The following is a 57,010-nucleotide window of genomic DNA, read 5'->3' as shown; positions in this document are numbered from 1 at the left end:
TACTACGCCACCGTCGCGGGGCCCCTGCTCGCCCAGATCCACGACCGGGCGGTGTCCTTCCTGCGCTATCCCGACGGACCGGACGGCCAGCTGTTCTTCACCAAGAACCCGCCGCCCGGCGCACCCGACTGGGTGAGGACCACCCCCGTGCCCCGCTCCGAGGACCCTTCCGCCGAACAGGTGGTCGTCGCCGACATGGCCACCCTCATGTGGTCCGCCAACCTCGTCGTGGAGTTCCACATCCACCAGTGGCCGGCCGGCAGCCCCGCCGTCGCCGACCGTATGGTCCTCGACCTCGACCCCGGTGCGCCCGCGACCGTGGTCGAGTGCAGCGCCGTCGCCCTGTGGCTGCGCGAGCGCCTCGCCGCCGACGGCCTCGACGCCTACGCCAAGACCTCCGGCTCCAAGGGCCTGCACCTGGCGGTGCCCCTGGAGCCGACCCCGTCGTCGCAGGTGTCCGCGTACGCGAAGCAGCTCGCCCAGGAGGCCGAGCGCGAACTCCCCGACCTGGTGGTCCACCGCATGGCCAAGGCCCTGCGCCCCGGCAAGGTCTTCGTCGACCACAGCCAGAACGCCGCCGCCAAGACGACCGCCGCCGCCTACACCCTGCGCGCGCGGGCCCGCCCCACCGTGTCCGCCCCCGTCTCCTGGACCGAGGTCGAGGCCTGCCGCACCCCGGCCGACCTGGTCTTCCTCGCCGACGACATCGGGCCGCGACTCGACCGCCACGGAGACCTCTTCGCCCCCCTCGCCGACCCCGCGCAGGGCCGCCCGGCCCCGAGGGCCCGGCCGTGATCCGCGTTGCGCTCGCCGCCGCCGTACGCACGCTGCCGCGCACGGCAGGACTGGCGTACGAGCCGAAGTTCGACGGGCACCGCCTCGTCGTCGTGCGCTCCGCGGCCGACGTGACGCTCCAGGCCCGCTCCGGCCGCATCGTGACCAGCGCGTTCCCCGATCTGGCGGCTGCCGCGCTGCACCTGCCCGCCGGGACGGTCCTCGACGGTGAGGTGGTGGTCTGGCACGACGGCCGGACGGACTTCGCCCTCGTGCAGCGGCGCGCTGCGGCCACCGCCGCCCGGGCCGCCGTGCTCGCGCAGAGCCTGCCGGCCTCGTACGCCGCCTTCGACGTGCTGGAACTGGCCGGGCTGGACGTGCGCGGCCGCCCGTACGAACGACGCCGCTCCCTCCTCCTCGACCTGCTCCTGCCGCTCGGGCCGCCCCTTCAGCCCGTCCCGATGACGACCGACCCGGAACTGGCGGCCACCTGGTACGAGACCCTCCCCGCCAGCGGCATCGAGGGCCTCGTCGTCAAACGGCTGGACCAGTCCTACCCGGCCGGGCGGCGCGGCTGGCAGAAGCTGCGGCACACCGACGTACGGGACGCGGCGGTGATCGGCTACACCGGAACCCCGCGCCGGCCGCTCGCCCTCGTCCTCGTCCTGCCGGTCGGGGAGGAGACCCCGCTGGTGTCGAGCCCGCTGACGGCGGCGCTGCGCCGGGAGGTGGCGGAGGCGGCCGCCGCGCGCGGGGCCGCCGAGCCGCGGGCCACCGTGACCGCCATCGGCCTCGGCGAGGTCCCCTACCGCGTCCTGGACCCGCCGCTCACGGCGGAGGTCCGGCACACCTCGGCCCGGCATCCGCCCCCGGAGGTGCTCCGGCTGCGAACAGACCTCTGACCCGCGCGGGAGGCGCGGGCCAGAGGTCCTCGCGGGCCGTCGGGCAGTGCGGGTCAGGCGTGCGCCCCACGTCCGGCATCCGGCGGAGAGCCGGGCTGCGGGTGCGGGCCCGGCCCCTCGGGCAGCTCGTAGCCGGACTCGCGCTCCTTGCGGACCTCGTCCGGGTGGCTGGAGGTCGTCGAGCCGAAGTTCCCGTAGCCCTGCATCTCGTGCGGTCGCAGGCCGCCCTCGGGGATCTCCACCTGGTCCCGCTCCTCGCGGACCTCGTAGACCGCTCCGCCGTTCGGCAGGTGGGGCTGTTCCTCGCTGGCGGGCGGGGGCGGCTCCTTCGCCCGGACCAGCTGGCCCAGCTTGAAGCCCCCGAGCAGGAGGGCCACGACGGCCAGTCCGACGATCGGGAACCACGCGACATCCGTGAGGATCGAGTCCACGCTCAGGATCATGTCCATACGGAGCATTTTCCCCCATACCATCCGGTTATGCGCATTTCGCGGGGCGGTATGGACGTACGCGGACCCGCCCCGGGCTCATGTGTTGATGGGGCCGTCGGTGTCCCGCAGCGCACCCGCCGTGCGCGCCCCCAGCACCCCGAGGATCTCGGCGCAGATCGCCAGCGCGGTCTCCGCCGGGGTGCGGGCCCCGAGGTCGAGCCCGATCGGCCCGTGCACCCGGGCCAGCTCCGCCTCGGTGACCCCGGCCGCGAGCAGCTCCTCCCGGCGCCGCGCCGTCGTACGCCGCGACCCGAGCGCCCCGATGTACGGAACCCCGGCGGCCAGCGCCGCCCGCAGCGTCGGCACGTCGAACTCCTCGTCGTGGCTCAGCACGACCACGCACGCGGAGTCGCGGCGCGCTTCGATCGCCTCGACCGCCGGCCCGGCGGCCTCGACCCGTACGGCCTCCCAGCCCAGCAGCAGCGCCTGCCGCTCGATGACGACGGCGAGCTCACCGCCGCCACCGATGACCACGTACGGGGCCGACGGCTGCGCCTCGACCAGCACCAGGCCGTCCTCCCCGTACAGGGCGTCGCGCCCGGGCCGCCGGGTGGCCAGCAGCTCACCGGCCCGCCGCCCGGCGTCGTCGCGCGGCACCGCGGTGGCCCGTACGACCTCACTGGACGCCTGGTCGGCGTTTCCGTTCAGCCGGGTGACCAACGCCACCCCGACGCCCTCGCCGAGGGACTCCCACCACTCGGCGGGAATCGCCGCGAGCGGCTGGAGCAGCACCTCGGCCCGCCCGCCGCACGTCAGCTTCGCCGCCACGGCCTCGTCCCCGCCCACGGACACCTCGCACACCCGCGCGGAGACCCCGGGACCCATGGCCACGGCTTCGGCGACGAGCTCGGCGTCGAAGACGCCGCGGTACAGGCTGCCGACGCACTCCCCCCGCGCGTCGACGAGTACGGCCCCCGCGGGATCCCGCGGCCCGAAACCCTGCTCGGTGACGGGCCGGGCCAGATACCCGGCCCGCCCCTCGGCCACCCACTGCTTCGCCGTCTCCACCAGCTCACGCATCCGTGCCGCCCCATCCACTCCGAGCTCTGTCCCGCAAAGTGCCAGGTCAGTGGCACACTGCGGCCTCAAGTGCCACCTTAGGCAGTCTGTGGTCCCCTACCCACCCGACAAACCCACAGACTGCCCGGAGCCGGCCTCGTACGGATGACCGGAACAGCAAGGCCCCTGTGTGCAACACCGGCCACGCATCCAGGGGAGGGGGACGGTCGACTGTGGACGAGGTGTCCCAAGTCGCCGGGTCGGCCCAGGAGTTCAACATGTCCTGAAGTAGTTTGCTCAAGCACTGCGAACTGGGCAGCGGAGCAGCCGTGCCCGTACCCGACGATCCCGGGCGCGCCGGCGAACGCAGTGATCCCGGTCGGCATGCCCGGGACGGTGGAGGTGAGGTCGACCGATGAGCCACTCTGAGATTCCGGCCGGGGCCGGGAAGCGAGTGGGTTCCTGGAGACGAAAGCTCGCCGTCGGGGCCTGGGTGTTCTCCGGCCTGTGCGTTCTCGGCGTCCTCGGTACGGTCCTGATGGTTGTGTACGGGTCGGGGGAGTCGGCCGAACACAGCAAGCCGTGTTGCTGGGAGGCGCACGTCACGCCCGAGTGGGCAGCGAAGACCATGGGCTTCCGGGTGCCGGAGACGGCCATCGACCGGCGGGCCGGGCTCCACACCAACGGACAGTACGACGTCGCGCTGCTCGCCTTCACGGTGACGACCGCCGAGGCCGACCGCTTCCTCAGGCCGCTGCAACCGGAAGGCACGCAACTGGTCCGCAACGCCCATCCCGAGGAGCCGGGGTACACCCGCAGCGACGGCTTCAGCCACCTCGGCCTGCCGGAGCCTGAGACCTTCGTGGAGGGCATGCGCATGGGCGGCCTCTGCCGTGGTGATGCCAAGACGCTCGAAGGCGAGGCGGTCCGGTTCTGCACGGACATCTACGCACACGAGTTCCAGCCGGGCACCACCCGCATCTACCTCTGGGCCGGCAGCGACGCGGCGATCGACAAGCCGACACCTGACGGTCTGCGGTATGCCGCCCTGGCCGGGATGTCCGCCGCGTCCTCGTCCGTCGCTCCTGGCGGCGGTACTCCGCGAGTACGTCGAGGACTTCGGGACAGCTCAGGGCGGTCGGCTCTTCGCCAACGAGCGGGGCGGCGTGCTGGGTACTTCCAGCTACTGGAGGGTCTGGCAGGAGGCACGGGCATTCGCACTGCCTCCCGACCGGGCCACCTCGCGCTTGCGCGTCGGCCGTACGACGTGCGGCACACCTGCATCACGGACTGGCTGAATGCCAGGCTCCCGGTCGCCGTTGTCGAACCAGTGCATACCAACGACAAAGGCCCGGACTCAGTGGGACTGAGTTCGGGCCTTCATGCTTGGCACTTCAGCTGGTCAGCGTGTTGATCGTGCTGTCTCGGCTGGAGTGCCCCCGGCAGGATTCGAACCTGCGCACACGGCTCCGGAGGCCGTTGCTCTATCCCCTGAGCTACGGGGGCGTGTCGCTTGTGGTGCGGCGACGGGTTGAACACTACCAGCTTCCGCGGGGTGATCAGGAACCGTTTTGTGGGGGACGGGGGAGTGGGTCGCCCGCACGGGGTGGAAGTGGCAAAAACCCGGACGCGGGGGCCCGGGCGGACCTACTCTCGAGTTGTGCCAGGCGTCTCGGGCCGGGTCCTCGTTGTCGACGACAACAAGGTCATCCGGCAGCTGATCAAGGTCAATCTCGAGCTGGAGGGCTTCGAGGTCGTGACCGCGAACGATGGTGCCGAGGCTCTGGACGTAGTGCACCGGGTGCGCCCTGACGTGATCACCCTTGACGTGGTCATGCCCCGGTTGGACGGGTTCGGGGCCGCCGCGCAGTTGCGGGCCGATCCGCGGACGCGCGACGTGCCCGTCGCCATCGTCAGCGCCTGTTCGCAGCAGGAGGTCGAGGCCGGGATCGCGGCCGGGGTCGACGCCTTCCTCGCCAAGCCGTTCGAGCCCACCGAGCTCGTACGCGTCGTCCGCCGGCTCGTCGAGCGCAAGGACCGGCGCGACGGGAGGAAAGGGGCTCCCGCCGGGAGAGGGCGGGGCTGAGCCCCGGCCTCTCCCCCAGGTGGTGTCGTCAAAGTCCCGCCTGGCCGGCGGGGCCTGGCACGCACGCTCGCCGCGCTGTCATCGGTCACCGACACCCCGCGTCGATCCCCTCCTCCGCCTTGCGGCCGTACGCACCAGGCCCCGTCGGCCCCGCCCTTCGGGCGGCCGACGCCACTTCGACGACACTCCTGGCGGGTGTCGTGCCGGCGAGGTCGGATCAGCTGGTGGCGCCCGGCGCCGTGCCTCGCTCCGCGTCACCTCCCTCGTCTCCCTCGTTTCCCTTGTCTGACTCGTCTCCCTCGTTTGCCTCGTCCGCCTGGTGATCGGCAAGGCATCCCCAGGCTGTTGTTCACATGGCGAAACCCTTCGTGGGATGACCGGGCGTCTCGCCTAGGCTGGGTCCCGTGACCCCCGCAGACCTCTCCCGTTGCGTCGTACGCGCCGTGCGCTGCGCCGTCGCGGACGGGGAGCTGGCCGCCGGGGCGGCCGCGCCCGAGCGGGTCGTCGTCGAGCGGACCCGGCCCGGCGGGGTCGGGGACTACGCCACCCCCGTCGCCTTCCAGGTCGCCAAGGCCGCCCGATGCGCGCCGCGTGACGTGGCCGGCGTACTGGCCCGCCGGCTCGGCGCCGAGCCGGGCATCGAGCGCGTCGAGGTCACCGGAGCGGGGTTCCTCAACTTCGTGCTGCCCGCCCCCTCCGCGACCGCACTCGTCACGGACGCGATCATCCGCGACATCGTCATCCGGGACGTGCGCGGTGGCGCGGCCCACGTACTCCCCGCCGACGAGAGCGGGCTCGGGCTGCGCGAGCGCGTCGTGCGGCGCAGCGTCCTGCGGCTGGTGTGCGCCCAGGGCGGCACCGAGCGCGACCTGCCCGCCGGCCTGCCCGTCGCCCCCGTCGCCAAGCGGGACGGCGACGTCGTCGCCCGCTACGGCGCCGACGCCGCCCGCTGGGCGATGCTCGCCGTGCCCGCCCGGGAGACCCCCTCCTTCTCCGACGCGCTGCTGCACCAGGGCGAGGCCAACGAGTTCTTCCGCGTCCGGTACGCCCACGCCCGCAGCCGGGCCCTCGTACGCAACGCCGAGCAGCTGGGCTTCCACCCGGAGGCCGGCGTCGTCGACGTCGACGCCGCCGCCCTTTTGCGCCTCCTCGCCGACCACCCCCTCGTCCTCGAGGCCGCCGCGCACCACCACGCGCCCGAGCGGCTCGTACGCAACCTCGTCGAGCTGGCCGACGCGCTGCTCGACTTCCAGTACCGCGTACTGCCCCAGGGGGACGAGAAACCCTCGGCCGCCCACCGCGCCCGGCTGGCACTCGCCGAAGCCGCCGGGACGGTGCTGGCCGGCGGCCTGGCCCTGCTCGGCATGGACGCACCCGAACGCCTATGAACCGCGAAGAGAGAAACCGATGAGCCGCTCCGCGCACCCCGCCGGCCCCCGCCACGCCGACGTCCTGCCCGAAGGGCACTACTCCCCGCCGCCCGCCGACCTGAACGCGCTCGACGAGAAGGTCTGGTCCCGCACCGTCCGGCGCGACGACGACGGCGTCGTCTCCGTCGGCGGCATCGAAGTCACCAAGCTCGCCGAGGAGTTCGGGACCCCCGCCTACTTCCTCGACGAGGAGGACTTCCGGGCCCGCTGCCGCGCCTGGGCGCACGCCTTCGGCCCCGGCGCCGACGTCTTCTACGCCGGCAAGGCGTTCCTCTCCAAGGCCGTCGTGAAGTGGCTGAAGGAAGAGGGGCTCAACGTCGACGTGTGCTCCGGCGGCGAGCTGAGCACCGCCCTCGCCGCCGGGATGCCGGCCGACCGGATCGCCTTCCACGGCAACAACAAGTCCGAGGGTGAGATCCGCCGGGCCGTCGGGGCCGGAGTCGGACGGATCGTCCTGGACTCCTTCCAGGAGATCGCCCGCGTCGCGCACATCGCCCGCGAGCTGGGCGTACGCCAGCCCGTGCAGATCCGCGTGACCGTCGGCGTCGAGGCGCACACGCACGAGTTCATCGCCACCGCCCACGAGGACCAGAAGTTCGGCATCGCCGTCGCGGACGGGTCCGCCGCCGAGGCCGTGCGCCGCGCCCTCGGCCACGACTCGCTGGAGCTGCTCGGCGTCCACTCCCACATCGGCTCGCAGATCTTCGACATGGCCGGCTTCGAGGTCTCCGCCAAGCGCGTCGTGCGGCTGCTCGCCGCCGTCCGCGACGAGCACGGCGTCGAACTGCCCGAGATCGACCTCGGCGGCGGTCTCGGCATCGCCTACACCTCCAGCGACGACCCCCGCGAGCCCCACGAGATCGCCAAGGCGCTCACCGAGATCGTGGCCCGCGAGTGCGAGAGCGCCGGACTGCGCGCCCCCCGGATCTCCGTCGAACCCGGCCGCGCCATCGTCGGCCCGACCGCGTTCACCCTGTACGAGGTGGGGACCATCAAGCCGCTGGAGGGGCTCCGCACGTACGTGAGCGTCGACGGCGGGATGTCCGACAACATCCGTACGGCCCTCTACGACGCCGAATACTCCATCTCGCTCGTCTCCCGCACCTCCGACGCCGAGCCCATGCTCGTGCGCGTCGTCGGAAAGCACTGCGAGAGCGGTGACATCGTCGTGAAGGACGCGTTCCTGCCGGCCGACCTGGCGCCCGGCGACCTCCTCGCGGTGCCCGCCACCGGCGCGTACTGCCGGTCCATGGCCAGCAACTACAACCACGCGCTCCGCCCGCCCGTCGTCGCCGTGCGTGACGGACAGGCACGAGTGATCGTTCGCCGCGAGACGGAGGAAGATCTCCTGCGTCTCGACCTCGGATGATGAAATAGGCATCTCACTCAATGGACCGAGGATGGAAAGTGCTGTCCATTGAGTGAGACTGGTTCACACCCCGCGCGCAAAACCGCGCGCGGGGTATTGATGGAAGATCGAAAGGCGTAGGTCGAATGATGCGTACGCGTCCGCTGAAGGTGGCGCTGCTGGGCTGTGGAGTGGTCGGCTCAGAGGTGGCTCGCATCATGACGACGCACGCCGACGACCTCACGCAGAGGATCGGCGCGCCCGTCGAGCTCGCCGGCGTGGCCGTGCGCCGCCCCTCCAAGGTGCGCGAGGGCATCGACCCGGCCCTGATCACCACCGACGCCACCGCCCTGCTCAAACGCGGCGACATCGACATCGCCATCGAGGTCATCGGCGGCATCGAGCCGGCCCGCACCCTGATCAACACCGCCTTCGAGCACGGCATCTCGGTGGTCTCCGCGAACAAGGCGCTGCTCGCCCAGGACGGCGCAGCGCTGCACGCCGCCGCCGAGCAGCACGGCCGCGACCTGTACTACGAGGCCGCCGTCGCCGGCGCCATCCCGCTGGTCCGCCCGATGCGCGAGTCCCTCGCGGGCGACAAGATCAACCGCGTGATGGGCATCGTCAACGGCACGACGAACTTCATCCTCGACAAGATGGACTCGACGGGCGCCGGCTACCAGGAGGCGCTCGACGAGGCCACCGCCCTCGGGTACGCCGAGGCGGACCCGACGGCCGACGTCGAGGGCTACGACGCCGCCGCCAAGGCCGCGATCCTGGCCGGCATCGCCTTCCACACCCGCGTCCGCCTGGACGACGTGTACCGCGAGGGCATGACCGAGGTCAGCGCCGCCGACTTCGCGTCCGCCAAGCGGATGGGCTGCACCATCAAGCTCCTCGCCATCCTGGAGCGCGCGGCGGACGGCGAGTCCGTGACCGCCCGCGTCCACCCGGCGATGATCCCGCTCAGCCACCCGCTCGCCTCCGTCCGCGAGGCGTACAACGCGGTCTTCGTCGAGGCGGAGGCCGCCGGGCGGCTCATGTTCTACGGGCCCGGCGCGGGCGGTGCCCCGACCGCGTCCGCGGTCCTCGGCGACCTCGTCGCCGTCGCCCGCAACAAGCTCGCCGAGGCAACGGGGCCCGGCGAGTCGGCGTACACCCAGCTGCCGGTCAGCCCCATGGGCGAGGTCGTCACCCGCTACCACATCAGCCTCGATGTGGCGGACAAGCCGGGCGTCCTCGCCCAGGTGGCGACCACGTTCGCGGAGCACGGTGTGTCCATCGACACCGTGCGGCAGCAGGGCAAGGACGGCGAGGCCTCCCTCGTCGTCGTCACCCACCGCGCGGCCGACGCCGCCCTCTCCGGGACCGTCGAGGCGCTGCGGAAGCTGGACACCGTTCGCGGTGTCGCCAGCATCATGCGTGTTGAAGGGGAGTAAGGACCCATGAGCAGCAATCGCACCCACCAGTGGCGCGGCATCATCGAGGAGTACCGGGACCGCCTGCCGGTGACGGACACGACTCCGGTGGTCACGCTCCGCGAGGGTGGCACTCCTCTCGTTCCCGCGCAGGTTCTGTCCGAGCGCACCGGCTGCGAGGTGCACCTCAAGGTCGAGGGGGCGAACCCCACCGGGTCCTTCAAGGACCGCGGCATGACCATGGCGATCACCCGGGCCAAGGAGGAGGGCGCCAAGGCCGTCATCTGCGCCTCCACCGGCAACACTTCGGCCTCCGCGGCCGCGTACGCGGTGCGCGCCGGGATGGTCTGCGCGGTGCTCGTGCCCCGCGGCAAGATCGCGCTCGGCAAGATGGGCCAGGCCCTCGTGCACGGCGCCAAGATCCTGCAGGTGGACGGCAACTTCGACGACTGCCTCGACCTCGCCCGCGCGCTGTCCGACAACTACCCGGTGGCGCTGGTCAATTCCGTCAATCCGGTGCGTATCGAGGGTCAGAAGACGGCCGCGTTCGAGATCGTCGACGCGCTCGGCGACGCCCCGGACGTGCACGTGCTGCCGGTGGGCAACGCGGGCAACATCACCGCGTACTGGAAGGGGTTCAAGGAGTACAAGGCCGACGGCCTGGCCTCCCGTACGCCCCGTGTGTGGGGTTTCCAGGCGTCCGGTTCCGCGCCCATCGTGCGCGGCGAGGTCGTCAAGGAGCCGCACACCGTCGCCACCGCGATCCGCATCGGCAACCCGGCCTCCTGGGACTACGCGCTGGCCGCGCGTGACGAGTCGGGCGGCTTCATCGATGAGGTGACGGACCGGCAGATCCTGGCCGCCTACCGGCTGTTGGCCGCTCAGGAGGGCGTCTTCGTCGAGCCCGCCTCGGCCGCGTCCGTGGCCGGTCTGCTCAAGGCCGCCGAGCTGGGCCTGGTGGACCCGGGGCAGAAGATCGTGTGCACCGTCACGGGCAACGGCCTGAAGGACCCCGACTGGGCCGTCGCCGGCGCTCCGCAGCCCGTCACCGTTCCGGTGGACGCCGAAGCCGCCGCCGTGCGCCTCGGCCTGGTCTGACGCGCGACCGCGTGAGCCGGGTTCCGGAGGTTCCCCGAGTGTCCTGACCGGCACTCCCGGGCCCTCCGGAACCCGGCAACTCACCTCGTACGACGGCGAAAGTGCGGCCGAAGCGGGTCCAACCCGGTCGAATCCGCGACACGCACCGTGCGCCTCCTGTGCGCCCTATGTCGCGAGGGAACCTTCCTTCGATAGGCTGTACTTACATCCGCCACCGCGCATATGACTGCGGTGCTGCCCCGAGGGCCTTCGGGTGTCGTACGTTCTCCAGTACATTCGCAGCGAGCCAGCGAAGAGCGAAGTCCTCGCACAGTCACAAGGAGTGTCATCGGACGATGGCCGGTCCAGCGTTCCGCGCCGCCGCCGTACGGGTGCGCGTCCCCGCCAGCAGTGCCAACCTCGGCCCCGGCTTCGACGCCCTGGGCCTGGCCCTGGGCCTTTACGACGACGTCGTCGTCCGGGTGGCCGACTCCGGCCTGAACATCGACATCGCGGGTGAGGGCGCCGGCACCCTCCCGCGGGACGAGAGCCACCTGCTCGTACGCTCCATGCGCACCGCCTTCGACCTGCTGGGCGGACAGCCGCGCGGCCTCGAGGTCGTCTGCGCCAACCGCATCCCGCACGGCCGCGGCCTGGGCTCCTCCTCGGCCGCCATCTGCGCCGGCATCGTCGCCGCCCGCGCCGTCACGATAGGCGGCGAGGCGAAGCTCGACGACGCGGCGCTGCTGGAGCTCGCCACCGAGATCGAGGGCCACCCCGACAACGTCGCGGCCTGCCTGCTCGGCGGGTTCACCCTGGCGTGGATGGACGGCGGCAGCGCCAAGGCGATCCGGATGGAGCCCGCCGAGTCCGTCGTTCCGGTGGTCTTCGTACCTTCCAGGCCGGTCCTCACCGAGACGGCCCGCGGCCTGCTGCCGCGCACCGTCCCGCACGTGGACGCGGCCGTCAACGCGGGCCGCGCGGGTCTGCTCGTGGAAGCCCTGACCAGGCGTCCCGAGCTGCTCCTGCCGGCCACCGAAGACCGGCTCCACCAGGAGTACCGGTCCCCGGCGATGCCCGAGAGCGTGGCACTCGTCAACCGGCTGCGGGCGGACGGCATCCCCGCGGTCATCTCCGGCGCGGGCCCCACGGTCCTCGCGCTGGTCGACAACGACGCGGCCGACAAGGTCGCGCAGCTCGCGGGCGAGGGGTGGGCGGCCAACCGGCTCGCACTCGACGCCGCGGGCGCGAGCGTCCTCCCGCTGGGAACCCAGGGCGGCTGATCCTGTCTCCGTGACAGGACCAGCCGGCCAGGGGCGGGCGGCCAGGGCAGGCCGCCCGCGCGGAGGCGCGCGATTGCCGGTGATTGAGAGGGGGAATATCTATTGGATCCGGTAGTGTTAGTCTCAAGTGCGCATCGGAAGCCGCCATGGCTCGGTGCTCAGTGTCCCCAGCCGGGACCACATTTCTTCCGGGAGCCTCCCCGACTGCTTTGATCACTCCAGCAGTTTCGAGCACGCTCCGGAATCGGCGTGATTTTCCCACGCTTTTCAGCTCGGGGGCTTCTCGCCGGAACCCACGCACGTTTCTTTCCGCCGTATCTCTATCGGCGGACCACCGCCCCGGCACGGTCCCCACCAAGGACCGTTGTCGGACAGCACAACCGGTCGCCGAGCCAGACAGGCCGACGTCCGCTCCAGGGAAGGACCCTTCGTGAGCGACACCACCGATCTGATGGGCGCTGCCGACACTTCTGTCGACACCAGTGCCCCCGCCGCGGGCGCCGCGCCCAAGCGTCGACGCACCGGCACCGGCCTTGACGGCATGGTCCTCGCCGAGCTGCAGCAGGTCGCGTCGGGCCTCGGCATCAGGGGCACCGCGCGGATGCGCAAGAGCCAGCTGATCGAGGTCATCAAGGAGGCGCAGGCGGGCAGCGGTGCCCCCAAGGCCGCCGCCTCCGCCGCGGACACCGCCGAGGCCAAGCCGAAGCGCCGTGCCACCAGCAAGGCCCGTACGGCTGCCGCCGAGGCTGCCCAGACGGGTGAGGCCGCCCCGGCGGCGCCCGCCGACAAGCCCGCCGCCCAGGCGCAGATCGAGATCCCGGGCCAGCCGGCAGGGGGCCCCTCCCGCTCGAGCGCAGCCGAGAGCGGGGGAGACGACGCCCCGGCCGGTGAACGCCGCCGCCGTCGCGCCACGGCCCCCTCCGGCAGCCCCGAGGGTTCGGCCCCCGTCGCCGTACAGGTCGAGCAGAAGGCCGACACGGCCACCGCCACCGCGCCCGCCGAGACCAGGGCCGAGGCCGCCACGGAGGTCTCCGCCGGCCAGGCCCAGGGCCAGGACGGCGAGGGCCGCGGCCGCCGCGACCGCCGGGAGCGCGGCGACCGCCAGCGCGACCGCCGTGACCGTGGCGCCAAGGCCGACGACCAGGGCCAGGGCGGCCAGGGCCAGGGCGGCCAGGGCCAGCCCGCGCAGGGCGGCCAGGGCGGCGGCCGGCAGGACCGCGCCGACCGTCAGGACCGCCAGCAGCAGGGCGGCCGCGGTCAGGGCCAGGGCCAGGGCCAGCAGGGCCGCCAGGACGGCGGCCCGCAGGACGACTTCGACGACGAGGGCGGCCGCCGTGGCCGCCGCGGCCGCTACCGCGACCGCCGTGGCCGTCGTGGCCGCGACGAGTTCGCGCCGAACGAGCCGCAGGTCGCCGACGACGACGTGCTGATCCCCGTCGCGGGCATCCTCGACATCCTGGACAACTACGCGTTCATCCGGACCTCGGGCTACCTGCCCGGCCCCAACGACGTGTACGTCTCCCTCGCCCAGGTCCGCAAGGCGGGTCTGCGCAAGGGCGACCACACCACGGGTGCCGTGCGCCAGCCCAAGGACGGCGAGCGCCGCGAGAAGTTCAACGCCTTGGTGCGCCTCGACTCGGTCAACGGCATGGCGCCCGAATCCGGCCGCGGCCGCCCGGAGTTCCAGAAGCTGACGCCCCTGTACCCGCAGGACCGCCTGCGCCTGGAGACCGACCCGGGCGTGCTGACCACCCGCATCATCGACCTCGTGTCGCCGATCGGTAAGGGCCAGCGAGGCCTGATCGTGGCCCCGCCGAAGACCGGCAAGACCATGATCATGCAGGCGATCGCCAACGCGATCACCACCAACAACCCCGAGTGCCACCTGATGGTCGTCCTGGTCGACGAGCGTCCGGAAGAGGTCACCGACATGCAGCGGTCGGTCAAGGGCGAGGTCATCTCCTCGACCTTCGACCGCCCGGCCGAGGACCACACCACCGTCGCCGAGCTGGCCATCGAGCGCGCCAAGCGCCTCGTCGAGCTCGGTCACGACGTGGTCGTCCTGCTGGACTCCATCACCCGTCTGGGCCGCGCGTACAACCTCGCGGCGCCCGCCTCCGGCCGCATCCTGTCCGGTGGTGTCGACTCGACCGCGCTGTACCCGCCGAAGCGCTTCTTCGGTGCCGCGCGCAACATCGAGGACGGCGGCTCGCTGACCATCCTGGCCACCGCGCTCGTCGACACCGGCTCGCGCATGGACGAGGTGATCTTCGAGGAGTTCAAGGGCACCGGCAACATGGAGCTCAAGCTCGACCGGAAGCTCGCCGACAAGCGCATCTTCCCGGCCGTCGACGTCGACCCGTCGGGCACCCGCAAGGAGGAGATCCTCCTCAACGCGGAAGAGCTCGCCATCGTCTGGAAGCTGCGCCGGGTGCTGCACGCGCTCGACTCGCAGCAGGCGATCGAACTGCTTCTCGACAAGATGAAGCAGACGAAGTCGAACGCCGAGTTCCTGATGCAGATCGCCAAGACGACCCCGTCGGGCAAGAACGACGACTGAGGTCCGCCGTCCGGCGCCCCGCGCCGGACGTGAGGCATCACCACGAGCAGCCCCCGCCGCAGACCCGCGGCCGGGGGCTGCCGCGCGTTCGCCCGGCCCCCGAACGGCCCTGGAGCGGCTCGGAAGGGGCCCTGGGGCGGCGCGGGGCGCCACGCGGACCGCGGTCGGCCCCTCGTGCGAGCTTCGCCACATCACAGCCGCCGGGCGGCCTCCCGGCGCACGCCCTGAAACCGCAGGTGAGGAATGCGCTACGCAGAGCTTTGTCCCGGTTCGTACGCAGTGGCAGCCGTACGGGGGGTTGTGGCGCCCGTGGAACCCTTCAAGACATTCGCCCGTCTGTGTCAGAGGGCCCGCGGGCGGACGGCGGGCCGGTACGCACCAAGGGGCCGGACCGAAGACTGAGGACTTGGGGACTGAGGATGACCGAGGACAGCAGGGGCCGCGGCCGGCGGGCCGCAGGCCGGCGCCGACGCAAACCGGCGGGGCGCCGCAGGGCCCTCGCCATGGCCGCGTGGAGCGCCGCCGCCGTGGTCCTGCTGGGCGGGGCGGGCCTGGGCTACTTCTACTTCAAGCTCAACGGCAACCTCAAGACGGTCGACATCGACCAGGCGCTGGGCACGGACCGCCCGGCGAACGTCGACAACGGCTCGATGGACATCCTCGTCCTCGGCTCCGACTCCCGCGGCGGCGCCAACGGCGCGTACGGCCCGGACGACGGCGGCTCCGCCCGCTCCGACACCGCGATGATCGTCCATCTGTACGAGGGCCACGAGAAGGCCGGCGTCGTCTCCATACCCCGCGACACCATGACCTCCCGCCCCGAGTGCCCCACCGGCAAGGGAAAGAGCGACCCCGGCGGCAAGCGCCGGCAGTTCAACGAGGCCTACACCGTCGGCGGCGCCGCCTGCGCGGTCAAGACCGTCGAGAGGATGTCGGGGATCCGCATGGACCACTACATCGAGGTCGACTTCACCGGCTTCAAGAAGATCATCGACACCCTCGGCGGGGTCCAGGTGACCACCACCAAGCCGATCAAGGACGAGTACAGCCACCTCGACCTCCCGGCCGGCCCGAACCAGCTCAACGGCGAGCAGGCCCTCGGCCTCGTCCGTACCCGCCACGGCGTCGGCGACGGCGGAGACCTCGGCCGAATACAGCTGCAGCAGGCCTTCATCAAGGCGCTGATCAAGCAGGTCAAGGGCGTCGGCGTGTTCGACAACCCCAAGAAGCTGTTCGACCTCGCCGACGCCGGGACCAAGGCGCTCACCACCGACAAGGCGCTCGGCGACGTGAAGTCCCTCGCCGGCTTCGCCCAGAGCCTCCAGGGCATCGACGCCCAGGACATGCAGATGATCACCCTGCCGGTGACCACGGACGCACTCGACGCGAACCGCGTCGCCCCGCTGCAGAAGGAGTCCAAGATGGTCTGGGACGCCCTGCTGGCGGACCGGCCCATCCCGGCCGAGGCCACCGCGAACTCCACCGGCGACAAGAGCGCCGCCGGGACCGTCGTCCAGTAGGACCGCCCGCCGGCCGCCGCCCGGGAGGGCCTCGCGGGGCCCGTCGGAGCGCGCCGGAATAGACCGGCCCCCCTTCCCGTTGAGGGAGACGTCCTCAGAATTTTGACAGGCAGCCCGGTCCTGGCAGACTGGTCTGTCGGCCCCGGTTCACGCAGTGCGCAATTCGGCTCCTGCGACCCGGCGCCCTCCCGAATCTAGGAGACACCTTGAAGCGCGATGTTCACCCCGAGTACGTCGAGACCGCGGTCAGCTGCACCTGCGGCGCGTCGTTCACGACCCGTAGCACCCTGACCGAGGGCACCATCCGTGCCGAGGTCTGCTCCGAGTGCCACCCGTTCTACACGGGCAAGCAGAAGATCCTCGACACCGGTGGCCGCGTGGCCCGCTTCGAGGCGCGCTTCGGCAAGGGCGCGGCCAAGAAGTAGCGCGACCCAGGCGCCGGTCTTCGGCCGCCCCCTGTCCACTCGGGGGCGGCCGGACCGGCGCCTTTGTCGTCGTTCAAGCCCGTCACCCCGTGCAGTCCCCCCGCACTTTCACCACAGGAGTCCCCCGATGTTCGAGGCGGTCGAGGAACTGGTTGGCGAACACGCCGACCTCGAGAAGCAGCTCGCCGACCCTTCGGTCCACTCCGATCAGGCCAACGCGCGCAAGCTGAACAAGCGCTACGCGGAGCTGACCCCGATCATCGCTACCTTCCGTGCCTGGAAGCAGACGGGCGACGACATCGAGACGGCGAAGGAGTTCGCGGCCGACGACCCGGACTTCGCCGCCGAGGCCAAGGACCTCGCCCAGCAGCGCGACGAGCTCACCGAGAAGCTCCGCCTGCTGCTCGTCCCGCGCGACCCCAGCGACGACAAGGACGTGCTCCTGGAGGTCAAGGCGGGCGCGGGCGGCGACGAGTCCGCCCTGTTCGCCGGCGACCTGCTGCGCATGTACCTGCGCTACGCCGAGCGCGTGGGCTGGAAGACCGAGATCATCGACGCCACCGAGTCCGAGCTCGGCGGCTACAAGGACGTCCAGGTCTCCGTCCGCACCAAGGGCGGCAACGGCGCCACCGAGCCCGGCCAGGGCGTGTGGGCCCGCCTGAAGTACGAGGGCGGCGTGCACCGCGTCCAGCGCGTTCCGGCCACCGAGTCGCAGGGCCGCATCCACACCTCCGCCGCCGGCGTGCTCGTCACCCCGGAGGCCGAGGAGGTCGAGGTCGAGATCAACGCGAACGACCTCCGCATCGACGTGTACCGCTCGTCCGGCCCCGGCGGCCAGTCCGTCAACACCACCGACTCGGCCGTGCGCATCACGCACCTCCCGACCGGCGTGGTCGCCTCCTGCCAGAACGAGAAGAGCCAGCTCCAGAACAAGGAGCAGGCCATGCGCATCCTGCGCTCCCGCCTGCTGGCCGCCGCCCAGGAGGCCGCCGAGCAGGAAGCCTCCGACGTGCGCCGCAGCCAGGTCCGCTCCGTGGACCGCTCGGAGAAGATCCGCACGTACAACTACCCGGAGAACCGGATCTCGGACCACCGCACCGGTTTCAAGGCGTACAACTTGGACCAGGTGCTCGACGGTGACCTCGACGCGGTCATCCAGGCCTGCGTGGACACGGACTCCGCGGCCAAGCTCGCGGCCGCGCACTGATCCGCAACCCCGCACCACCCCCCGTACGACAGCAGCCCGGAGGACCAGCGTGAACTTGCTGCTTGCCGAGGTGGCCCAGGCCACCCAGCGGCTGGCCGCCGCTGGCGTGCCCTCACCGCGCTTCGACGCGGAGGAGCTCGCCGCCTTCGTGCACGGCGTCAAACGGGGGGAACTGCACCACGTCAAGGACGCGGACTTCGACGCCCGCTACTGGGAGGTCGTCGCCCGCCGCGAGGCGCGCGAGCCGCTCCAGCACATCACCGGGCGCGCCTTCTTCCGGTACCTGGAGCTCCAGGTGGGGCCCGGGGTCTTCGTGCCCCGGCCCGAGACCGAGTCGGTGGTCGACTGGGCCATACACGCCGTCCGCGCGATGGACGTCGTCGAGCCGCTGATCGTCGACCTGTGCACCGGATCCGGCGCGATCGCGCTGGCCATGGCGCAGGAGGTGCCCCGCTCGCGCGTGCACGCGGTCGAGCTGTCCGAGGACGCCCTGCGGTGGACCCGCAAGAACGCCGAGGGCTCCCGCGTCACCGTGCACCAGGGCGATGCCCTGAGCGCGCTGCCCGAGCTCGACGGCCAGGTCGACCTGGTCATCTCCAATCCGCCGTACATCCCGCTCACCGAGTGGGAGTACGTCGCCCCCGAGGCCCGCGACCACGACCCGGAGATGGCGCTCTTCTCCGGCGAGGACGGACTCGACACCATCCGGGGCATCGAGCGCACCGCCCACCGGCTGCTGCGGCCCGGCGGCATCGTCGTCGTCGAGCACGCCGACACCCAGGGCGGCCAGGTCCCGTGGATCTTCGCCGAGGAACGGGGCTGGGCCGACGCGGCCGACCACCCCGACCTGAACAACCGCCCGCGCTTCGCCACGGCCCGCAAGGCACTGCCGTGACCGGCGCGACGAACCCCGCCACCCCCCTGCTGCACGAGGAGGCCCGCTGATGGCCCGGCGATACGACTGCAACGACGCGACGGACCGCAAGACGGGTCTGCGTGAAGCCGCATCCGCCGTGCGCCGCGGCGAGCTCGTCGTGCTGCCCACCGACACCCTGTACGGGATCGGCGCGGACGCCTTCAGCCCGGAGGCCGTCCACGATCTGCTCGCCGCCAAGGGGCGCGGCCGCGGGATGCCCACCCCGGTGCTCATCGGCTCCCCGAACACCCTGCACGGCCTCGTCACGGACTTCTCCGAGCAGGCCTGGGAGCTCGTCGACGCGTTCTGGCCGGGTGCGCTGACGCTTGTCGCCAAGCACCAGCCCTCGCTGGCGTGGGACCTGGGCGACACCCACGGCACCGTGGCCGTGCGCATGCCCCTGCACCCCGTCGCCATCGAGCTGCTGACGGAGGTGGGCCCGATGGCGGTGTCGTCGGCCAACCTCTCCGGACAGCCGGCGCCCGAGGACTGCGACGCGGCGCGCGAGATGCTCGGCGATTCGGTGTCCGTGTACCTGGACGGCGGTCCGACGCCCGGCATCGAGCCGTCGTCGATCGTCGACGTCACGGGGAAGGTTCCCGTGCTGCTGCGCGAGGGGGCGCTCAGCGCCGACCGGCTGCGGGAGGTCGTACCCGACCTCGAGGTGGCCCCGTGAGCCCTGAGGGGCGTGGCATAGCAGGGGGAAGCACTTTCCGCATACTCCACGTCAGCACGGGCAACGTGTGCCGCTCGCCGATCACCGAGCGGCTGACGCGGCACGCCCTCTCGCACCGCCTCGGCGGTCCCGTCGGCGGCGACCTCATCGTGGAGAGCGCCGGGACGTGGGGCCACGAGGGCGCCCCGATGGAGGCGAACGCGGCCGCCGTGCTCGCGGACTTCGGGGCCGACGCGTCGGGGTTCACCGGCCGCGAGCTGCTGGACGAGCACGTCATACGCGCCGACCTGGTGCTGACCGCCACGCGCGACCACCGTGCGCAGGTCATCTCGATGGGCCACTCGGCGGGGCTGCGCACCTTCACGCTGAAGGAGTTCACCCGGCTGGTCCGGGCGATAGACCCGGCCACGCTGCCGCCGCTGGACGACGGCATGGCGGAGCGGGCGCGGGCGCTCGTACGGGCCGCGGCGGCACTGCGCGGGTGGCTGCTGGCGCCGTCGCCCGACGCGGACGAGGTGTACGACCCGTACGGGGCGCCGATCACCTTCTTCCGCTCGATCGGCGACGAGATCAACCAGGCGCTGGACCCGGTCGTCACGGCCCTGACGGGCGTCACGGCCCACCGCTGATCCGGCGGCCGGAGGCCGGCGCAGCGGGGCGATGCCCGGGAGGCCCCTCAGGGCCGAGGGGTGCGAGGAGCGCGTCGGGGAGGTGCTCGGCCAGGCGCTGGACCCGGTCGTCACGGCCCTGACGGGCGTCACGGCCCGCCGCTGATCCGGCGGCCGGAGGCCGGTGCGGCGGGGCCGGTGCCCGGGAGGCCGTCGGCCGGCCGGGGGTCGGCGCGGAGCGGCCGTGGAGCGGCGCGGGGGCCGCGGGCCTACAGTGGCTGGTACCCGGCACCCCCTGGAGTCGCGCCATGAGCGTCATCACCCAGCCCACGGACCTGCTGCGCCGGCAGGACCCGCAGATGGCCGACGTACTCGCCGGGGAGGCCCGCAGGCAGGCCGACACCCTGCAGCTGAGCGCGGCGGAGAACTTCACCTCGTCGGCCGTCCTGGCGGCGCTGGGGTCGCCGCTCGCCAACAAGTACGCCGAGGGCTACCCCGGCGCCCGCTACCACGGCGGATGCGAGTACGCCGACCTGGCCGAACAGACGGCCGTGGAGCGGGCCAAGGCGCTGTTCGGGGCCGAGCACGCCAACGTGCAGCCGCATTCCGGCTCCTCGGCCGTCCTGGCCGCCTACGCGGCGCTGCTGCGGCCGGCGGACACCGTGCTGGCGATGGGGCTCCCGTACGGGGGGCACCTCACCCACGGCTCGCCCGCCAACTTCTCGGGGCAGTGGTTCGACTTCGTCGGGTACGGGGTCGACGCCCGGACGGGCCTCATCGACTACCGGCAGGTGCAGGACCTCGCCCGGGCGCACCGGCCGAAGGCCATCGTGTGCGGGTCCATCTCCTACCCCCGCCACCCCGAGTACTCCGCGTTCCGGGAGATCGCCGACGAGGTCGGGGCCTACCTGATCGCCGACGCCGCCCACCCGATCGGGCTGGTGGCCGGCGGGGCCGCGCCCAGTCCGGTCCCGTACGCCGACGTGGTCTGCGCGACCACGCACAAGGTGCTGCGCGGGCCTCGCGGCGGCATGGTCCTGTGCGGCGCCGAGTTCGCCGAGCGCATCGACCGGGCGGTGTTCCCCTTCACCCAGGGCGGGGCGCAGATGCACACCATCGCCGCCAAGGCCGTCGCCTTCGGCGAGGCGGGCCGGCCGGCCTTCACCACCTACGCCCACCGGGTGGTCGCCAATGCCCGGGTGCTGGCCGAGGCGCTGGAGGAGCGCGGGTTCACGATCACCACCGGCGGCACCGACACGCACATGATCACCGCGGATCCGGGGCCGCTGGGGGTGGACGGCCCGACCGCCCGCGGCCGGCTGGCCGCCGCCGGGATCGTGCTGGACACCTGCGTCCTGCCGTACGGGGACCAGCGGGGCGTCCGGCTGGGCACGGCCGCGGTGACCACCCAGGGGATGGGGGAGCCGGAGATGCGCCGGATCGCGGAGCTGTTCGCGGCGGCCTTGGACGGGGAAGCCGCGAAGACACGTACGGAGGTCGGCGAGCTCACGGAAGGATTTCCCCCTTACGGGGAGTAAGTGGGGCAAGAGGGGTGTAGTGGAACCGGGATACCGCCCCCTCGCGTCCTCGGTCGAGGGGACATCGCAGCTAATGTGTGGGGCTGAGATGGCCGGCGATACATCTGGGGCAGCCAGTGCGTGAATATCTGCTGACGCTTTGCGTCACGGTCGCGGTGACCTACCTGCTGACCGGGCCCGTGCGGAAGTTCGCGATCGCGGCCGGGGCCATGCCGGAGATCCGCGCCCGCGACGTGCACCGCGAGCCGACGCCGCGCCTCGGCGGGATCGCGATGTTCGGCGGCCTGTGCGCGGGCCTGCTGGTCGCCGACCACCTGCAGAACCTCAACGCGGTCTTCGAGAAGTCGAACGAACCGCGCGCGCTGCTGTCCGGAGCCGCCCTGATCTGGCTGATCGGCGTCCTGGACGACAAGTTCGAGATCGACGCCCTGATCAAGCTCGGCGCGCAGATGATTTCCGCCGGCGTGATGGTCATGCAGGGCCTGACGATCCTGTGGATCCCGGTGCCCTTCATCGGCACGGTCCCGCTCACCCAGTGGCAGGGCAACCTGCTCACCGTGGCGCTCGTCGTCATCACCATCAACGCGGTGAACTTCGTGGACGGCCTCGACGGCCTCGCCGCGGGCATGGTCTGCATCGCCGCCGCCGCGCTCTTCCTGTACGCCTACCGGATCTGGTTCGGCTACGGCATCGAGTCCGCGGCCCCGGCCACCCTCTTCGCGGCCATCCTGATGGGCATGTGCCTGGGCTTCCTGCCGCACAACATGCACCCCGCCCGGATCTTCATGGGCGACTCCGGCTCGATGCTCATCGGCCTGGTGCTGGCCGCCGCGGCGATCTCCCTGACGGGACAGGTGGACCCGGACGCGCTGGCCCTGTTCGCCGGTGGTGAGCGCAACGCGACGCACGCGATGCTCCCCGCCTACATCCCGCTGATCCTGCCCCTGACGGTCATCGCCATCCCGATGGCGGACCTGGTCCTGGCCATCGTGCGGCGTACGTGGAAGGGCCAGTCGCCGTTCGCGGCCGACCGCGGGCACCTGCACCACCGGCTGCTGGAACTGGGCCACTCGCACAGCCGCGCGGTCCTGATCATGTACTTCTGGTCGGGCCTGATCGCCTTCGGCACCGTGGCGTATTCCGTGCACTCCACCGCGATGTGGATCGTGCTGGTGATCGCCGTGCTCAGTGCGGTGGGGCTCTTCCTGCTGCTCCTGCCGCGCTTCACGCCGCGCGCCCCGAAGTGGGCGGAGGGTTTGGTTCCGCCGCGCTACCGGCACGCCGCGCGCGTGGCGGACGCGGCCGCGGAGGCGGCCGCCCAGGACGCCTCGGGGACCGAGCCGGCGCCCGCCAGGCCGATCGCCGCGGGCGTCTCGGGCGTCAACGGAGCGACCGCGGTGGGCCCCCGTTCGCGCTTCCCGGAACGGCGTAAGGCTGAATCCACCCGCTGACCGTCGCATCACATGTCCGACATGGATGCTCATTAGCAAACAGACCACGCGCCTGTCGCGCACACACGCGCAGGGTCACTCTCATGTGTGACAGTCGGCACACCCGGCAGGTAAAGCTCTCATCAAATAGTTTGTGATACCGTTCACTAAACCCGGCGACAGAGCCGAAGGACCGTAGTGCGACGGTCCCTTGGCCCGAGGTTCTCTCTCGGACCGGGCTTACGCTCGTCCCGTACGAGTCCAGTGCCCCCACCACCACGCGGAGCAAACCGCCATGCGGTCAGATGACGTCCGATCCCTTCTGCAAGCCGCCGTGCCCACGGCCATCGCCGGCGCACTCGCCGCGTTGATCAGCGGGCTTGTCGTCGGCGGCAAGGGTGCGGTCGGAGCGGTCGTCGCGACGCTGGTCGTGATCGTGTTCATGGGCATCGGATTCGTCGTTCTGCAGCGCACGGCGAAATCGCTTCCGCACCTCTTCCAGGCCATGGGGCTCATGCTCTACACGGCCCAGATCCTGCTGCTTTTCGTGTTTGTCGCGGCGTTCAAGAACACCACCCTGTTCAACCCCAAGGCGTTCGCGATCACGCTCGTGGCGACCACCCTGGTGTGGATCGCAGCGCAGACCCGCGCGCACATGAAGGCCAAGATCCTTTACGTCGAACCGGACTCGACGACGGGCAACAAGCCCGAAAATCCGGGACCGAAGACGTGAAGGGTAGGGCCGGGATAAGTGGGCGTTCGAGATCCTGCTATCGTCCGGTGCCAACTGCGGCATTGCGGGCGCGGGCATCTGAGCTGACGCCTGTCCCATCGCGAGGCTCGATGCCTGATCGCCGCCACATCATCCGTAACACCAGTCCAGTGCCGAACAGCGGCTGCTCGCCGCGCCGACACAACGAGGTTGCCGTACCTATGCGCCACGCTGAAGGAGCCCGCGGTGAGTGCTGACCCGACGACGGTGCTCGCCTTCGAGACCGACTGCCACATCTTCGACGGTTGTGGCTTCCCGGCTCCCGGCCTGCACTCGTTCCTGTTCCAGCCGATCTTCGGCGACGCGGACAGCAACTTCTACTTCAACAAGACGATGCTCCTGGCCCTGCTGGGCTCGGTCATCATCGTCGGCTTCTTCTGGGCCGCGTTCCGCAAGCCGAAGGTCGTCCCCGGCAAGCTGCAGATGGTCGCCGAGGCCGGCTACGACTTCGTGCGCCGCGGCATCGTCTACGAGACCCTGGGCAAGAAGGAGGGGGAGAAGTACGTCCCCCTGATGGTCTCCATCTTCTTCTTCGTCTGGGTCATGAACCTCTGGTCGATCGTTCCGCTCGCCCAGTTCCCGGTGACCTCGATCATCGCCTACCCGGCCGGCCTCGCGCTGATCGTGTACGTGATCTGGATGAGCGTGACCTTCAAGCGCCACGGCTTCGTCGGCGGCTTCAAGAACCTGACCGGCTACGACAAGTCGCTCGGCCCGGTCCTCCCGCTCGTCATGGTCATCGAGTTCTTCTCGAACGTCCTCGTCCGGCCCTTCACCCACGCGGTCCGACTGTTCGCGAACATGTTCGCCGGTCACACCCTGCTGCTGCTGTTCACCATCGCCAGCTGGTACCTGCTGAACGGGATCGGTATCGCCTACGCGGGCGTCTCGTTCGTCATGGTCATCGTGATGACCGCGTTCGAGCTCTTCATCCAGGCTGTCCAGGCGTACGTGTTCGTCCTCCTGGCCTGCAGCTTCCTCCAGGGTGCGCTCGCCGAACACCACTGAGCCGCGCCCGCCCCGCTCAGCCCCCCGTATTCGTCCGGTGGCCAACCCCCACCGGTCCGTGAAAGAGAAGGAAGAACTGGCATGTCCCAGACCCTTGCCGCCGTCACCGGCTCCCTCAGCTCCGTTGGTTACGGTCTCGCGGCCATCGGCCCCGGTGTCGGCGTCGGCATCATCTTCGGTAACGGCACGCAGGCTCTTGCTCGTCAGCCCGAGGCTGCCGGTCTGATCCGCGCCAACCAGATCCTCGGCTTCGCCTTCTGTGAGGCGCTCGCCCTCATCGGTCTGGTCATGCCGTTCGTCTACAGCTGACGAACCGCGATCACTAGTCCGAACAGACGAAAGGCATTGATGTGAACCTCATGGTTCTCGCGGCTGAGGGTGGAGAGAACCCCCTCGTTCCGCCGATCCCCGAGCTCGTCATCGGTCTGATCGCCTTCGTCATCGTCTTCGGTTTCCTCGCGAAGAAGCTCCTCCCGAACATCAACAAGGTTCTGGAAGAGCGCCGTGAGGCCATCGAGGGCGGTATCGAGAAGGCGGAAGCCGCTCAGACCGAGGCCCAGAGCGTGCTGGAGCAGTACAAGGCCCAGCTCGCCGAGGCCCGGCACGAGGCCGCGCGCCTGCGCCAGGAAGCGCTGGAGCAGGGCACTGCGCTGAAGGAAGAACTGCGCGCAGAGGGCCAGCGGCAGCGTGAGGAGATCATCGCTGCCGGCCACGCCCAGATCGCGGCAGACCGCAAGGCCGCCTCTCAGGCGCTGCGTCAGGACGTCGGCAAGCTCGCCACCGACCTGGCCGGCAAGCTCGTCGGCGAGTCCCTCGAGGACCACGCCCGGCAGAGCCGCACCATCGACCGCTTCCTCAGCGAGCTTGAGGAGAAGGCCGAGGCGGCCCGATGAACGGAGCGAGCCGCGAGGCGCTGGCCTCCGCGCGCGAGCGTCTCGACGCGCTGACGGACAACACGTCCGTCGACGTGGCGAAGCTCGCCGGTGAGCTGGCCGCTGTCACCGCGCTGCTCGACCGTGAGGTCTCGCTGCGTCGGGTCATCACGGACCCGGCGCAGGCCGGCGAGGCCAGGGCCGAGCTCGTCGCTCGGCTGCTCGGCGGTCAGGTCGGCGGGGAGACCCTCGACCTGGTGTCCGGCATGGCCCGGTCCCGCTGGTCGCAGTCCCGCGACCTGGTGGACTCGCTGGAGGAGCTGGCGGCCACCGCCGACCTCACGGCGGCCCAGCAGGCCGACGCGCTCGACGACGTCGAGGACGAGGTCTTCCGCTTCGGCCGGATCGTGTCCTCGAACACCGAGCTGCGTGCCGCGCTGACCGACCGTGCGGCGACCGCCTCCGCCAAGAGCCAGCTGCTGCGCAGTCTGCTCGGCGGCAAGGCGAACGCCGTCACCGAGCGCCTGGTGACGCGTCTTGTCACGCATCCGCGTGGACGTAGCCTGGAGGCGGGACTCGAGTCCCTGTCCAAGCTCGCCGCCGAGCGTCGTGACCGCATGGTCGCCACCGTGACCAGCGCGGTTCCGCTCAGCGACGTGCAGAAGCAGCGTCTCGGCGCGGTGCTGGCCAAGCTGTACGGCCGCCAGATGCACCTGAACCTCGACGTGGACCCCGAGGTCCTCGGCGGGATCTCGGTGCGAGTCGGCGACGAGGTCATCGACGGCACCATCGCGGACCGCCTCGCAGAGGCGTCCCGCCGCATGGCCGGCTGACCAGCCACCAAAAGTACAAAGCATTCCTAGCGGCCCGGTTGGGCCGTGCAGAACTTGCAGAAGATTCCTGGGGGTCGCCCCCAGACCCCTAAGAAGCTTCAGGCCCAACAAGGAGAGCAGGGAACCCAGATGGCGGAGCTCACGATCCGGCCGGAGGAGATCCGGGACGCACTGGAGAACTTTGTCCAGTCGTACCAGCCGGACGCGGCCTCGCGCGAGGAGGTCGGAACGGTCAGCGTTGCCGGCGACGGCATCGCGAAGGTGGAGGGCCTGCCCTCCGCCATGGCGAACGAGCTGCTGAAGTTCGAGGACGGCACCCTCGGTCTCGCCCTCAACCTCGAGGAGCGCGAGATCGGTGCGATCGTCCTCGGCGAGTTCAGCGGTATCGAGGAGGGCCAGCCGGTGCAGCGCACCGGTGAGGTTCTCTCGGTAGGTGTCGGCGAGGGCTACCTCGGCCGCGTTGTCGACCCGCTCGGCAACCCGATCGACGGCCTCGGCGAGATCGCGACCGAAGGCCGCCGCGCCCTCGAGCTGCAGGCCCCGGGCGTCATGGTCCGTAAGTCGGTGCACGAGCCCATGCAGACCGGCTACAAGGCCGTCGACGCGATGGTGCCGATCGGCCGTGGCCAGCGTCAGCTGATCATTGGTGACCGTCAGACCGGCAAGACCGCTCTGGCCGTCGACACGATCATCAACCAGCGCGACAACTGGCGCTCGGGCGACGTGAACAAGCAGGTCCGCTGCATCTACGTCGCCATCGGCCAGAAGGGCTCGACCATCGCGTCCGTTCGCGGCGCCCTGGAAGAGGCCGGCGCGCTCGAGTACACGACGATCGTCGCCGCCCCGGCGTCCGACCCGGCCGGCTTCAAGTACCTGGCGCCGTACACCGGTTCCGCCATCGGCCAGCACTGGATGTACGCCGGCAAGCACGTCCTGATCATCTTCGACGACCTGTCGAAGCAGGCCGACGCCTACCGCGCCGTGTCGCTGCTGCTGCGCCGCCCGCCGGGCCGTGAGGCCTACCCGGGTGACGTCTTCTACCTGCACTCCCGTCTGCTGGAGCGCTGCGCGAAGCTGTCCGACGAGATGGGCGCCGGTTCGATGACCGGTCTGCCGATCGTCGAGACCAAGGCGAACGACGTGTCGGCGTTCATCCCGACCAACGTCATCTCCATCACCGACGGCCAGTGCTTCCTGGAGTCCGACCTGTTCAACGCGGGCCAGCGCCCGGCGCTGAACGTCGGTATCTCGGTCTCCCGCGTCGGTGGCTCCGCCCAGCACAAGGCCATGAAGCAGGTTTCGGGTCGTCTCCGCGTCGACCTGGCCCAGTACCGCGAGCTGGAGGCGTTCGCCGCCTTCGGTTCCGACCTGGACGCCGCGTCGAAGGCCTCGCTGGAGCGCGGCAAGCGCATGGTCGAGCTGCTGAAGCAGGGCCAGTACCAGCCGATGCCCGTCGAGGAGCAGGTCGTCTCCGTCTGGGCCGGCACCACCGGCAAGATGGACGACGTCCCGGTCGCCGACATCCGTCGCTTCGAGTCGGAGCTGCTGGAGCACCTGCGCCGCGAGCGCAAGGACCTCCTGACCTCCATCGCCGACGGCGGCAAGATGTCGGACGACACCCTGGGCTCGATCGCTGACGCCATCGCGGCCTTCAAGCGCCAGTTCGAGACCTCGGACGGCAAGCTCCTGGGCGAGGACGTGCCGGCCGTCAACGTCTCCAAGTGACGACGGAAGGGACCTGACTCATGGGAGCGCAGCTCCGGGTCTACAAGCGTCGCATCCGTGCCATCACGGCGACCAAGAAGATCACCAAGGCGATGGAGATGATCGCCGCCTCGCGCATCGTCAAGGCGCAGCGCAAGGTGGCGGCGTCGATGCCGTACGCGACCGAGCTCACCCGTGCGGTGACCGCGGTGGCGACCGGTTCGAACACCAAGCACGCCCTGACCACCGAGGTCGAGGCGCCGACCCGCGCCGCGATCGTGCTCATCACGAGCGACCGCGGTCTGGCCGGCGGCTACTCCTCGAACGCCATCAAGCAGGCGGACCGGCTCACCGAGCGGCTGCGCGCTGAGGGCAAAGAGGTCGACTCGTACATCGTCGGCCGCAAGGGTGTCGCCTACTACGGTTTCCGTGAGCGCAAGGTCACGGAGTCGTGGACCGGCTTCACCGACAGCCCGGCCTACGCCGACGCCAAGCGCGTCGCGGCGCCGCTGATCGAGGCCATCCAGCTGGACACGGCCGAGGGCGGCGTCGACGAGCTGCACATCGTCTTCACGGAATTCGTGTCGATGATGACGCAGAACGCGGTGGACGGCCGGATGCTGCCGCTCAGCCTCGACCAGGCCGTGGAGGAGACCGGCGCGAAGGGCGAGATCCTTCCGCTGTTCGACTTCGAGCCGTCGGCGGAGGACGTCCTCGACGCCCTGCTGCCGCGCTACGTCGAGAGCCGCATCTACAACGCACTGCTGCAGTCGGCCGCTTCCGAGCACGCCGCCCGCCGCCGCGCGATGAAGTCGGCGACCGACAACGCCGGGGACCTCATCAAGAGCCTCTCCCGGCTTGCCAACGCGGCCCGCCAGGCCGAAATCACCCAGGAAATCAGCGAGATCGTCGGTGGCGCGAGCGCCATGGCTGACGCGACCGCGGGGAGTGACAAGTAATGACGACCACTGTTGAGACGGCCGCCGCCACGGGCCGCGTCGCCCGGGTCATCGGCCCGGTCGTCGACGTGGAGTTCCCCGTCGACGCCATGCCCGAGATCTACAACGCCCTCAAGGTCCAGGTCGCCGACCCGGCCGAGGACGGCAAGCTCAAGACCCTGACCCTCGAGGTCGCGCAGCACCTGGGTGACGGCCTCGTCCGTACCATCTCGATGCAGCCGACCGACGGCCTGGTCCGCCAGGCCCCGGTGACCGACACGGGCGAGGGCATCACCGTCCCCGTCGGTGACTTCACCAAGGGCAAGGTCTTCAACACCCTGGGTGAGGTGCTCAACTACCCCGAGGCGAACGCCGAGGTCACCGAGCGCTGGCCCATCCACCGCAAGGCCCCGAGCTTCGACGAGCTCGAGTCCAAGACGGAGATGTTCGAGACCGGCGTCAAGGTCATCGACCTTCTCACCCCGTACGTCAAGGGTGGAAAGATCGGTCTGTTCGGTGGTGCCGGTGTCGGCAAGACCGTTCTGATCCAGGAAATGATCTACCGCGTCGCCAACAACCACGACGGTGTGTCGGTCTTCGCGGGCGTCGGTGAGCGTACCCGTGAGGGCAACGACCTCATCGAGGAGATGGGCGACTCCGGCGTCATCGACAAGACGGCGCTCGTCTTCGGCCAGATGGACGAGCCCCCGGGCACCCGTCTGCGCGTCGCCCTGGCCGGTCTGACCATGGCGGAGTACTTCCGCGATGTGCAGAAGCAGGACGTGCTCTTCTTCATCGACAACATCTTCCGGTACACCCAGGCGGGTTCCGAGGTGTCGACCCTGCTCGGCCGTATGCCCTCCGCGGTGGGTTACCAGCCGAACCTGGCCGACGAGATGGGTCTCCTCCAGGAGCGCATCACCTCGACCCGTGGTCACTCGATCACCTCGATGCAGGCGATCTACGTCCCCGCGGACGACCTGACCGACCCGGCGCCGGCGACCACCTTCGCCCACCTCGACGCGACGACGGTTCTCTCCCGTCCGATCTCCGAGAAGGGCATCTACCCGGCCGTGGACCCGCTGGACTCGACGTCCCGCATCCTCGACCCGCGGTACATCGCGGCGGACCACTACGCGGCCGCCATGCGTGTCAAGGGGATCCTGCAGAAGTACAAGGACCTCCAGGACATCATCGCGATCCTCGGTATCGACGAGCTGGGCGAGGAGGACAAGCTCGTTGTCCACCGTGCCCGTCGCGTCGAGCGCTTCCTGTCGCAGAACACCCACGTCGCCAAGCAGTTCACCGGCGTGGACGGTTCGGACGTTCCGCTCGACGAGTCGATCACCGCGTTCAACGCGATCTGCGACGGTGAGTACGACCACTTCCCCGAGCAGGCGTTCTTCATGTGCGGTGGCATCGAGGACCTGAAGGCCAACGCCAAGGAGCTGGGCGTCTCCTGATCCGGCGCGCTCCGCCAGGAGCGCATCCGGTTCGCAGGTTTCGACGGAGAGGGGCGGGTGTGTCCCGTCCCTCTCCCCACGCCCATTAGAATTTGACCCAACACCCGGCTGACCCGCCGGGTGGTGACCCGAGGAGCCACCTTGGCTGCTGAGCTGCACGTCGAGCTGGTCGCGGCGGACCGCAATGTCTGGTCCGGCGAGGCCACCCTTGTTGTCGCCCGCACCACGTCCGGCGACATCGGCGTCATGCCCGGTCACCAGCCGCTTCTCGGTGTGCTGGAATCGGGCCCGGTGACCATCCGCACGAGCGAGGGCAACACTGTCATCGCCGCGGTGCACGGCGGATTCATCTCGTTCGCGGACAACAAGCTGTCCTTGCTGGCCGAGATCGCCGAGCTCGCGGACGAGATCGATGTCCAGCGTGCGGAGCGGGCACTGGAGCGCGCGAAGGCGGAGGCCGACGCGGCCGCCGAGCGTCGCGCGGATGTCCGGCTGCGCGCCGTAACGGGCTGACCGCCCGTCGGAGTTTCAACCGCTGAGTCCCGGAGGGCGACCTTCGGGACTCGGCAGACCTCAGCCGCGGTCCGTTCTGGAATTTTCCAGACCGGGTCGCGGCTGAGGCGATGCAGGTCCGTTTTTTTCTCATGCGTATTCGATGAGCGAGGAGGTCGGTGAAGATGCTCCTCGCTCTGCTTGTGAGCGGCCTGGTCGTAGCCCTGGTGGTGATCGGGCTGTTCGTCTTCGGACTGCGCCGCAGACTGATCCAGCGGTCCGGCGGCACCTTCGACTGCAGCATGCGCTGGGGTGTGGCCGAGGAGCCCGACATCTCCGGCAAGGGCTGGGTGTACGGGGTGGCGCGCTACAGCGGTGACCGGATCGAGTGGTTCCGGGTGTTCTCGTACTCGCCGCGCCCGCGCCGGCTGCTGGAGCGGTCCTCCATCGAGGTGCTGGCCCGTCGCGCCCCGGAGGGCGAGGAGGAGCTGGCCCTGCTGTCCGACGCCGTCGTGCTCGGCTGTCTCCACCGGGGGACGCGTCTGGAGCTGGCGATGAGCGAGGACGCGCTGACGGGCTTCCTCGCCTGGCTGGAGGCGGCGCCGCCCGGCCAGCGGGTGAACGTGGCGTAGTACCCCTGCGGGGGTAGTCGCCGGGACGACATGGAGAAGCCGGGGAGACGGGGGCGGACCCGTCTCCCCGGCTTCCGTCTCGTTACCGGAGCCCGGTGTGGACCGCGTTCGCGAGCTCACCGTTGGCGGTGTCGCCGCTGAACTCCCAGTAGAAGGCTCCCCTGAGGCCCTGCTGCTTGGCCCAGGTCATCTTCCCGGCGATGGTGGCGGGGGTGTCGTAGCTCCACCAGTTGCTGCCGCACTTGGCGTAGGCGGTGCCGGCGACGGTGCCGGTGGCCGGGCAGCTGTTCTTGAGCACCTTGTAGTCCTCGATGCCCTGCTCGTACGTGCCGGGGGCCGGTCCGGTGGCGGTGCCGCCGGGGGCGGCCTGGGTGACGCCGGTCCAGCCGCGGCCGTAGAAGCCGATGCCGAGGTTGAGCTTCGAGCCGGGGACGCCCTTGGCCTTGAGCTTGGCGATGGCGTCGGCCGAGTTGAAGCCGGCCTGCGGGATGCCGGCGTACGAGGTCAGCGGGGAGTGCGGGGCCGTCGGGCCCTGGGCCGCCCAGGCTCCGAAGAAGTCGTACGTCATGACGTTGTAGAAGTCGGTGTACTGCGCGGCGCCCGCGTAGTCCGCCTTGTCGATCTTGCCGCCGTCCGAGGCGTCGGCGGTGATGGCCGCGGTGACCAGGTTGTTCGCGCCGAACCTTGCCTTCACGGCCTGCATCAGGTTCTTGAAGGCGGCCGCTCCGCTGGTGTCGCAGGACAGGCCGCAGGCGTTCGGGTACTCCCAGTCCAGGTCGATGCCGTCGAAGACGTCGGCCCAGCGCGGGTCCTCGACCAGGTTGTAGCAGGACTGGGCGAAGGCGGTCGGGTTGGCGGCGGCCTGCGGGAAGCCGCCGGACCAGGTCCAGCCGCCGAAGGACCACAGCACCTTGAGGTTCGGGTACTGCTTCTTCAGCTTGCGCAGCTGGTTGAAGCTGCCGCGCAGCGGCTGGTCCCAGGTGTCGGCGACGCCGTCGACGCTCTGGTCGGCGGTGTAGGCCTTGTCGTAGTCGGCGTAGGCGTCACCGATCGTGCACTGGCCGTTCTGGACGTTGCCGAAGGCGTAGTTGATGTGCGTGATCTTGCTCGCCGTGCCGGAGGTGACCAGGTTCTTCACGTGGTAGTTGCGACCGTAGACGCCCCAGTTGGTGAAGTAGCCGAGCTTGACCTTGTCGCCCGGGTCGGGCGGGAGCCCCCCGCCGGTCGTGGTGACCGTGGTGGAGCCGGAGGAGGGGCCGGTCTGGTCGATGGTGTCGCGGGCGGTCACGCTGTAGGTGTACGTCGTGCCCTTGGTCAGGCCCGAGTCCGCGTAGCTGGTCCCGGTGACGGTGGCGATCTTGGCGGAGCCCCGGTAGACGTCGTAGTTCTTGACGCCCTTGTCGTCGGTGGCCGGGGTCCAGGTCAGGGTGAGCGAGGTGTCGGCGACGTTGCTCGCGGCGGGGGCGCCGGGAGCCGTGGGCGGAGTGTCGCCCGGCTGGGTGCCGCCGTCGCAGGAGGCGCCGTTGACCTTGCACCCGCTCGGGGCTCCGGCGCCGGCGCCGTTGAAGCCGAAGCTGGCCGTGGCGCCGGGGGCGAGGGTGCCGTTCCAGCCGACGTTCTTGGCCGTCCAGTGCGTCCCGGAGCCGGTGACGGTGGCGTCCCAGGCCGAGGTGACCGAGGTGCCCGCCGGGTAGTCCCACTCCACGGTCCAGCTGCTCAGGGTGGTGGTGCCGGTGTTCTTCACCACCCACTTGCCCTCGAAGCCGGAACCCCAGTCGGAGACCTTGGTGTACGTCGCGGTCGCGGAGGCGGCGGCCTGGGCCGGGCCGGCCAGGGCCACGAGCCCGGTGACGGGCAGGGCGAGCACGGCGACGACCGCCGCGACTCGGGTGAAGAACCGGGTACGCCTGGTGGGGGGTGGGGATGCTGTGCTCAAGGGTGCTCCTCCGTAGGTCCGTCGCAGCCGTGGGGCCGGCTGCGACATGGGGGTGGGACCTGCGCCGCCCGTGAGCACGCTTTGTCATGGCACGCTCACCACAGTGTTGCCGCGAGCGTAGAAAGGTCTGGACCAACCGTCAAGAGGTCCAGACCGGTGTGGGCCCGCTTCCCGCCGGGCACCTGTTAGATGCCCAACTCCTGTGCCAGGACGGCTGCTTGGAGTCTGCTGCGCAGCTCCAGCTTGCCCAGCAGCCTGCTGACGTGGGTCTTCGCGGTGGCCTCCGCCATCTCCAGCCGCTCGGCGATCTCCGCGTTCGACAGGCCCGCGCCGAGAGCGCTCAGCACCTCCCGCTCGCGGGGCGTGAGCGAGGCGATCGCCTCCGCCCGTTCCGGCGCCGGGGTACTGCGCGCCGGACGCGGCGCCGCGAACTCGGCGATCAGCCGTCGGGTCACCGCCGGGGCGATCAGGCCCTCCCCGCGCGCGACCGTCCGTACCGCCGCCATCAGCTCCGCCGCGTCGGCGTTCTTCAGCAGGAAGCCCGCGGCACCCGCCCGCAGCGCTCCGAAGACGTACTCGTCGAGGTCGAAAGTGGTCAGCACCAGGACGTCCGCCAGCCCCTCCTCGACCACCTGACGGGTCGCGGACACCCCGTCGAGGCGGGGCATCTGCACGTCCATGACGACGAGATCCGGCCGCAGCTCCCGGGCCAGGCGCACCGCCTCCTGCCCGTCGGCCGCCTCGCCCACCACCTCGATGTCGCCCGCACTGCGCAGGATGAGCACCAGCCCGGCCCGCACCGCGGCCTGGTCCTCCGCCACCACCACTCGAATGGTCATGCCTCCACCGCCTTGTCCTCCGCGGGCAGTGATGCCCGTACGTGCCACACCGCACCGCGGCGGCCCGCCGTGAACCGCCCGCCCAGCAGTTCCGTCCGCTCCTTCATGCCGATCAGCCCGGCCCCCGAACCGGGCGCGCGGGGCCCGGGGCGGTCCCCGTAGGGCGAGTCCACCGCCACGCTCAGCAGTCCGTCCACGTGCGCCACCCGGACCGTCACCGTGCCGGGCGCGGCGTGTTTGAGGGCATTGGTCAGGGACTCCTGGACGATCCGGTACGCCGCCAGCTCCACGGGGGCCGCCGCGGGCTCCCCGCACGGCCGGTCGTCGTGCAGTACGAAGGTCAGCCCGCTGGCCGAGCCGTTGGTCCCGGCCTGCCCGATCAGGGCGTCGAGGCCGTCCAGGGAGGGCACCGCGACCGGCTCCCGGTCGCCGCCGGCGTCCCGCAGCAGACCGATCAGGCGACGCATTTCGGCCAGCCCCTGCACGCTGTTCTCGCGGATCACGCCGAGCGCGTCGCGGCTGGTGGCCGCCGTGTCGATGGAGAGCGCGGCGGTGGAGTGGATGGCGATGGCGGAGAGGTGGTTGGCCACCATGTCGTGCAGCTCCCGGGCCATCCGGGCGCGTTCGGCGGCCACGGCCTGCTTGCGGTCCATCTCGGCCAGCAGCGCCGTCTGCTCGGCGCGCAGCCGGGCGGCCTCGGCCGCCTCGCGGTGGTTGCGCAGGGTGGCGCCGGTCAGGGCCGGGGCGAAGCTGACGATGCCGGTGATCGCGCGATCAGCAGGGCCTGGGGGGTGCGCAGCCAGGCCAGCGAGGCGATGGTGACGACGACGGTGATCAGGCCGGTGCTGACCGGGAGCCGCCGGGCCATGGCCGGCTTCCCGTACACGACGGCCGCGTACATCAGGTCGGTGAAGATCACGACCGTGGCGAGGTTGCCGACGGTGAACTGGTCGGCGATCACCCCCAGGGTGCCGACGGCCAGGGTCACATGCGGTCGGGTGCGGCGCAGCAGCTCCATCGCGCCGAGGGCCACGAGGGGCACCAGGGCGGCCCAGGCGGGCAGGAAGCCGCGGCCGGGGCTGCTGTAGACGCCGAGCGACCAGAACACCAGGCCCGCTGCCACGCTGACCGCCGCGAGGAGGACGTCGTCACGGTGGGGGCGCAGGCTCTTCTCGGTCACGGTCCCATCCAACAGGGTGTACGGCCGCCGCACGTCGGCGGAGCGGCCGAGGCGCGGCTACATCGAAGGATGCAGACGAACATGGTCATCGGCGACGACGAATCGGGCGTCGGCGGACGGGAGCCTTGAAGGACGACGCACCCGAGCGGAGGGAGAATCCCGTGATCGTCGCGCTGATCATCGCCTGCGAGGTCGGCTTCTGGGTCCTGCTGGCGGCGGGACTCGCCCTGCGCTACCTCGCGAAGATGCCCCGGCTGGGCGCGGCGGTCCTGCTCTGCGAGCCGCTGATGGAGCTGGCCCTGCTGGCCGTCACCACGGTCGACCTCAAGAACGGCGCCGAGCCGGACTGGAAGCACGGCCTCGCCGCGCTCTACATCGGATACACCGTCGCCTACGGGCACTACACGATCAAGTGGCTCGACGGGCACGCCGCGTACCGGCTCGCCGGGGGACCGAAGCCGGCGGGCCCCGCCTACGGCAAGGAGCGGGCCCGGCACGAGTGGAAGCTCTGGGTCCGTACCGTGATCGCCGCCGCCGTCGCCCTGGCCCTGCTGCAGGCGGCGATCTGGTACGTCGGCGACGCGGGCGACACCGGCTCGCTCAAGGCCTGGCAGTTCGGCGCCCTGCGGGCCGTCGGCATCCACGCCCTGGTCGCGGCGGCCTACACGATCTGGCCGAAGAAGGCCCCCGCGGGCGCCGAGGAGGACCGCCCTTCCCTCGCCGGGAGCGGGCGCTGAGCCCCCGAGATCCGGAAGGGACGGCCCGGGGAGCGTCTAGCGCTCGCCGCCCGGAACCCACAGCACGTCCCCGACCTCCTTGTTGGCCACCCGGGCCAGGATGAACAGGAGGTCGGAGAGGCGGTTCAGGTAGGTGGCGGTGAGCGGGTTCATCGTCTCGCCGTGCACCTCCAGCGCCGCCCACGTCGACCGCTCGGCGCGCCGGACCACCGTGCAGGCCTGGTGCAGCAGGGCCGCGCCGGGGGCGCCGCCGGGCAGGATGAAGCTGCGCAGCTTCTCCACCTGCTCCAGGAAGAGGTCGCAGTCGGCCTCCAGCTTGTCGACGTAGAACTGCTCCACGCGCAGCGGCGGGTAATCGGGGTTCTCGACGACCGGGGTGCACAGGTCCGCGCCCACGTCGAACAGGTCGTTCTGTACCCGGACCAGCACCTTCACGACCTCCGCCGGCAGGCTGCCGAGCGCGACGGCCGTCCCGATGGCCGCGTTGGCCTCGTTGGCGTCCGCGTACGCGGAGATCCGCAGGTCGGTCTTGGCCGTGCGGCTCATGTCGCCCAGGGCGGTCGTGCCCTTGTCGCCGGTACGGGTGTAGATGCGCGTGAGGTTCACCATGCGGCCAGGGTAGACCGGCCCACCGGGCGCGCGGCGGCCGGCGGCGGCGCGTGAACTGTGAGGCAGCGCACCGGTCATGGGCCGTACCGGTGTGATGTCCGTCATCTGAGACGTGACGCGTGTTACTTCGCGGTCACACCGCACCCCCCGGGCGCTAGTCTCCGCCGGAGTGGCTACGAAGCCGTGCCGTATTTGAGAACAACGAGGGGTGTGCAGTGGCTGGGAAGCTCGCCGTCATCGGTGCGGGACTCATGGGTTCCGGGATCGCTCAGGTCTCCGCTCAGGCGGGATGGGACGTCGTGCTGCGCGACGTCACCGACGCGGCGCTGACCCGGGGCACGGACGGGATCAAGGCCTCGTACGACAAGTTCGTCTCCAAGGGCAGGCTGACGGCCGAGGACGCCGAGGCGGCGCTCGCGCGCATCACGACGACCACCGACCTGGACGCGGTCGCCGACGTCGACATCGTGGTGGAAGCGGCCTTCGAGAAGATCGAGATCAAGCACGAGATCTTCCGCGCGCTCGACAAGATCGTGCGTGAAGACGCCATCCTCGCCTCCAACACCTCCGCCATCCCGATCACCAAGATCGCGGCCGTGACGGAGCGTCCGGAGCGGGTCGTCGGCGCGCACTTCTTCTCGCCCGTCCCGATGATGCAGCTGTGCGAGCTGGTCCGCGGCTACAAGACGAGCGACGAAACCCTCGCCGCGACCCGGGCGTTCGCCGAGTCCGTCGGCAAGACCTGCATCGTCGTCAACCGCGACGTCGCCGGCTTCGTGACGACCCGTCTGATCTCCGCGCTGGTCGTCGAGGCCGCCAAGCTGTACGAATCGGGCGTGGCCACCGCCGAGGACATCGACATCGCCTGCAAGCTGGGCTTCGGGCACGCCATGGGCCCGCTGGCCACCGCCGACCTCACGGGCGTCGACATCCTGCTGCACGCCACCAGCAACATCTACACGGAGTCCCAGGACGAGAAGTTCGCGCCGCCGGAGCTCATGCGCCGCATGGTGGACGCCGGGGACATCGGCCGCAAGAGCGGCCAGGGCTTCTACAAGCACTGAGAGCGGTCCACCCACTGAGCGCCATCGTTCGAATGCCTTCACCCGTCAGGGTGAATTAGGTATCGGTTCGCTCACGGTCGGCAACTTCCCTGCCCGCGCGGCAGTCAGTTGCAGTGAGAGTTGCCGACCACGGACCAGTTGCCATACGTACGCAGTACTGCCGGGAGTACACATGCACATCAGGGGCGACCACGCCGAACTCGCTGTCGGGGGCCGCCTCGACGTGCGCAGCGCGGCGGACGCCCGTACGGCCCTCCACACCGCCCTCGACGAGGGCCACGGCGACCTCGTGCTCGACCTCACCGGGCTCGACTCCTGGGACGCGACCGGCCTCGGCGTGATCATGGGCGCGCACCGGAGGGCCGGCCGGACGGGACGACGCCTCGTCCTGCGCGGCGTGCCGCCGCAGATGCAGCGGCTGCTCGTGGCGACCCGCCTGCACCGGATCCTCGCCATCGAGGGCGGCCTGGAAGCCGAGTCGCTGCCCCGGGTCTGATCCACAACCCGCTGACCTTTGCATTTCCTGCGGAAAGTAACGGTCCGGTGGTGATCGAGCCCCTACGGTTTCCCGCACGACCGGCCACGGTCTAGGGTTCGGGCGGAAACCGGACCAGTGGCGACAGCGGGTGCGCGACGGCCGGGCGGTACGACGGCGAGGCGCGCGGCCCGCGATGGGGGACTGGGTCATGGACCGTACACAAGGGCAGACCGGGCGGGACGAGCAGGCCGCGGACGGCCCCGGGACGCCGTCCTCAGCCTCCGCTTCCGCCGCCGCGCCCGCTTCGTCAGGGCAGGCGCCGGCGCCCTCCGGGCCCGCGCGCGTCGTCACCCTGACCGCCGGAGACTTCAGCCTCACCGTCAACCCCGTCGACGGCAGCGAGATCGAACCGCTGCGGCCCGGCACCGAGCGAGGCCGCCCCGCCAAGCGCGACGCCGCCGGCCGCGCGGCCTGCGACGCCGCCGCCCGGCCGCCCGTACTGCCCGGCCCCCCGATATCCGCCCGGCCCCTGCTCGCCCGGGGCGAGGAGCTGGAACGGCTGGTCCGGCTCCTGGGCCGAGGCCGGTCCGTACGGCTGACCGGACCTTCCGGTTCCGGGCGCAGCGCGCTGCTCGACGCGGTCGCCGCCCGGTGCGCGGGCCTCGCCCCCGACGGCGTCGTACGGCTCAGCGGGTACGGCCACCAGCAGCCCGGGGAACTGCTCCACGCGCTCTACGCGACCGTGTACGACGCCCCGCGGGAACGCCCCGGACGCGACGAGCTCCTCGCCCGCGTGCGCGACATCGGGGCCGTCGTCCTCCTCGACGATGTGGAGATGGGCGGCGCCGCCCTCGACGAGCTGCTGCGCGCGACCCCCGAATGCGCCTACCTGCTGGCGGCCACCCCCGACACCAAGGCCCCCTCCGACGACTCCCACGTCGAAGAGGTCTTCCTCACCGGCCTCGGCAAGGACGACTGCGCGGCGCTGCTGGAGGCGGGCCTGGGGCGGCCGCTGACGGACGAGGAGACCGCCTGGGCGGGCGACCTGAGGTTCGCCTCCGAGGGGCTGCCGCTGCGCTTCGTACAGGCCGCCGCGATGCTGCGGCAGCGGGACGAGCTCAACCACGGCGACGAGGACGACGACGACGAGGAGCCCGGCGTCTTCGAGGAGCGCCCGCGCGACAGCGCAGCGGTGCCGCTGCCGACGCTCGCCGAGGGCGCGGCCCCGGCGGAGCTGCTCGCGTCGCGGGTCAGCGAGTCGGCGCGGGCGGCCCTGCGGATCGCGTGCGCGCTCGGCGGCGAGCTGCCGCACCACGCCCACCTGCCGGCGCTCGTGGGGGACACCCACGCGGACACGGCGGTGGCGGAGCTGCTGGACTGCGGGCTGCTGACGCCCGTCGGGACGCGCTACCGGCTGGCCGCCGGTGTCGCCCGCCAGCTGGAGGACGTCGGCTACGGGGACACCGCGTCGGAGGAGGCCCGTACGGCCGCCCGGCACTACGCCTGGTGGACCGGGCACGCCTCGGTGGTCCCGGAGCGGGTGGGGAGGGAAGCGGACGCGGTCCTCGCCGCGCTGGCCGGCGCGGACGTGGTGGCCGCGGCGGTGCTGGCGCGCACGGCCGCCCCCGCCTTCGCGGCCTCGCTGCACTGGGAGGCCTGGGAGCGGGTGCTGCGCTCGGGAGCCGAGGCCGCGCGCAAGGCGGGCGAGGTAGCCGAGCAGGCGTACTTCCACCACGAGCTGGGCGTGCTCGCCCTGTGCGAGGGGCGTGTCGACCGGGCCCGCGCCGAGCTGGAGACCTCGATCGGACTGCGGGGCGCGCTGGCCGACAAGCGGGGCACCGTGGCGGGCCGGCGGGCGCTGGCGCTGGTCGTGGACCGCGAGGTCGCGGGGGCGGCGGCCTCGCCGCCGCTGCGCCTGGAAGCCCCCGCGGCCGCCTCGGAGGCCGCGACGGTGGCGACTCCCGCCGCCCCCGCCACTGCCGGCACTCCCGCCACTCACGTCACTCCCGCCACCCGCGTGATGCCGGCCGCGCGGACGGACGCGACCACCAAGGCCGTCCCGGCGGCGAAGCCGGCTCCCGCCGTGCGGTCCGCTCCGGCCGCGGCCCCGCGGGTGGCTCCGGCCGTCTCCAAGGCCGCCGTGACCCCGGCGGCCCCCGTGGTGCCCGCGGTCCCGGTGTCCTCCGACGCGGTCACCCGGATGACCCCGGTGGTGCCCGTGACCCAGCGCTCGGAGCCGCCCACGACGCTCTCCGAGGTCTTCGAGAACGCCTTCCCGCTGTCGCCGCAGCCGGCGCCGCCCGCCGCCGCGCCCGCCGCCCCCGCACTCGTACCTGCCAGGCCTTCCCGGGACCCGGGCCGTCGGCGGCGGGTGCTGCTGGCAGCCGCCGGAGCGCTGACGGTGGTCACGCTGGGCACCGTGGTGAGCCTGGCGATGAGCTCTCCGGACACCGAGCCGCCCGCGGACGGGCCGGCCGTGTCCTCGACCCCGACGTCCGCGGCGCCCACCACGGTGCAGCAGAACAGCGGGAACGATCCTGCTGAGGAACCGCCCGTGACGGCCCCGTCGGACGGGGGCACCACCCCGGGGGCGAGCGCCGCCGCGCCCTCGCCCGGCCGTACACCGGGCCGGACCCCGTCCCGCCGCCCGTCCTCGACCCCGAGCAACTCCCAGCAGCCGGGCACCCCTTCGACCGCACCGACCACGACGGACCCGACCCCGTCCCCCTCGGCGACCGGCGAGGCCACGCCGACGGCCACCGCGCCGACCGGACCGGGAACGGCCACCGCCACCTCGCCGACCACGGCCCCCTGAAACGCCGACGGCTCCGTCCTCGCGGACGGAGCCGTCGTTCGTTCGCCGAACGGGATCAGAACAGGCGCAGCTTGTCGTCCTCGATGCCGCGCAGGGCGTTGTAGTCCAGCACCACGCAGTCCATCCCGCGATCCGTCGCCAGCACCTTCGCCTGCGGCTTGATCTCCTGCGCGGCGAAGACGCCCCGGACCGGGGCCAGGTGCGGATCGCGGTTGAGCAGCTCCAGGTAGCGGGTCAGCTGCTCCACGCCGTCGATCTCGCCGCGGCGCTTGATCTCCACGGCGACCGTCGCGCCCGAGGCGTCCCGGCACAGGATGTCCACCGGGCCGATCGCCGTCATGTATTCGCGCCGGATCAGGGTGTAGCCCTCGCCCAGCGTCTCGATGCGGTCGGCGAGCAGCTCCTGGAGGTGCGCCTCGACGCCGTCCTTGATGAGCCCCGGGTCGGTGCCGAGCTCGTGGGAGGAGTCGTGGAGCACTTCTTCCATGGTGATGATGAGCTTCTCGCCCGCCTTGTTGACGACCGTCCACACACCGGCGTCGTCACCGCTCCCCTCTTTGAGGGTGCACGGCGGCGACATCCAGTTGAGCGGTTTGTACGCCCGGTCGTCCGCGTGGATCGAGACACTGCCGTCGGCCTTCACGAGGATCAGACGGGGTGCCGAGGGCAGATGGGCGGTGAGCCGGCCCGCATAGTCGACGGAGCAGCGGGCAATCACGAGACGCATGGTCGGCAACGCTACTCGACCTACGGCCCTCCACGCGATTCGCCCCTGAAAGCCCCGTTCGCCGATGGCGCGTTGTATGCGCATTCTCCTGGTGCGTCACCCATGGGGCGCCTACCGTGGTGAGCGGGAGGTCGTCGAGCGTGCACTCTGCGTCGCGATCTCCTTCCCTGCCCGTAAGGCTCCGGCAACCAGTCAGCCGGGGTCGCGAGAGGAGAACCCATGTCGCTCGACGTCTCACCGGCCCTACTCGAACAGGCCGAGCGAGGCGAGGTCGACGAAGCCGCTTTCGTCGACTGCGTCCGGACCTCCCTGCCCTATGCATGGGAGATGATCAGCTCGCTGGTGGCCCAGCTGAAGGTCGACGGCGGACAGTTCGCCGACAACCAGACGCCGCCGCCCGACGAGCAGGCGCGTGGGCAGCTGCTGCGCGCACTCGCGAGTGACGCGATACGCGGTGCGCTGCAGCGGCACTTCGGAGTGCGCCTGGCATTCCAGAACTGTCACCGGCTGGCGGTCTTCCCGCTGGATCCCTCGGTGGACGACCGGCTGGCCAAGTTCACTTCGATCCGCGGTCAGCTGCTCAACCAGTCGCCGGAACTGCGCGACTGCTGAGCAGGCCCGGAGCCGGTAGATCTCAGCCGAGACGGGGCAGGACTTCGGCGCCGAGTCGTCGTACGTTCTCCTCCGTCGCGGCGAGATCCCCGGAGCCCTCCGTCAGGAGGGCGAAGCGGGTGATGCCCGTGCGCGCGGCGGTGGCCGCCAGGCGGTCCGCCGCCAGCTGAGGAGTGCCCACCGGGTGCAGGTCGCACAGCAGTTCCGTGTACGCGACCGGATCCCGCATCGCGCGCACGCGGCCGTCCACGGTCACGTGCGCGTCCAGGCCCTGCTTGAGCCAGCCCGGCATGGACTTCAGCAGGGTCTCGCGCGCGTCCGCGGCGCTGTCCGCGATCTGGCACACCCCGGCGGACACGTGTCCGGCCGCGGCCACGTGCTCGGGGGAGTGGCCCGCGGCGAGCGCGGTGGCGCGCCACAGCGCGACCATCTCGGCCTTGTTCTCGTCCCCGCAGTGCATGCCCAGCAGCATCGGCAGCCCCCGCCGCGCGGCCATCCGCACCGACGACGGCGAGGTACAGGCCACGATCACCTCCGGGCCCGATCCGTCCCCGTCCAGCGCCTCCGACGGCCGCGGTACGACGGCCACCTCGCGGAAGGCGTACCGCTCGCCGGCGGCGCCCACCCGTGCCTGCGTGAGCCATCGCCGCAGCAGGTCCAGGGACTCCGGGAAGCCCTTCTCGTAGGCTTCCAGGCCGCCCCCGAACACCTCCAGGTCGACCCACGGCCCGCCGCGCCCGACCCCGAGCGTGAAACGGCCGCCCGAGGCCAGGTGCAGCAGAGCCGCCTGCTCCCCGAGGGCGACCGGGTGCGTGCTCGGCAGCACGCTCACGGCCGTGCCCACCCGCAGCCGGCGGGTCCGGCCCAGCAGCAGGCCCGCCAGGGTCACCGCCGACGGGCAGACCCCGTACGGGACGAAGTGGTGCTCGGCCAGCCAGACCGAGTCGAGCCCGGCCTCCTCCGCCACCTCCGCGGTCCGCACCGCCCGGTGCAGTGCCTCGCCCTGTCCCTGGCCCGGGAACTGGGCCGCCAGTACAAACGCTCCTACGCGCATCGCCTTTAGCCTCCTCGCGGCTGACGCGGCCTCCCCAGGCGGACCGGTTCTTCCTATGGCAACAACGTCTGACACGTGCCAAAGGCACGGGCTGACAGGAAAGTTATTGGGATTGTCGGGCCAGTCCCGGCCAACGGTCCGACCGCCCGTAGACACCCTGCGGTTACCCGGCCTCGCTGCGCGTAGTCTGGAGGAAAGTCACTGCCGTCTGCCCATCCGTGAGGTATACGTGTCACCGCGCAACAACCGCCGCAGGGGCGGCGAGACTCCGGAGGAGCGCCCGGGGAGCGGCCTGGACCGCTTCGGGCTGGAGCGCACCGAGGAGTACCAGGGCGAGGACTGGAAGGTCAGGCACGTCGCGGGCGCGAGCGCGGCGGGCAAGCGCTACCGTTGCCCCGGCTGCGACCAGGAGATCCCCTCCGGTACCCCGCACCTGGTGGCCTGGCCCGAGTACGGCGGCGTGGACGACCGGCGGCACTGGCACAAGGCCTGCTGGAACGCGAAGGACCGCCGCACCACGAAGGTGCAGCGGTCCCGCAACGCGCCGAGGTACTGACCCCGGAGACACCCGATCGGCTAGACGTCCCGGCGGCCGACGACGACGTACGAGGCGGCCACGGCAGCGCCCGTGATCAGCACGAGGATCAGCAGGTTGGACAGGTTGCTCGGGGCCGGGCCCATGTCGCTCTCCTGCATGCCGAACAACTGGCTCAGCGCGACCGGCACGTTGCGCTGGAGGACCGCCCGCCCGATGGGGGCCACGGCCTCCCAGACCGTGAGCATGGCCCCTACCACCGGCGGCAGGGTGACCACGCCGAGCATGACGGCGATCGCCCCCGCCGAGTGCCGCACCAGCGCGCCGACCGCGAGCGCGAGCACGCCGAGTAGGGTGACGTAGAAGCAGCCGGCCGCTGCGCCCAGCCACTCGTCCCCCGCGTGCGGGCCGGCCGCGGACCCGGCGTGGGCGAGCATGGCGGCGATCCCGACCACGAAGACGGACAGTGTGGTGGCGACGAAGGCCGTGATGCTGAAGACGAGGTACTTCGCGGTGAGCACCCGGAAGCGGTCCGGGGCGGCGGTGAACGTGGTGCGCACCAGTCCGGTGGCGTGCTCCGAGGCGATGGTCAGCACACCGAGGACCATCACCGCGACCTGCCCGACCATCAGGCCGAAGAGGGCGGGCGTGGTGAAGGAGATGGACTCGTAGTCCCGGTCCACGCTCTGCGTGACGAAGAGCAGCCCGATGCCGACGACGGTCAGCACGAGGGCGCCCAGCGTCCACAGGGTGGAGCGGATCGAGATGAGCTTGGTCCACTCGGAGGCGAGGGCGTGCCCCAGGTGCGGCCGCGGCGTGGGCAGCGGGGAGCTGTAGCTCCGCGGCCGGTCCGGCGTCGTGGTCGTCGGGGTCATCGGGTGTCCTCTGCGGAGTCCTTGGCGGTGCTCGCGAGCTCGCCGGGATTGCTGGGCATCAGGAAGGGCTTCCCGCCCGCTCCGGGCGGCGGCGGGGCGAAGAAGCCCGCCTGCGGGACCTCCGGGGCGGCCGGCCCGTCCTCCCAGGCCGGGAGGGCCAGCGGGTCCTGCTCCCACAGCTCGGCCCGCGGGTCCTCGGTGGAGGTGTACTCGACGGCGGACTGGGTCATCCGCATGTACGCCTCCTCCAGCGAGGCCCGGTGCGGGGACAGCTCCCACAGCCGTACGCCGGCCGCGTGCGCGAGGTCGGAGATACCGGGCAGCTCCAGCCCGGTCACGCGCAGTGCTCCGTCGGGCTCCTGGAGGACCCGTCCGCCCGCCTTGGTGAGGGCCCTGCCCAGCGTCTCCCGGCCAGCGGGATCGGTGTCGGCCGCACGCACCCGAGCGAATCCGGCCGAGTTGTGCGCGATGAACTCCTGGGTTCCCATGTCGGCCAGGAGCCGTCCGCGGCCGATGACGATCAGGTGGTCGGCGGTCAGCGCCATCTCGCCCATCAGGTGCGAGGAGACGAAGACGGTGCGGCCCTCGGAGGCGAGCCGGCGCATCAGGTTGCGGACCCAGAGGATGCCCTCCGGGTCGAGCCCGTTGACCGGCTCGTCGAACAGGAGCACCTGGGGGTCGCCGAGCAGCGCCGTGGCGATGCCCAGGCGCTGCCCCATGCCGAGCGAGAAGCCCTTCGTCCGCTGCCGGGCGGCGTCCTGGAGGCCGACGACGGCCAGCACCTCGTCCACCCGCTTCTCCGGGATCCCGGAGAGCTGCGCGATGGACAGCAGGTGGGTACGGGCCCGGCGGCCGCCGTGCACGGCCTTGGCGTCGAGCAGGGCCCCGACGTGCCGCTGGGCGTTCGGCAGCTCCCGGAAGGGGAGGCCGTTGATCGTGACCTGGCCGGAAGTGGGCCGGTCGAGGCCCACGATCATGCGCATCGTCGTGGACTTCCCGGAGCCGTTGGGCCCCAGGAAACCTGTCACGTGACCCGGCTTGACCTGGAAGGACAACTGGTCGACGGCGGTCTTGGCGCCGTAGCGCTTGGTCAGGCCGACTGCCTCGATCATCTTGCTGCCCCTTACCAGGCCGGGACGACTTTCGCCCGTGTAAGGGTTAAGAGGATAGCGAGGATCCTACGGTTCCGTCCCGGGCCGGATCCCTGACCCGTCCCCGATGCCGACCCTGGCATGACCCGTAGTCCTTCCGGAGGGGACCGGGCGTCAGGCGTCCCTCTTCCTGAGGACGAGGTAGCCCCCGAGGACCGACGCGGCCACCCACAGGAGCATGATCCCGAGCTCGCCCCACGGCCCGTACGGGGACTCCGTGCTGCCCGTGGCGTTCGACACGACCTGCATGATCTTCGACCCTGCCGAGGTGGGCAGGTACTGGCCGTATGCGCGGGTCGCCTCGAAGGCGTTCAGGAGGTTCGTGACGATCAGGAAGAACGGGATCAGGTGCTGATCGAGGCGACCGAACTGCGCAGCATGGAGGCGACGCCCATGGAGAACAGGGCGAGGAGTGCCATGTACACGTCGGCACCGACCACCGCGCGCAGGACGTTCTCCCCGTCGAGACCGGTGCCGTGGTCGCCCAGGATCGCCTGGCTGAGGAAGAACGACACGAAGCTGGTCAGCAGTCCGACCAGCAGCGCCAGCGCCGTGGCGACGGTCAGCTTGCCCAACAGGAAGCCCCCGCGGGCGGGCACGGCGGCCAGCGAGGTGCGGATCATGCCGGTGCTGTATTCGGTGCTGACCACCAGGACGCCGAAGACGATCATCGCAAGCTGGCCGAACTCCATCCCGGCGAAGCTCACCAGGGTCGGGTCGAAGGTGGCCTGTTCGATCTGGCTCATGTCGTCGAAGGCCGCCGCGACGGCGTCGGAGATCAGGGCGCCGAAGCCGGCGGTGACGATCAGGGCCGGCGCGAGCGTCCAGCTGGTGGAGGCGACGGTGCGGAGCTTGGTCCACTCGGAGGTGAGGACGGCGGTGAAGGCCATGGTCACTGCCCGCCCTTGCGTGCCGAGTCGAAGGCGGCGCCCCAGGCGGGGACGTCGGCAGGCCGGGCCGGGTTGTCGGCGGCCGTGCGGGGCGCGCCCGGTGCGTGGGAGTGGTACTCCACGGAGTCCGCCGTCATGCGCATGAACGCTTCCTCCAGTGAAGCCCGCTGCGGGCTGAGTTCGTGCAGCACGATCTGGTGCTGGGCGGCCAGCTCGCCGAGCTGCTCCGCGCCGGCCCCGTCGATCTCCAGCGTGCCGGTGGCGGGAACGCTGACGGCGTTGATCCCGGCCTCGTGCAGGACGTCCTTGAGCCGCTCCTGCTGCGGCGAGCGCATGCGGACGTAACTGCGGGAGTTCTGGTGAATGAAATCAGCCATAGAGGTATCGGCCAGTAGTCTTCCCTGTCCGATGGCGATCAAATGGTCTGCGGTCAGGGTCATTTCGCTCATCAGATGCGAGGACACGAAGATCGTGCGCCCCTCTGCCGCCAGGCCCTTCATCAGATTGCGGATCCACGGAATTCCCTCGGGATCCAGACCATTGACGGGTTCGTCGAACATGAGGATCTGCGGATCACCCAGCAATGCGGCGGCGATTCCCAGCCGTTGGCCCATGCCCAGCGAAAATCCTTTGGACTTCTTCCTGGCCACGGGCGTCAGCCCGACCAGGTCCAGCACCTCGCCCACCCGGCGCTCCGGGATGCGGTTCGACCGGGCCGGGCAGAGGAGGTTGTCGTACGCGCTGCGGCCGCCGTGCATGGCCTTGGCGTCCAGCAGCGCACCGACGTGCTTGAGCGGTTCCTGGAGGTCCCGGTAGCGCTTCCCGTAGATCCGGACCGCACCGCTGGTCGGATTGTCCAGGTCCAGCATCATGCGCATGGTCGTCGACCTGCCCGCCCCGTTGGGGCCGAGGAAGCCGGTCACCATCCCCGGTCTGACCTGGAAGCTGAGGTCGTTCACGGCGGTCTTGGCGCCGAATCGTTTCGTGAGGCCCTCGAGCTCGATCATGCGGCCACGCCAGAGCGCCCGAGGGCCCTACGCCACCTCAAAAGAGTGACGGAGGGCCCTCGATCAGACTCTTGCCGCTACCAGCGAGTAATGCCCGTGGTCTAGCGGCTCTGCTGCGCGGGGACGCCGCGGGTGACCGGCTCGTCGTCCACGATCGGGCTGGCCGCCGCGACGGCCGCACCGGTGAGCGTCGCCAGCATCTCGCGGACGTTGGTCAGCTGCGCGTTGATCGAGTCGCGGCGGTTGGTGAGCGCCGCCAGCTCGCGCTCCGACTCGCTGCGGATGCGGTCCGCCTTGGCGTTCGCGTCGGCCACGATGTCCTCGGCCTGGCGCTGCGCGGTCTCCACGGTCTGGCGGGCCCGGCGCTCGGCGTCCGTACGCAGCTTCTCAGCCTCCAGGCGCAGCTGCTCGGCGCGGTGCTCGATCTCCGCGAGGCGCTTCTCGGCCTTCGCCTGACGGGAGGCCAGGTCGCGCTCCGACTGCTCGCGGCGCTTGGCCAGGTTGGTCTCGAAGTCCGCGGCGGCCTGGGCGGCCTTGGCGCGGGTCTCCTCGAACAGCGCGTCGGCCTCCTCGCGCTTGGAGGCCGCGTCCTTCTGGGCCTCGGCGCGCAGGGTGGAGGCGTCGCCCTTGGCCTTCTCGACGATGCGGACGCCCTCGTCCTCCGCCTTCGACTTGCGGTCGGCCGCGAACGACTCGGCGTCGTTGCGCACCTGCTGGGCGGCCGACTCGGCGAGCTCACGGTGCTGCTCGGCCGCGCGACGGGCCTCCTCGCGCAGGTCCTTCGCCTCTTCCTCGGCCAGCCGCAGGATCTTCTCGACCCGGGCGCCGAGACCCGCGTACGACGGCTCGGCGTCGTTCACCTGGGCCTGGGCGTTCTGCGTCTCGAGGTGCAGTTCCTCGATCCGCTTTTCCAGAGAGTTGATACGTCCAAGGGCGCTGTCGCGGTCGGAGACCAGCTTGGTAATGCGGTCGTCCACCTGACCGCGGTCATAACCACGCCGCACGAGCTCGAAGCCGAAGGGGGAGGAAGTGTCGCTCATGGGGTTCCTGTCGAATGAGACCGATGAGGTGCTACGTGAGGTGTTAAGGGGAATCCTAGGCGCCCAGACGGCGTGTCATCGAGTCAATCCGCGTTTGATCTGGACAATGAGACCCCTTTTGAGTGGCAAGGCGGCGGATTGCTTGTCACCCGTTCGCCTGAACCTTCATCAGGTGCACACATCCCCGGCCACTTGGCTAGCCCTCCGACGACTTACCACCCGAACGAGTGGATCCCGCTGTCACTCCGGCCTTGGTGCCCCCCGCTCCCTGGCCGCCGACCGCGGACTTTCCGCCGCCCGAAGGCGCCTCGAATGATTCCAACGCCTCAAGAACGTCCTGGACACGGGAGATCTCCCCCTGAATGTCCTGCCGCCTGCGGACCAGGACCTCCAGCTCACGACGGCCCTCCTCGACGAGGCGCTCGGCCTCCGCCTGGGCCTCCGCCAGCGCCTTCTCGGCCTGCCGGGTCACCTCGGCCTTCTTCTGCTCGGCCTCCTTGAGCAGCGCCTCCGCCTTGCGGACCGCCGCGATGCGCACCTTGCTCGCCTCGCTGCTCGCGTCCGACAGCAGCTCCTTGGCCTTCGCTTCGGCCTCGACGCTCTGCTCGGTCGCCGCGCGCACCAGCTTGTCCACGCGCTCGCCGGCCGACTTCATCTGCTCGGCCGACTCCCGGCGGGCCCGCTCGTGCAGCTCCTCGACCTCGCCCTCGACGCGGCCGCGCAGCTCCTCCGCCCGTTCCCTTATGGCGGCGGCGTCCGTACGCGCGCCGACCAGCAGCTCGTTGGCGTCCGTACGGGCCTTCTCCACCAGGGAGTTGCCCTCGACGGTCGCCTCCGAGGTGATCCGCGCCGCCTCCTTGCGGGCCGCGTCGACCATCGCGTCGGCCTGCTCCTCGGCCGCCGTGGTGGCGGCGAGGGCCTGCTGCTGCGCGTCCGCGGTGAGCTTGTCGGCCTCGGACGCCGCCTCCGTGATGAGCCGGTCGACCTGCTCCGCGGCTTCGCTGCGGCGCTTGTTCGCCTCCTCGCGGGCCTCGTCCAGCAGTCGCTCGGACTCCGTACGGGCCTCCGCGCGGATGCGCTCCGCCGCGGTGGCGGCCTCCGACCTGATCCGCTCGGCCTCCGACCGGGTGCGGGTCGCGTGCTCCTGCGCCGAGGACAGCGCCTCCGAGGCGTCGGCGCGCAGCCGCTCGGCCTCGGACGCCGCCTCGCCGACCGTGCGCTCGTTGTCCTTGCGGGTCTGCTCGATGAGCTTGTCGGCCTCGGACGCCGCCTCCGTGATGAGCCGGTCCGCCTGCTCGGCCGCCTCGGTGCGCAGCCGGTTCGCCTCGGCGCGCGCCTCGTCCAGCGTCTGCTCGGCGTCGCGCTCGGCCCCGGCCAGGGTCTCGTTGGCCGCGACCGTGACGCGGTCCGCCTCCGCGGTGGCCTCGCCGATGATCCGGCCGCCCTCCGCGCGGGCGTCGTCCAGCACCCGGGCCGCGTCGGCGCGCAGCCGCTCGGCCTCCGCCGCGGCCTCGCCGACCGTGGCCGCGTTGGCCACACGGGTCTCGTCGATGAGCCGGTCGCCCTCGGCACGCGAGTCGACCATGATCTTCGCCGCGTCCCGCTCGGCGCTCGCCAGGGTCTCGGCCGCCTGGGACTTCAGCCGCGCCGCCTGGGTGGTGAGGCGCTCGGCCTCCGCCGCCGCCTCGCCCACGGTGGCCGCGTTCGCGGTGCGGGTCTCCTCGATGAGGCGGTCCGCCTCCGCCGAGGCCTCGGTGATGAGCCGGTCGACCTGCTCCGCGGCCTCGGTACGCAGCCGGTTGCCCTCGGCCCGGGCCTCGTCCAGCGTGGCCGCCGCCTCGGTGCGGGCGGCCTCGGCGGCCTCCGCCGCCTCGGTGGTGATCCGCTCGGCCTCCCGCTCGGCGTCGGCGACCGCGGCCGCGTTCGCCGCGAGGGTCTCCTCGGTGAGCCGCTCGGCCTCCGCCGCGGCCTCGGCCGTGATCCGGGCGCCCTCGGCGCGCGCGGCCTCCAGGGACTCCGCCGCCTCGCCGCGGATGCGGTTCGCGTCGTCGCGGGCGTCGGCCCGGGTACGGGCGGCGTCCCGCTCGGACGCGGCCAGTGCGTCCGTGGCCTCGGTACGCACCCGCTGCGCGTACTCGGCGGTGTCGGTGCGCAGTTGTTCCGCCTCGGCGATCGCCTCGCCGACGGTCCGCTCCGCCAGGGCCTTCGCCGCGTCCGTCTCCGCGCGCGCCTCGGTGCGGATGCGGTTGGCGTCCTCGGTGGCCCGCTCCCGCTCCTCGTAGGCGTCGGCCCGGACCCGGGCGGCCTCTTCCTCGGCCTCCGTCCTCGTACGTTCCGCCACGTGCTCGGCGGCGCTGCGCAGCCCGGAGATCTCCTCCTCGGCCTGCTCGTGCAGGCCGGCCACGGCGTCGCGCACCTGCTGGGCGGTGGCCTCGGCCGCCGACACCAGCTCGGACGCGCGGCGTTCGGCCTCCTCGGTCAGGCGGGCCGCCTCGGCCTGCGCCTCCTCCGAGCGGCGGCGGGCCGCGGCCAGCAGCTCCTCGCTCTGCTCGCGGGCCTGCGCCCGCTCCTGGTCGGCGTCGGTCCGGGCCGACGCCAGGGTCTCCTCGGCCTCCCGGCGGCGCCGGGCGGCCTCCTCCTGGGCGGCGGCCAGGGCCTCGGCGGCCTCCTCGGCGACCCGCTCGGCCGCCGCCTTGGCCTCGGAGCGCAGCCGGTCCGCGGTCTCCTGGGCCTCGGAGCGCACGCGCTCGGCCTCGGCCTCGGCCTCGCCACGCAGCCGTACGGCCACCTGCTCGGCCTCGGCGCGCACCCGGCCGGCGTCCTGCGCCGCCTCCGTGCGCAGCTGGTCGGCCTCCGCCTCGGACTGCGTCTGCAGCGTGCGGATGCGTTCCGCCGCCTCGGCACGCAGCCGGTCGTTCTCCTCGCTCGTTTCGCGGCGGATGTTCTCCGCCGCCGTACGGGCGTCACGCAGCGTCTGCTCGGCCGTGGTCAGCCGGGTCTCGGCCTCCGTGTGCAGCCGTACGAGTTCCTCGTCGGCCTCCGCCCGCTTCGCGGCCAGCGCCTGCTCGGTCTCCTCGCGCCGTGCGAGGGCCGCCGCGTCCGCCTCGGCGCGGACCGACTCGGCCTGCTCCTCGGCCTCGCCGCGCAGCCGCTCGGCCTCGGCGCGGGTCCGCTCCAGGGTCTCCTCGGCCTGCTTGCGCAGGGTTCCGGCCCGCTCGACGGCCTCGGCGCGGACCCGCTCGCTCTCGGCGGTCGCCCCGGAGCGCAGCTCGTCCGCGTCCGCCTTGGCCTTGCCGAGCAGTTCCTCGGCGGTCTTGGCCGCCTCCTCGATCTGCTGGACCGCCTCGCGGCGGGCCTCGCCGCGGATCCGCTCGCCCTCGGCGACGGCCTCCGCGCGCAGCTGCTCGGCCTCGCCGCGCAGCCGGCGGGCCTCCTCCTGGAGTTCGACCGTGCGGGCCCGGTACTCCTCGGTGTCGTCCTTCGCGGCGCCCTTGAGCTCGTCGGCGGTCGCCGCGGCCTGGAGGCGCAGCCGCTCGGCCTCGGCCTCGGCCTCGCGGCGGATCCGCTCGGCCTCCTCGGACGCGGCCCGGGTGGTGGCCCGGGCATCCTCCGAGGCCTTGTTCAGTACGTCCTCAGCCGTGCGGGCGGCCTTCGCCAGCTGCGCCGCCATGTCCTCGGCGGCGGCCGTACGGGCGCTGTCGCCGGCCTCGGCGCGTACCCGCTCGGCGTCCGCGCGGGCGTCGGCCAGGGCCTGCTCGGCCTCGGCCTTGAGGAGTTCGGCCTCCTTGGTGGCCTCGCCGACCAGCCGGGCGACCTGCTCTTTGGCGGTGCGGGTGCGCTGCTCGTTGACGGACTCCGCCGACGCGAGCTGGCGCGACGCGCTCTCCTTGGCCTCCGCGAGGACCTTCTCGGCCTCGGCGCGGGCCTCGCGCAGCGCGGACTCGGCCTCCTGCATGCGGGATTCGGCGACCCGACCGAGGTTCAGGGTCTGCTGCCGGGTCTGCTCGGCCTCGGCGGAGGTGGTGGAGCGCAGCCGCTCGGCGTGCTGGGTGGCCTCCTGCGCCTGCGCGGAGGCGGCCGTGAGCAGTCGCTCGGCCTCCTTGCGGGCGCGCAGCAGCGTGGACTCGGCCTCCGCGCGGGCGGCCTCCGCGTCGGCCGCCATCCGGCGCCGGGTCTCCTCGGCGACCCGGGCGGCCTCGGCGCGGGCCGCGTTCAGCGACTGCTCGGCCTCGGCGCGGGACTCCTCCATGAGGCGGCGCGCCTGGGCCTCCGTACGGGCGCGCAGCTGCTCCGCCCAGGCCACGTTCTCGTTGACGTGCGCCTCGACGGTCTGGCGGCGCTCGTTGAGCTCCTGGTCCAGCCGCTGGCGGCGGTTGACGGCCTCGCTGTGCAGCTCGGCCTGCAGGCGCGCCTGGTGCTCGGCGTGCTCCTGGAGGATGCGCTGGGTCTGCGCCCGGGCGTCGCGCAGCTCGCGCTCGGCGTCGGAGCGCATCTGGTCGGCCTGGATCTGGGCATTGCGGAGCAGCTGCTCCGCCTGGTAGCCCATGTCCGCGCCGTCGTAGGCAGGACGGGACGCCAAGGCCCGGCGCACCTCGTGGAGCTTGGCGCGCAGCACCTCGACCTGGTAACCCAGGTCTTCAGCGTGCTGGACGGCCTTCCCGCGTTCCTTCTTCAGCCGCTCCATCTCGGCCTCGAAGCGCGAGAGATGGTCGGCCTCGGCCTGATGGCTCTCCTGGCTTTCGTAGCCCCGCACAGCGCGGTCCCATCCGTCCCCTGGTCGCAAGCTCACTCCCAATGAGCATCGCTCGCCCGCTGAACGACGCCCCCGGGGGAATGGTGTCAGATACCGGGGCAGGGGTCACAGGCCCCGACCCTCTCCGCACCGAACCCCGGCCGAGCCATGGCCACTCTACCGGCCGGGGAATCGGGGCATCAGTGGTCAGGGTTTGACGTGACCAGTTCGGTCAGGACTCCGTGGCAGTCCTTGGGGTGCAGGAACGTGATCGAGGACCCCATGGAACCGGTGCGGGGCTGGTCGTACAGGACGCGGACGCCCTTGCCGCGGATGGCCTCGGAGTCGCCGTGGACGTCCTCGGTGCCGAAGGCGATGTGGTGCACGCCCTCGCCGTTCTTGGCGAGCCACTTGCCCACCGCGGAGTCCTCGCGGGTGGGCTCCAGGAGCTGGATGTAGGAGGCCCCGCCGTCGGAGGTTTCGTTGATCTTCAACATGGCCTCGCGAACGCCCTGCTCCTCGTTGACCTCGGTGTGGAACACCTCGAAGCCGTACGTGGCACGGTAGAACTCGACAGTCTTGTCCAGGTCGAAGCAGGCGATCCCGATGTGGTCGATTCTTGTCAGCATGGGGACAGTGCACCGCCGAAGGGGGGCGTCACGCAACGTGCGCGCGATCACACCGGCAGCCCGGTGACCGCTGCGGTACCGCCCAGTACATTCACGTAAACCCTCGTTCACTCCTCATCCAAGGGGCTGTGCCTCATGTCCGGATCGAACAACACCACTTCCGTGATCGTCGCCGGGGCCCGCACGCCCATGGGGCGGCTGCTCGGCTCGCTGAAGTCCTTCTCGGGCGCCGACCTCGGCGGCTTCGCCATCAAGTCCGCGCTGGAGCGGGCCGGGATCTCCGGCGACCAGGTCCAGTACGTGATCATGGGCCAGGTGCTCCAGGCCGGCGCGGGCCAGATCCCCGCCCGCCAGGCGGCGGTCAAGGCCGGCATCCCGATGAACGTCCCCGCCCTGACCATCAACAAGGTGTGCCTCTCGGGCCTGGACGCGATCGCGCTGGCCGACCAGCTGATCCGCGCCGGTGAGTTCGACATCGTGGTCGCGGGCGGCCAGGAGTCGATGACCAACGCCCCGCACCTGCTGCCCAAGTCCCGCGAGGGCTACAAGTACGGCGCGATCGAGATGCTGGACGCGATGGCCTACGACGGCCTCACGGACGCCTTCGAGAACATCGCGATGGGCGAGTCCACCGAGAAGCACAACACCCGCCTCGGCATCGAGCGCGCTCCGCAGGACGAGTTCGCCGCGACCTCCCACCAGCGCGCCGCGGCCGCCCAGAAGAACGGCGTCTTCGAGGCCGAGATCACCCCGGTCGAGATCCCGCAGCGCAAGGGCGACCCGGTGGTCTTCTCCACCGACGAGGGCATCCGCCCCGAGACCACGGTGGAGTCGCTCGGCAAGCTGCGTCCCGCCTTCGCCAAGGACGGCACGATCACCGCAGGCACCTCCTCGCAGATCAGCGACGGCGCGGCCGCCGTGGTCGTGATGAGCAAGGCGAAGGCGCAGGAGCTCGGCCTGGAGTGGATCGCCGAGATCGGCGCCCACGGCAATGTGGCCGGCCCGGACAACTCCCTCCAGTCGCAGCCGTCCAACGCGATCCTGCACGCCCTGAAGAAGGAGGGCCTGGAGGTCTCCGACCTGGACCTCATCGAGATCAACGAGGCCTTCGCCGCGGTCGCGGTGCAGTCAATGAAGGATCTGGGCGTGACCCCGGAAAAGGTGAACGTCAACGGCGGCGCCATCGCCCTGGGCCACCCGATCGGCATGTCCGGCGCCCGTGTGGTGCTGCACCTGGCGCTGGAGCTGAAGCGCCGCGGTGGCGGGGTCGGCGCGGCCGCGCTGTGCGGTGGCGGCGGCCAGGGTGACGCGCTGATCGTCCGCGTCGCGAAGTAGGCACGGGAGGCCGCCGCGGACCCGGACCGGGTCCGCGGCGGCCCCGATCTCCGGGCCCTCGCGGGCCCGCCCTCCCGGGCCTGTCGGCCCTCACGCATCCCGTACGAAGAACCGAGGAGCGCAGCACAGATGACGGCGGTGGACGTCCCCCAGCTGGTGGCCCAGGCGCGGGAGGGCCGGCCGAGAGCGGTGGCCCGGCTGATCTCGCTGGTCGAGGGGGCGTCCCCGCAGCTGCGCGAGGTGATGGCCGCGCTGGCCCCGCTGACGGGCGGGGCGTACGTGGTGGGTCTGACGGGCTCGCCGGGCGTGGGCAAGTCGACCTCGACCTCGGCGCTGGTGTCCGCCTACCGCAAGGCCGGCAAACGGGTCGGCGTGCTCGCCGTCGACCCCTCCTCGCCCTTCTCGGGCGGTGCGCTGCTCGGCGACCGGGTGCGGATGTCGGACCACGCCTCGGACCCGGGGGTCTACATCCGCTCCATGGCCACCCGCGGCCACCTGGGCGGCCTCGCGTGGGCCGCCCCGCAGGCGATCCGGGTGCTGGACGCGGCCGGCTGCGACGTCGTCCTGGTCGAGACGGTCGGCGTCGGGCAGTCGGAGGTGGAGATCGCCTCGCAGGCCGACACCTCGGTGGTGCTGCTGGCCCCCGGGATGGGCGACGGCATCCAGGCCGCGAAGGCGGGCATCCTGGAGATCGGCGACGTGTACGTGGTCAACAAGGCCGACCGGGACGGCGCGGACGCGACCGCCCGGGAGCTGAACCACATGCTGGGGCTGGGCGAGGCGCGCGGCCGCAACGACTGGCGGCCGCCGATCGTGAAGACCGTCGCCGCCCGCGGACAGGGCATCGACGAGGTCGTCGAGGCGCTGGAGAAGCACCGGGCGTGGATGGACGAGCGCGGGGTGCTCGCCGAGCGGCGGGCGGCGCGGGCCGCTCGGGAGGTCGAGACGATCGCCGTGACGGCGCTGCGGGCACGGATGGCGGACCTCCACGGGGACGCGCACCTGGGCGCGCTGGCCGCCAGGGTCGCCGAGGGCGATATGGACCCGTACGCGGCGGCCGACGCCCTGCTGGCGACCCTGACGGAGTCCTGAGCCGGACCCCGGCGGCCGTCGCCCGTGAGCGGGCCCGGCCGCCGGGGCGACCGGGCGGGCGGCCCGGTGTGGTGTCAGTTGGTGTTGTCGTCGCCGTCCGAATCGGCATCCGCGCCGGACTGGGTCACCTTGCCCGTGGCGTGGTCCACGTGGGCGTTCCAGGTCTTGCCGTCGGAGGATTTGACCTCGACCTCCCAGTACGGGGCCTTTCCGTCGTCGCCGTCCTCCCACTGCACGGACCAGACCTGCCCGGGGTGGGCGGCCAGGGCCG

At 71.5% G+C, this 57,010-nt stretch carries 50 protein-coding genes, 1 tRNA gene and 2 pseudogenes (2 of these 53 cut by a window edge); 36 read left to right on the top strand and 17 right to left on the bottom strand.

Features of this window, described 5'->3' with window-relative positions; genetic code table 11:
- A protein-coding gene (gene ligD / locus ACZ3X1_RS12345) for a non-homologous end-joining DNA ligase (protein WP_362624857.1) crosses the window boundary here: on the top strand, positions 1 to 795 show its 3' portion. 102 nt of this gene lie to the left of the window's left edge; the window shows 795 of its 897 coding nt (coding positions 103-897); its start codon lies off the left edge, out of view; the stop codon is at positions 793 to 795.
- Positions 795 to 1,676: an ATP-dependent DNA ligase gene (locus tag ACZ3X1_RS12340; RefSeq protein WP_356812433.1), complete on the top strand. Its 882-nt coding sequence runs from the start codon at positions 795 to 797 to the stop codon at positions 1,674 to 1,676. Before ligD ends, ACZ3X1_RS12340 begins: the two co-directional genes overlap by 1 nt.
- A 53-nt stretch (positions 1,677 to 1,729) precedes the next feature.
- Here the strand turns inward: ACZ3X1_RS12340 and ACZ3X1_RS12335 are convergent, their stop codons facing one another.
- Positions 1,730 to 2,125, bottom strand: coding sequence for a DUF6479 family protein (locus ACZ3X1_RS12335; RefSeq protein WP_356812414.1), 396 nt, complete (start codon positions 2,123 to 2,125; stop codon positions 1,730 to 1,732).
- 78 nt (positions 2,126 to 2,203) lie between these two features.
- On the bottom strand, positions 2,204 to 3,187 hold the full coding sequence (locus ACZ3X1_RS12330) for an XdhC family protein (RefSeq protein ID WP_467279060.1): 984 nt from the start codon (positions 3,185 to 3,187) through the stop codon (positions 2,204 to 2,206).
- Between the two features lie 394 nt (positions 3,188 to 3,581).
- Between ACZ3X1_RS12330 and ACZ3X1_RS12325 the strand changes: the two genes are divergently transcribed.
- The gene (locus ACZ3X1_RS12325; protein WP_467279057.1) at positions 3,582 to 4,580 is read left to right on the top strand and encodes a hypothetical protein; all 999 of its coding nucleotides are present in this window, start codon (positions 3,582 to 3,584) and stop codon (positions 4,578 to 4,580) included.
- 20 nt (positions 4,581 to 4,600) lie between these two features.
- Here ACZ3X1_RS12325 and ACZ3X1_RS12320 read toward each other — a convergent pair.
- Positions 4,601 to 4,672, bottom strand: a tRNA-Arg gene (locus ACZ3X1_RS12320).
- 82 nt (positions 4,673 to 4,754) lie between these two features.
- Between ACZ3X1_RS12320 and ACZ3X1_RS12315 the strand changes: the two genes are divergently transcribed.
- The 25 genes from ACZ3X1_RS12315 (at position 4,755) to ACZ3X1_RS12195 (ending at position 31,402) form a co-directional block, all read left to right on the top strand.
- On the top strand, positions 4,755 to 5,252 hold the full coding sequence (locus ACZ3X1_RS12315) for a response regulator (RefSeq protein WP_356812430.1): 498 nt from the start codon (positions 4,755 to 4,757) through the stop codon (positions 5,250 to 5,252).
- Between the two features lie 404 nt (positions 5,253 to 5,656).
- Positions 5,657 to 6,640: an ArgS-related anticodon-binding protein NrtL gene (nrtL, locus tag ACZ3X1_RS12310; RefSeq protein WP_390076003.1), complete on the top strand. Its 984-nt coding sequence runs from the start codon at positions 5,657 to 5,659 to the stop codon at positions 6,638 to 6,640.
- A gap of 19 nt (positions 6,641 to 6,659) precedes the next feature.
- A complete protein-coding gene (gene lysA, locus ACZ3X1_RS12305) occupies positions 6,660 to 8,051 on the top strand; it encodes a diaminopimelate decarboxylase (protein WP_467279050.1) in 1,392 nt (463 codons plus the stop codon).
- A gap of 128 nt (positions 8,052 to 8,179) precedes the next feature.
- Positions 8,180 to 9,469 (top strand): homoserine dehydrogenase, encoded by a 1,290-nt coding sequence (locus ACZ3X1_RS12300; RefSeq protein ID WP_362624939.1) that lies wholly within the window; start codon positions 8,180 to 8,182, stop codon positions 9,467 to 9,469.
- Positions 9,470 to 9,475: 6 nt separating this feature from the next.
- On the top strand, positions 9,476 to 10,546 hold the full coding sequence (gene thrC, locus ACZ3X1_RS12295; RefSeq protein WP_356812390.1) for a threonine synthase: 1,071 nt from the start codon (positions 9,476 to 9,478) through the stop codon (positions 10,544 to 10,546).
- Between the two features lie 335 nt (positions 10,547 to 10,881).
- Positions 10,882 to 11,808, top strand: coding sequence for a homoserine kinase (gene thrB / locus ACZ3X1_RS12290; RefSeq protein ID WP_467279046.1), 927 nt, complete (start codon positions 10,882 to 10,884; stop codon positions 11,806 to 11,808).
- Positions 11,809 to 12,238: 430 nt separating this feature from the next.
- A complete protein-coding gene (gene rho / locus ACZ3X1_RS12285; RefSeq protein WP_390076006.1) occupies positions 12,239 to 14,368 on the top strand; it encodes a transcription termination factor Rho in 2,130 nt (709 codons plus the stop codon).
- A gap of 419 nt (positions 14,369 to 14,787) precedes the next feature.
- Positions 14,788 to 15,888, top strand: a complete 1,101-nt coding sequence (locus ACZ3X1_RS12280) for an LCP family protein (RefSeq protein WP_467279044.1) — start codon at positions 14,788 to 14,790, stop codon at positions 15,886 to 15,888.
- A 206-nt stretch (positions 15,889 to 16,094) separates the two neighbouring features.
- Positions 16,095 to 16,313: a 50S ribosomal protein L31 gene (gene rpmE, locus ACZ3X1_RS12275; RefSeq protein ID WP_030008686.1), complete on the top strand. Its 219-nt coding sequence runs from the start codon at positions 16,095 to 16,097 to the stop codon at positions 16,311 to 16,313.
- A gap of 127 nt (positions 16,314 to 16,440) precedes the next feature.
- Positions 16,441 to 17,520 (top strand): peptide chain release factor 1, encoded by a 1,080-nt coding sequence (gene prfA / locus ACZ3X1_RS12270; RefSeq protein ID WP_356812386.1) that lies wholly within the window; start codon positions 16,441 to 16,443, stop codon positions 17,518 to 17,520.
- Positions 17,521 to 17,569: 49 nt separating this feature from the next.
- Positions 17,570 to 18,415 carry a peptide chain release factor N(5)-glutamine methyltransferase gene (gene prmC, locus ACZ3X1_RS12265; RefSeq protein ID WP_467279040.1) on the top strand — a complete coding sequence of 282 codons (846 nt, stop codon included), beginning with the start codon at positions 17,570 to 17,572 and terminating at the stop codon, positions 18,413 to 18,415.
- Between the two features lie 49 nt (positions 18,416 to 18,464).
- Positions 18,465 to 19,112 (top strand): L-threonylcarbamoyladenylate synthase, encoded by a 648-nt coding sequence (locus ACZ3X1_RS12260; protein WP_356812385.1) that lies wholly within the window; start codon positions 18,465 to 18,467, stop codon positions 19,110 to 19,112.
- Positions 19,109 to 19,741, top strand: a complete 633-nt coding sequence (locus ACZ3X1_RS12255) for an arsenate reductase/protein-tyrosine-phosphatase family protein (RefSeq protein WP_053633368.1) — start codon at positions 19,109 to 19,111, stop codon at positions 19,739 to 19,741. The genes ACZ3X1_RS12260 and ACZ3X1_RS12255 overlap by 4 nt, the downstream gene beginning before the upstream one ends.
- Positions 19,742 to 20,028: 287 nt before the next feature.
- The gene (locus ACZ3X1_RS12250; RefSeq protein ID WP_356812384.1) at positions 20,029 to 21,258 is read left to right on the top strand and encodes a serine hydroxymethyltransferase; all 1,230 of its coding nucleotides are present in this window, start codon (positions 20,029 to 20,031) and stop codon (positions 21,256 to 21,258) included.
- Between the two features lie 116 nt (positions 21,259 to 21,374).
- Positions 21,375 to 22,709 (top strand): MraY family glycosyltransferase, encoded by a 1,335-nt coding sequence (locus ACZ3X1_RS12245; protein WP_356812383.1) that lies wholly within the window; start codon positions 21,375 to 21,377, stop codon positions 22,707 to 22,709.
- Positions 22,710 to 22,983: 274 nt separating this feature from the next.
- Positions 22,984 to 23,421, top strand: a complete 438-nt coding sequence (locus ACZ3X1_RS12240; RefSeq protein ID WP_356812382.1) for a hypothetical protein — start codon at positions 22,984 to 22,986, stop codon at positions 23,419 to 23,421.
- Between the two features lie 210 nt (positions 23,422 to 23,631).
- Positions 23,632 to 24,468 carry a F0F1 ATP synthase subunit A gene (gene atpB, locus ACZ3X1_RS12235; RefSeq protein WP_356812428.1) on the top strand — a complete coding sequence of 279 codons (837 nt, stop codon included), beginning with the start codon at positions 23,632 to 23,634 and terminating at the stop codon, positions 24,466 to 24,468.
- An 81-nt stretch (positions 24,469 to 24,549) separates the two neighbouring features.
- Positions 24,550 to 24,777 carry an ATP synthase F0 subunit C gene (gene atpE / locus ACZ3X1_RS12230; RefSeq protein ID WP_030386954.1) on the top strand — a complete coding sequence of 76 codons (228 nt, stop codon included), beginning with the start codon at positions 24,550 to 24,552 and terminating at the stop codon, positions 24,775 to 24,777.
- Positions 24,778 to 24,827: 50 nt separating this feature from the next.
- Entirely contained in the window at positions 24,828 to 25,361 is a 534-nt protein-coding gene (locus ACZ3X1_RS12225) for a F0F1 ATP synthase subunit B (RefSeq protein ID WP_266497670.1), read from the top strand.
- Positions 25,358 to 26,173: a F0F1 ATP synthase subunit delta gene (locus ACZ3X1_RS12220; RefSeq protein WP_356812381.1), complete on the top strand. Its 816-nt coding sequence runs from the start codon at positions 25,358 to 25,360 to the stop codon at positions 26,171 to 26,173. Before ACZ3X1_RS12225 ends, ACZ3X1_RS12220 begins: the two co-directional genes overlap by 4 nt.
- Before the next feature lie 129 nt (positions 26,174 to 26,302).
- Positions 26,303 to 27,898, top strand: coding sequence for a F0F1 ATP synthase subunit alpha (gene atpA / locus ACZ3X1_RS12215; protein WP_030660299.1), 1,596 nt, complete (start codon positions 26,303 to 26,305; stop codon positions 27,896 to 27,898).
- 20 nt (positions 27,899 to 27,918) lie between these two features.
- Positions 27,919 to 28,836 carry a F0F1 ATP synthase subunit gamma gene (locus ACZ3X1_RS12210; RefSeq protein WP_356812380.1) on the top strand — a complete coding sequence of 306 codons (918 nt, stop codon included), beginning with the start codon at positions 27,919 to 27,921 and terminating at the stop codon, positions 28,834 to 28,836.
- Entirely contained in the window at positions 28,836 to 30,278 is a 1,443-nt protein-coding gene (gene atpD / locus ACZ3X1_RS12205) for a F0F1 ATP synthase subunit beta (protein WP_101390156.1), read from the top strand. Before ACZ3X1_RS12210 ends, atpD begins: the two co-directional genes overlap by 1 nt.
- A gap of 141 nt (positions 30,279 to 30,419) precedes the next feature.
- Positions 30,420 to 30,791 (top strand): F0F1 ATP synthase subunit epsilon, encoded by a 372-nt coding sequence (locus tag ACZ3X1_RS12200; RefSeq protein WP_030027381.1) that lies wholly within the window; start codon positions 30,420 to 30,422, stop codon positions 30,789 to 30,791.
- 164 nt (positions 30,792 to 30,955) lie between these two features.
- Entirely contained in the window at positions 30,956 to 31,402 is a 447-nt protein-coding gene (locus ACZ3X1_RS12195) for a DUF2550 domain-containing protein (protein WP_030826849.1), read from the top strand.
- Between the two features lie 82 nt (positions 31,403 to 31,484).
- Here the strand turns inward: ACZ3X1_RS12195 and ACZ3X1_RS12190 are convergent, their stop codons facing one another.
- From ACZ3X1_RS12190 to ACZ3X1_RS12180, 3 genes and pseudogenes are all read right to left on the bottom strand, one after another.
- Entirely contained in the window at positions 31,485 to 33,386 is a 1,902-nt protein-coding gene (locus ACZ3X1_RS12190; protein ID WP_467279026.1) for a glycosyl hydrolase family 18 protein, read from the bottom strand.
- Positions 33,387 to 33,523: 137 nt separating this feature from the next.
- Complete coding sequence (locus ACZ3X1_RS12185) at positions 33,524 to 34,177, bottom strand: response regulator (RefSeq protein ID WP_467279024.1); 654 nt, start codon at positions 34,175 to 34,177, stop codon at positions 33,524 to 33,526.
- Positions 34,174 to 35,372: pseudogene (locus ACZ3X1_RS12180) on the bottom strand (sensor histidine kinase). The gene ACZ3X1_RS12185 and the pseudogene ACZ3X1_RS12180 overlap by 4 nt, the downstream one beginning before the upstream one ends.
- Before the next feature lie 146 nt (positions 35,373 to 35,518).
- On the opposite strand from ACZ3X1_RS12180, the gene ACZ3X1_RS12175 reads away from it, so the two are divergent.
- The gene (locus tag ACZ3X1_RS12175) at positions 35,519 to 36,094 is read left to right on the top strand and encodes a hypothetical protein (protein ID WP_356812427.1); all 576 of its coding nucleotides are present in this window, start codon (positions 35,519 to 35,521) and stop codon (positions 36,092 to 36,094) included.
- 36 nt (positions 36,095 to 36,130) lie between these two features.
- Here the strand turns inward: ACZ3X1_RS12175 and ACZ3X1_RS12170 are convergent, their stop codons facing one another.
- A complete protein-coding gene (locus ACZ3X1_RS12170) occupies positions 36,131 to 36,703 on the bottom strand; it encodes a cob(I)yrinic acid a,c-diamide adenosyltransferase (RefSeq protein ID WP_467279020.1) in 573 nt (190 codons plus the stop codon).
- A 215-nt stretch (positions 36,704 to 36,918) separates the two neighbouring features.
- Between ACZ3X1_RS12170 and ACZ3X1_RS12165 the strand changes: the two genes are divergently transcribed.
- From ACZ3X1_RS12165 to ACZ3X1_RS12155, 3 genes are all read left to right on the top strand, one after another.
- Positions 36,919 to 37,767, top strand: coding sequence for a 3-hydroxyacyl-CoA dehydrogenase family protein (locus ACZ3X1_RS12165; RefSeq protein WP_356812375.1), 849 nt, complete (start codon positions 36,919 to 36,921; stop codon positions 37,765 to 37,767).
- Between the two features lie 172 nt (positions 37,768 to 37,939).
- Positions 37,940 to 38,263: an STAS domain-containing protein gene (locus ACZ3X1_RS12160; RefSeq protein WP_356812374.1), complete on the top strand. Its 324-nt coding sequence runs from the start codon at positions 37,940 to 37,942 to the stop codon at positions 38,261 to 38,263.
- Between the two features lie 190 nt (positions 38,264 to 38,453).
- A complete protein-coding gene (locus ACZ3X1_RS12155) occupies positions 38,454 to 41,060 on the top strand; it encodes an ATP-binding protein (RefSeq protein ID WP_467279017.1) in 2,607 nt (868 codons plus the stop codon).
- A gap of 55 nt (positions 41,061 to 41,115) precedes the next feature.
- Here ACZ3X1_RS12155 and nucS read toward each other — a convergent pair whose 3' ends face one another.
- A complete protein-coding gene (gene nucS, locus ACZ3X1_RS12150; protein WP_031148292.1) occupies positions 41,116 to 41,787 on the bottom strand; it encodes an endonuclease NucS in 672 nt (223 codons plus the stop codon).
- Positions 41,788 to 42,006: 219 nt separating this feature from the next.
- On the opposite strand from nucS, the gene ACZ3X1_RS12145 reads away from it, so the two are divergent.
- Positions 42,007 to 42,399, top strand: a complete 393-nt coding sequence (locus ACZ3X1_RS12145; protein ID WP_030386927.1) for an SCO5389 family protein — start codon at positions 42,007 to 42,009, stop codon at positions 42,397 to 42,399.
- Positions 42,400 to 42,421: 22 nt separating this feature from the next.
- On the opposite strand, the gene ACZ3X1_RS12140 is transcribed toward ACZ3X1_RS12145, so the two are convergent.
- A complete protein-coding gene (locus tag ACZ3X1_RS12140; RefSeq protein ID WP_467279013.1) occupies positions 42,422 to 43,453 on the bottom strand; it encodes an LLM class flavin-dependent oxidoreductase in 1,032 nt (343 codons plus the stop codon).
- Between the two features lie 229 nt (positions 43,454 to 43,682).
- Here ACZ3X1_RS12140 and ACZ3X1_RS12135 point away from each other — a divergent pair, with 229 nt between their 5' ends.
- On the top strand, positions 43,683 to 44,009 hold the full coding sequence (locus ACZ3X1_RS12135) for an ATP/GTP-binding protein (RefSeq protein ID WP_356815658.1): 327 nt from the start codon (positions 43,683 to 43,685) through the stop codon (positions 44,007 to 44,009).
- 20 nt (positions 44,010 to 44,029) lie between these two features.
- On the opposite strand, the gene ACZ3X1_RS12130 is transcribed toward ACZ3X1_RS12135, so the two are convergent.
- The 7 genes and pseudogenes from ACZ3X1_RS12130 to mce form a co-directional block, all read right to left on the bottom strand.
- Positions 44,030 to 44,863: an ABC transporter permease gene (locus tag ACZ3X1_RS12130; RefSeq protein ID WP_356815656.1), complete on the bottom strand. Its 834-nt coding sequence runs from the start codon at positions 44,861 to 44,863 to the stop codon at positions 44,030 to 44,032.
- Positions 44,860 to 45,975, bottom strand: coding sequence for an ABC transporter ATP-binding protein (locus ACZ3X1_RS12125; RefSeq protein ID WP_467279008.1), 1,116 nt, complete (start codon positions 45,973 to 45,975; stop codon positions 44,860 to 44,862). The genes ACZ3X1_RS12130 and ACZ3X1_RS12125 overlap by 4 nt, the downstream gene beginning before the upstream one ends.
- Positions 45,976 to 46,128: 153 nt before the next feature.
- Positions 46,129 to 46,904, bottom strand: a pseudogene (locus ACZ3X1_RS12120) (ABC transporter permease).
- A 2-nt stretch (positions 46,905 to 46,906) separates the two neighbouring features.
- Complete coding sequence (locus ACZ3X1_RS12115) at positions 46,907 to 47,911, bottom strand: ATP-binding cassette domain-containing protein (RefSeq protein ID WP_467279006.1); 1,005 nt, start codon at positions 47,909 to 47,911, stop codon at positions 46,907 to 46,909.
- 101 nt (positions 47,912 to 48,012) lie between these two features.
- Positions 48,013 to 48,951, bottom strand: coding sequence for a coiled-coil domain-containing protein (locus ACZ3X1_RS12110; protein ID WP_356815651.1), 939 nt, complete (start codon positions 48,949 to 48,951; stop codon positions 48,013 to 48,015).
- A gap of 196 nt (positions 48,952 to 49,147) precedes the next feature.
- On the bottom strand, positions 49,148 to 53,704 hold the full coding sequence (gene scy, locus ACZ3X1_RS12105; RefSeq protein ID WP_467279004.1) for a polarized growth protein Scy: 4,557 nt from the start codon (positions 53,702 to 53,704) through the stop codon (positions 49,148 to 49,150).
- A gap of 179 nt (positions 53,705 to 53,883) precedes the next feature.
- Positions 53,884 to 54,312: a methylmalonyl-CoA epimerase gene (mce, locus tag ACZ3X1_RS12100; RefSeq protein WP_030030807.1), complete on the bottom strand. Its 429-nt coding sequence runs from the start codon at positions 54,310 to 54,312 to the stop codon at positions 53,884 to 53,886.
- A gap of 135 nt (positions 54,313 to 54,447) precedes the next feature.
- Here mce and ACZ3X1_RS12095 point away from each other — a divergent pair, with 135 nt between their 5' ends.
- Complete coding sequence (locus ACZ3X1_RS12095) at positions 54,448 to 55,647, top strand: acetyl-CoA C-acetyltransferase (protein WP_356815990.1); 1,200 nt, start codon at positions 54,448 to 54,450, stop codon at positions 55,645 to 55,647.
- Positions 55,648 to 55,776: 129 nt separating this feature from the next.
- Complete coding sequence (gene meaB / locus ACZ3X1_RS12090; protein WP_356810614.1) at positions 55,777 to 56,739, top strand: methylmalonyl Co-A mutase-associated GTPase MeaB; 963 nt, start codon at positions 55,777 to 55,779, stop codon at positions 56,737 to 56,739.
- A gap of 74 nt (positions 56,740 to 56,813) precedes the next feature.
- Here the strand turns inward: meaB and ACZ3X1_RS12085 are convergent, their stop codons facing one another.
- Positions 56,814 to 57,010, bottom strand: partial view of a PepSY domain-containing protein gene (locus ACZ3X1_RS12085; protein ID WP_467279000.1) — the end only. The gene runs 373 nt beyond the window's last position; only the last 197 of its 570 coding nucleotides appear in the window; its start codon lies off the right edge, out of view; it ends in the stop codon at positions 56,814 to 56,816.

Source organism: Streptomyces sp. NPDC023541 (assembly GCF_055559995.1).
This window is presented reverse-complemented; position numbering and strand designations above follow the sequence as displayed.

Coding starts and splice junctions, on each gene's coding strand:
- ACZ3X1_RS12240 (WP_356812382.1), top strand. CDS start 22,984: ATGCGGTCAGATGACGTCCGATCCCTTCTGCAAGCCGCCGTGCCCACG.
- ACZ3X1_RS12155 (WP_467279017.1), top strand. CDS start 38,454: ATGGACCGTACACAAGGGCAGACCGGGCGGGACGAGCAGGCCGCGGAC.
- ACZ3X1_RS12220 (WP_356812381.1), top strand. CDS start 25,358: ATGAACGGAGCGAGCCGCGAGGCGCTGGCCTCCGCGCGCGAGCGTCTC.
- ACZ3X1_RS12185 (WP_467279024.1), bottom strand. CDS start 34,177: ATGACCATTCGAGTGGTGGTGGCGGAGGACCAGGCCGCGGTGCGGGCC.
- ACZ3X1_RS12330 (WP_467279060.1), bottom strand. CDS start 3,187: ATGCGTGAGCTGGTGGAGACGGCGAAGCAGTGGGTGGCCGAGGGGCGG.
- atpD (WP_101390156.1), top strand. CDS start 28,836: ATGACGACCACTGTTGAGACGGCCGCCGCCACGGGCCGCGTCGCCCGG.
- mce (WP_030030807.1), bottom strand. CDS start 54,312: ATGCTGACAAGAATCGACCACATCGGGATCGCCTGCTTCGACCTGGAC.
- ACZ3X1_RS12300 (WP_362624939.1), top strand. CDS start 8,180: ATGCGTACGCGTCCGCTGAAGGTGGCGCTGCTGGGCTGTGGAGTGGTC.
- ACZ3X1_RS12115 (WP_467279006.1), bottom strand. CDS start 47,911: ATGATCGAGCTCGAGGGCCTCACGAAACGATTCGGCGCCAAGACCGCC.
- meaB (WP_356810614.1), top strand. CDS start 55,777: ATGACGGCGGTGGACGTCCCCCAGCTGGTGGCCCAGGCGCGGGAGGGC.
- ACZ3X1_RS12145 (WP_030386927.1), top strand. CDS start 42,007: ATGTCGCTCGACGTCTCACCGGCCCTACTCGAACAGGCCGAGCGAGGC.
- ACZ3X1_RS12260 (WP_356812385.1), top strand. CDS start 18,465: ATGGCCCGGCGATACGACTGCAACGACGCGACGGACCGCAAGACGGGT.
- ACZ3X1_RS12225 (WP_266497670.1), top strand. CDS start 24,828: ATGGTTCTCGCGGCTGAGGGTGGAGAGAACCCCCTCGTTCCGCCGATC.
- ACZ3X1_RS12190 (WP_467279026.1), bottom strand. CDS start 33,386: ATGTCGCAGCCGGCCCCACGGCTGCGACGGACCTACGGAGGAGCACCC.
- ACZ3X1_RS12095 (WP_356815990.1), top strand. CDS start 54,448: ATGTCCGGATCGAACAACACCACTTCCGTGATCGTCGCCGGGGCCCGC.
- ACZ3X1_RS12280 (WP_467279044.1), top strand. CDS start 14,788: ATGACCGAGGACAGCAGGGGCCGCGGCCGGCGGGCCGCAGGCCGGCGC.
- ACZ3X1_RS12170 (WP_467279020.1), bottom strand. CDS start 36,703: ATGGTGAACCTCACGCGCATCTACACCCGTACCGGCGACAAGGGCACG.
- ACZ3X1_RS12160 (WP_356812374.1), top strand. CDS start 37,940: ATGCACATCAGGGGCGACCACGCCGAACTCGCTGTCGGGGGCCGCCTC.
- atpA (WP_030660299.1), top strand. CDS start 26,303: ATGGCGGAGCTCACGATCCGGCCGGAGGAGATCCGGGACGCACTGGAG.
- ACZ3X1_RS12140 (WP_467279013.1), bottom strand. CDS start 43,453: ATGCGCGTAGGAGCGTTTGTACTGGCGGCCCAGTTCCCGGGCCAGGGA.
- ACZ3X1_RS12210 (WP_356812380.1), top strand. CDS start 27,919: ATGGGAGCGCAGCTCCGGGTCTACAAGCGTCGCATCCGTGCCATCACG.
- ACZ3X1_RS12125 (WP_467279008.1), bottom strand. CDS start 45,975: ATGATCGAGGCAGTCGGCCTGACCAAGCGCTACGGCGCCAAGACCGCC.
- thrB (WP_467279046.1), top strand. CDS start 10,882: ATGGCCGGTCCAGCGTTCCGCGCCGCCGCCGTACGGGTGCGCGTCCCC.
- ACZ3X1_RS12335 (WP_356812414.1), bottom strand. CDS start 2,125: ATGGACATGATCCTGAGCGTGGACTCGATCCTCACGGATGTCGCGTGG.
- thrC (WP_356812390.1), top strand. CDS start 9,476: ATGAGCAGCAATCGCACCCACCAGTGGCGCGGCATCATCGAGGAGTAC.
- prfA (WP_356812386.1), top strand. CDS start 16,441: ATGTTCGAGGCGGTCGAGGAACTGGTTGGCGAACACGCCGACCTCGAG.
- ACZ3X1_RS12325 (WP_467279057.1), top strand. CDS start 3,582: ATGAGCCACTCTGAGATTCCGGCCGGGGCCGGGAAGCGAGTGGGTTCC.
- atpE (WP_030386954.1), top strand. CDS start 24,550: ATGTCCCAGACCCTTGCCGCCGTCACCGGCTCCCTCAGCTCCGTTGGT.
- ACZ3X1_RS12110 (WP_356815651.1), bottom strand. CDS start 48,951: ATGAGCGACACTTCCTCCCCCTTCGGCTTCGAGCTCGTGCGGCGTGGT.
- ACZ3X1_RS12130 (WP_356815656.1), bottom strand. CDS start 44,863: ATGACCCCGACGACCACGACGCCGGACCGGCCGCGGAGCTACAGCTCC.
- nucS (WP_031148292.1), bottom strand. CDS start 41,787: ATGCGTCTCGTGATTGCCCGCTGCTCCGTCGACTATGCGGGCCGGCTC.
- ACZ3X1_RS12250 (WP_356812384.1), top strand. CDS start 20,029: ATGAGCGTCATCACCCAGCCCACGGACCTGCTGCGCCGGCAGGACCCG.
- ACZ3X1_RS12195 (WP_030826849.1), top strand. CDS start 30,956: ATGCTCCTCGCTCTGCTTGTGAGCGGCCTGGTCGTAGCCCTGGTGGTG.
- lysA (WP_467279050.1), top strand. CDS start 6,660: ATGAGCCGCTCCGCGCACCCCGCCGGCCCCCGCCACGCCGACGTCCTG.